Below are 57,671 nucleotides of genomic sequence, written 5' to 3'. Positions count from 1 at the left end.
GATATAGCGCGGCAACATACTGACGCCGTGCGAGTCATGCCCCTTCAGGCTGGATTCAACGAGATTATCCGCCACCGTTCCGGCAATTGATGCATCGACGTCATTCTCTGTCAGGCGGTCACGTAAATAATCGCGTAAATAATGATGAGTAAAGACAGGCATATTTTTCTCGGTATAAAGAATAGCAATTAACATTGTCGCCACTATAACGCGCCGATTTTTATCCATAAGTGACAAATAAGACTATCTATAGCGAATATTTAGCTAAGGCGGTTATTTACTTGTTTTCTCTTATTCAGCACCAATTAAAATCGCCTTTCTTCTAACTTATTCCAAAAAACACTTTATCAGCGACACGCCAAGAAAATAGGATGCCTTCTTTCATACCTCCCTTATTACGTATTCTTTATTGAAATAATAAATGATGGCTCTGAACTACTTTATTGCCGATTCTATTACTATTAAAAATGAGACAACACTGATGAATCACTCACTCCCCGCGAAAAAATCGACACGTTTCACACGCCTTGCTGCCCTAATCGGCCTGACGCTAACGGCCTTTGGCGCCAGTGCGGAAGGCAGCATCAGCATTGCGCAGCAGTTTGGCATCGGCTACCTGGTTCTGGATGTGGTGCGCGACCAGAACCTGATAGAGAAGCACGGTAAGCAGCAGGGCCTGGATATCAAGGTAGACTGGCGCACACTTTCTGGTGCGACGGCGATTAACGAAGCCCTGCTATCCGGCGCGCTGGATGTGGCCTCCGCCGGGGTTCCGCCAATGCTGACCGTATGGGATCGCACACAGGGTCGCCAGAATGTGAAAGCAATCGCCTCGCTCGGTTCGATGCCCAACTATTTACTCAGCAATAACCCAGCAGTGAAATCTATCCGCGATCTGAGCGATAAAGACCGTATCGCCGTGCCTGCGGCAGGTGTAGGTTTCCAGTCTCGCACGCTGCAAATCGAAACCGCGAAGCTCTATGGCGCGGAAGATTTCAAACGTTTCGATAAGATTTCTGTCAGCCTGCCGCATCCCGATGCCAGCGCGGCGCTGATCGCGGGGGGTTCCGAAATCAATGCACACTTTTCCAGCCCTCCGTTCCAATATCAGGCGTTGGAACATGCCAATGTGCACAAGATTCTAAGCTCTTATGACGTACTGGGCGGTCAGGCAACGTTCAACGTGCTCTACACCACGCAGAAATTCCATGATGAAAACCCGAAAACCTACCGCGCCTTCTATGAAGCGCTGAAAGAAGCGTCCCAGATTATCAAAGCAGATAAAGTCGCGGCGGCAGAAACCTATATTCGGGTAGAAAAATCGAAGCTGGATCCTGAACTGGTCAAACGTATCGTCGCCGATCCCGAAATCGATTTCACTATCACGCCAGAACGCACCTACGTTTATGCCGAAAAGTTGCAACAGCTTGGCGTGCTGAAAAACAAAGCCGCCTCCTGGAAGGACTATTTCTTTGCTGAAATCCACGACCAACCGGGTAGCTAAGCGGTCAGCACGACCCCATTCGACAAGCATCTCGTCGCTACGCAGGAGAACAATATGACACACCACTCCCACGATACCGTCGCCCAGCCGCTGTTGCAGGTTGATGGCGTCGGACTGGAATATCGAACCCGTCGTAGTTTGGTTCGCGCCACCCATGATGTGAGTTTCGACGTCTTTCCCGCCGAGCGCTTTGTACTCTTAGGGCCTTCAGGCTGTGGTAAATCCAGCCTGCTCAAATCTATCGGCGGTTTTTTGTCTCCGGTAGACGGCGAAATCCGCCTTGAAGGTCAGCCAGTCACACGTCCGGGCCCGGATCGCATCATGGTCTTTCAGGAATTTGATCAACTGCCGCCGTGGAAAACTGTGCTGGAAAATACGCTGTTTCCGCTGGTTGCCAGCCGTCAGGCAACACGAGCCGAAGCCGAGGAACGCGCACGTTATTTTCTTGATAAGGTCGGGCTGGCGAAATTTGCCGATGCCTATCCGCATACGTTATCCGGTGGAATGAAGCAACGCGTCGCCATCGCGCGGGCGCTGACCATGCAGCCGAAAGTGCTGCTCATGGATGAGCCATTCGCCGCGCTGGATGCGCTGACCCGACGCAAAATGCAGGAAGAACTGCTGGCGCTGTGGGAAGAGGTGCGATTCACGCTGCTGTTTGTCACCCACTCGATTGAAGAAGCGCTGATCGTCGGCAGCCGGGTTTTACTGCTCTCCCCCCATCCGGGTCGTGTGCGAGCGGAAATCAACTGCCATCAGTTCGCGCTGAGCGACCAGGGCAGTGAAGCTTTTCAAACCACCGCACAGCGTATTCACCATCTTCTTTTTCCAACTGATACTGACGTGCCTTCCCCCGTCACCTCTACGCAAGGTAAATCTTATGAGCATACAGCCCCCCGTGCGGCCCGAGTATCAGCGTGAACTGGCGCCGCTGAAAGACTTCACACTGACCCAGCCTCTGCCGCTGACCACGCGCCTGTGGAATCAAACCTGGATTCGCAAGCTGGTGCTGTTGGCAGGGCTGCTATTGCTGTGGGAGTTCGCCGCACGCTGGCAAAACAACGATCTGATGCTGCCGGGTTTCCTGCAAACCTTTCAGGCATTTCGCGACGATCTCGCCAGCGGCGAACTGCCGCATAAGATGGTGGTTTCCCTCGGCACATTGCTAAAAGGCTATGTCATTGGCAGCCTGCTGGCACTGGCCCTCAGCGCGTTGGCGGTATCCACCCGTTTTGGTCGCGATCTCTTAGGCACCTTAACCTCTATGTTCAACCCGCTCCCTGCGATTGCGTTACTGCCGTTAGCGCTGCTGTGGTTTGGACTGGGAGAAAAGAGTCTGGTCTTCGTTCTCGTCCACTCCGTGATGTGGCCGATGGCGCTGAATACCTATTCCGGCTTTCTCGGCGTTTCGGAAACGCTGCGTATGGCAGGCCGCAACTACGGCCTGACAGGCTTTCGCTATATCAACACGATCCTGATCCCCGCTGCGCTGCCGTCGATTCTCTCCGGTCTGAAGATCGGCTGGGCATTTGCCTGGCGTACCCTGATCGCCGCTGAGCTGGTCTTCGGCGCATCCAGCGGCAATGGCGGTTTGGGCTGGTACATCTTCCAGAACCGTAATGAGCTTTATACTGACCGTGTTTTCGCCGGGCTGGCGTCCGTCATCATCATCGGGCTGCTGGTTGAAGGGCTGGTGTTTTCCACCATCGAAAAGGTCACGGTGAAACGCTGGGGAATGCAGCGCTAAACGCCATTCTGGTTATGCGAAATCTAGCCATTGATAGCCAGAATTGTTCTTTTGCGGCGCTCGATATCGCTGTTACAACTGATTTGTCTTTTCCCACAGAGATGAGAGATCGCGAACATGATTGCAATACAAGCGCCACAAACCTATCTGAATCGTGACGGCGTCATTCGTTCTGTCGGTGACTATGCGGCTCCCTACGCCAACACCATACTGATTATTACCAGTCCACAGGCATGGAAAACGACGGCGGATGCTGTCGAACGCAGCCTCAATGAGCACGGCTTGCGCTATCAGGTCGAATTTTTGCCGGGTGATTGCACCAAACCCGCGATCGAGGCGCTGACCGCACAGGCGCGTGCCTTCAACGCAGAACTGATTTTAGGCATTGGCGGCGGGCGTGTGCTGGATGTCGCCAAAGCCGTCGGCGACATTGTGGGACAGTTGCCCGTCATCGCCGTCCCCACCATTGCCGCTACCTGCGCCGCTTGGTCACCGATCAGCGTGATATACAGCGACAGCGGTGCGCACAACGGCCCCTTTCCGCTGACGCGGTTACCGGTGTGGGTACTGGTGGACAGCGAGATCATCGCTCACAGCCCTTCGCGTTATCTCAAAGCCGGTATCGTGGATGCGCTGGCGAAGTGGTATGAATTCCAACCTTATTTGCGCCACGGCGATGACGGGCTGGCATTAGCGCTTAAAGCACAGGCGGCGAAACTGGCTGTGGAAACATTTAATGCGTATGGCGAACAGGCCATCGCAGATAACGAGCAAGGTCTGGTCACGCCGGCGCTGCGCCGTGTGATCGATGCCGTTATCGCGCTGGCGGGCGTCGCGAACAGTATGAAAGATGAGGTGCCACGCATCGGCGTTGCCCATGCCATTCACAACAGCATGACGCGCCTGCCGGAACTGCACGACTGGCTGCATGGTGAGAAAGTCGGTTTTGGTCTGGCCGCACAGGCATTTCTGGAACACGATAACGATGCCGACCGCGAAGAACTCTTCGCCCAACTGCGTCGCTACGGCAGCCCGATAACGCTAAGCGCTCTCGGTCTGAACGAACGCCCACAGCTAGTGGAAAACATCGCGCAGCACGTGAAAATCGCACCGAAAATTGCCTCACGACTGCCTTTCGCCACAGATGCCGAACGAATCCAACAGGCGCTGTGGCGCACGCAAACGTTAGAAACGGGTGTGATAAATAGCTACGCGGCCTAGTTGATAATCACCCTTCAGAATGGAAACGGGTGCATTGAATAACCGATGCACCCGTTTCTCTTTTTCTTTTCGGGACTATCCCTGCTGTGCAGGCTGCGTACTGATTCCCTTTATTTCGTGCTCGTAGGCCTGCGCTTTTTTCTCATCAAACTGGTGTTCCCACTTGGCGATGACCAGTACCGCCAGCGCATTTCCAACCACGTTCAGCGCGGTACGCGCCATATCGAGGATACGGTCAACGCCCGCAATGAACGCCAGACCTTCCAGCGGAATACCGACGCTGCCCAACGTAGCCAGCAGCACGACAAATGACACCCCCGGTACGCCGGCAATGCCTTTGGACGTCAACATCAGCGTCAACACCAGCACGATTTCCTGCCCAATCGACAGTTCGATGCCGTACAGCTGCGCGATGAAGATCGCCGCAATACTCTGGTACAACGTCGAGCCATCAAGGTTAAAAGAGTAGCCAGTCGGCACGACGAAGCTGGTAATCGACTTCGGCGCGCCATAGGCTTCCATTTTTTCGATGATACGCGGCAGCACGGTTTCAGAGCTGGCGGTGGAGTACGCGAGAATCAACTCATCTTTCAGAATACGGATCAGCATCGTAATACGCAGCTTACACAACCGAGCGACGATGCCGAGCACCACCAGCGCGAAGAAGAAAATCGCGGCGTAAACCAGCATAACCAGCTTGGCTAACGGCCACAGCGACGCAAAACCGAAGTTGGCCACCGTGACGGAAATCAGCGCAAATACCCCAACCGGTGCGTAGCGCATGATCATGTGGGTCACCTTGAACATCGTTTCCGACACGCCGCGGAAGACGTTCAGCAGCGGGTCACGGTGATCTTTCGGCAACGAAGAGAGCCCCAAACCAAACAGCACGGAGAAGAAAATAATCGGCAGCATTTCACCGTGTGCCATCGCCGCGAAGATATTCGGCGGGATCAGCGACAGCACCGTCCCCACCAGACTGTGCGAACCGCTCTGCACCTGCTCGGTAGTCTTTTGATACTGCGAGATATCCACGGCGGTCAGCGTCGACATGTCAATGCCATGGCCTGGCTGGAAGATGTTCGCCAACGTGATGCCAAGGATAATCGCCACCGTCGTGATGATTTCAAAATAGAGAATGGTTTTGAAGCCGATGCGTCCGAGCTTTTTAGCGTCCCCTACGCCCGCAATCCCGACAATCAATGTAGCGATCACGATCGGAACAACAATCATTTTAATCAGGCGGATAAAGATGTCGCCCGCAGGGCTAAGAATATTGCTGATGAGCCACTGGCGGCTTTCTTGTTGTTCATGCAGCACGGCACCGAGTGCAATACCAAGAACCAACGCGATAAGGATTTGCCAGGCAAGGCTGATTTTTTGTGTTTTCATCGTCATTTTCCGTTTTAAACTCCCCGCCATCACAAACATGGCGCTAGCGCGACTCCGGCGCAATGCGAACCGAAAAAATCAACGTGGAGGTGACTGACTATTGAGAAGGATGTCTGATGGATTATCCCGCCTCTTTCAAGCTGCATACGCACGGTTAAAAACGCGATCGTTTTATTCTGCTGCTCGAATGATTTAGAGTAATTTTTCTATTGTGATACAAAAATCGTTAACATAATTATTCAATAAAAACGCACAACTATTTGTATCACTTAACAAAAATACAGACATAAGTTATTGTTATGACAGGAATGCTACTATTCCAGCACGATCAGATCAAGCAGATTGTCGGCACAATAAACCATATTTATGCTGAATCGAGCCCAGAAAACGGCAGGCATCGCGCTACAAAAAATCGCGGCGAAATCGAAAGGAAAATGTCAGCCCAACCAGAAAAAACGCTGGCTGGGCATCGGGTTAGGAAACGATGCTGTTACTCAGATTTGGTAATCAATCACCGCTTCATCGTTATCCGAGAACACCTTATCTTTAATATCATCCAGCGACAGTTCCGTGTTACACAGCTGAATGAATTTCCAGGCATAGTTACGCTGTAACTGACCCTTTTTTAACCCCAGCCAGACCGTATTCGCTTCAAACAAATGCTCGGCATTTAACCGCACCAACCCGGTATCGCGCGCGGGATCGTATGACATATCGGCCACAATCCCGACGCCAAGCCCCAGCTCAACATAGGTTTTAATCACATCCGAATCCTGCGCGCTCAACGTAATATCCGGTGACATCCCCACCGCCTGAAACGCGCGATCCAAACGCGAGCGACCGGTAATTCCCTGACGATAGGTAATCAGCGGCTCCGCATTGAGCATCTCTAGCGTAATCACCCGCTCCTGCGTCAACGGGTGATCCTCCGGCACAATGACAGAATGGTGCCAGCGATAGTAGGAGAACGCTGCCAGCGAGGGATCGTTAATCAACTGTTCACTGGCAATACCGATATCCGCTTCACCGGAATGGAGCATCGCCACGATCTCATCCGGCGTGCCCTGATTCAGCACCAGACGCACCTGTGGGTACAGAGAACGGAAGGCTTTAATCACCGGCGGCAGGCTGTAACGTGCCTGCGTATGCGTGGTCGCGATCACCAACTGGCCAGTATCGTTATTGGTGAAAACATTCGCCAGCCGCCGGATATTGCTGGCGTCATTCAGAATGCGCTCCGCCACCACCAGCAGCTCTTTTCCCGGTTCGGTCATACCTAACAGACGCTTGCCGCGGCGAATGAAGATTTCAATCCCCAGCTCTTCTTCCAGCTCGCGGATATGGCGGCTCACGCCGGATTGAGAGGTAAACAGCGTATTCGCCACCTCGGTCAGGTTGTAATTGCACCGTGCTGATTCACGAATAATCTTCAGTTGCTGAAAGTTCACCTTTCACTCCCTTGTTCTTTATTACAGATAGCAATATTGATGCAAGTAATGAGAGCCAGAACAAATAAGCAAATGGAGTTGATTATATTTTTTTATACTAACGGTATGTCTGCCGCACAGCCTTACCTAACAAGAAATAGACATAAATTTTAAAATCAAAAAGTTAGACAACGCCACTTTTGCCACACGTGCGCCGTCAATCAACCATTTCGCTATGATTTATGCCTTTCTGATCTATTTATCCCGGCGTTTTTATCCCCTTTTTCAGCATTTCCGTTCACGTTAAATAAGCCACACGACTTCAAGCTGACGTGCTATCGCTGCTATGATGGAAATCAGAATGAGAGACAAGGTGACAACATGCAGGGTGTACCGGAACAGTTTACCGATGAGAGAGACTATGCCCAGTTCCGGCATTTGCCGACGCTGCCCGGCATCGAGCTTTATCACGCGCATATCTGCCGTTATGCCTTTGAACCGCACACGCATGAGGCGTTTGGTATTGGCACCATTGACGACGGCGCAGAGCAATTCCGCTACCGTGGCGCCAAGCATATTGCACCTGTCGATTCACTCGTGTTGATGAACCCTGATGAACTGCACACGGGGGAATCAGCGACGGAAGACGGTTGGCGCTATCGCATGATCTACATCCCGCCCGATGTGCTGGAGAACGTCTCCGGTGAGAAAGGCTGGTGGTTTACCGATGTCGTGCGCCACGATCCCGCAACGGCACGTCAGTTGGCGATGACGCTGGCCGCACTGTGGCAGACAACCGACCCGTTAGCGAGTGAAAGCCTGCTGCTGTCGTTGATTGAACTTTTCCGACCACACGCGCACATCGCACAACGCCAGATGATTGAACCGCTGCACCGCTTTGATGTAGTGAAAGCCTATCTGCGGGAAAACTTCGCTCATCCCGTTACCTTAAAAGATCTGGCGGCGTTGGTGTCCCTGAGCCCGTATCATTTCCTGCGCCAGTTCAAAGCCCAATATCACGTCACGCCGCACCAGATGCTGATGGCAATTCGGCTATATGAGGCGAAACAGATGCTGACGCGCGGTATGGCGGCCGCTCATGTCGCCATCGCCGTCGGGCTAACCGATCAGGCACATCTGACCCGCACCTTCGCTCAGCGCTATGGCGTCACGCCTATTCGCTACCAAAAACAGGTTTATCCGGTTCGGCGCTAACCTCCTCCCTCGGACAATAAACAGCAATATCCTACAATAATTCATCGCCGACTCTCCCTAGACTGGCGCCATGCACTATTGTGAAAAAATGGGTTTATCATGCTGATAGGTGTTTTATTTGCGCTTGCCGCCGGGCTGATGTGGGGGTTGATTTTCGTTGGGCCATTGATCGTACCGGACTACTCTGCGGCCTTGCAGTCTACCGGACGCTATCTGGCCTTTGGGCTGATTGCCTTACCGCTGGCGTGGCTCGACCGCCGTCGTCTGCGCCAGTTAACCCGCCGCGACTGGCTGGAAGCCACGAAGCTCACGATTATCGGCAACCTGCTGTATTACTTCCTGCTCGCCAGCGCCATCCAGCGTACCGGTGCGCCGATCTCGACGATGATTATCGGCACCCTTCCCGTGGTGATTTCCGTTACCGCCAACATGTTATACAGCAAGCATGATGGCCGTGTAGCCTGGCGTCGGCTGCTGCCCTCGCTGCTGCTGATTGCGGCCGGTCTGGTCTGCGTCAACATTGCGGAACTGAAAGGAACGACCATTGAATTCGATTTATGGCGTTATGCCAGCGGCATTGCGATGGCATTTTGCGCGGTCATTTGCTGGACGTGGTATCCGCTGCGCAACGCCCGCTGGCTGCGCGACCACAAAGGCAATACGCCGACCACCTGGGCCACAGCACAAGGGCTGGTCACGCTACCGCTGGCGCTGCTGGGCTATCTGCTGGTGTGCGGCCATCTGGCGCTAACGGATAGCACCTTTACGCAGCCGTTCGGACCACGACCTGAGGTTTTCATCCCACTTATGCTAGCGATTGGGCTGTTTTGTTCGTGGATTGGTACACTGTTTTGGAACGAAGCCAGCCAGCGCCTGCCAACGGTGCTGGTAGGGCCGCTGATTGTGTTTGAAACGCTGGCAGGACTCACCTATGCCTTCATCATCCGGCAATCCTGGCCACCGCTGCTGACGCTTTGCGGCATCAGCTGTCTGATTGTCGGCGTAATCTACGCCATGCGGGTGAAACCGGAGCCTGTCGTTGTGAAAAAATCAACGGTTGTGGAGGTTCAGATTCCGATTTCACGGGCAGAGTAAAGGTACGCCTGACATGCTGTGAAAATAGCCGGCCTTTATGTCCGGCTTGCCAGCTTCTGGAACAGCGCGGTCAGTTGCGCTTCATCTCTTGCGCCCTGATGCTGATCGGTCACCTTGCCGTTGGCATCAATAATAAATGAGGTCGGCGTGCCGCTGACCTGATAACGCTCTTTGGTAATGCCCAGTTGATCGCGCACCACCGGATAGGTCACGTTATGGTGCGCCAGCATTGAGGTGATATCCACGCCGTCAGGATCGGTGTTCACTGCGACCACGACTACTTTATCGCCATACTCCTGGCTCAGCTTTTCCAGCGCGCCCATTTCCACCATGCAGCCGCCGCAGCCCGATGACCAGAAATTCAGGTACACGCTTTTCCCCTGCCAGCGCGACAGGTCCACCTGCTGGCCGGCTAAATCATAGACCGCCAGCGCCGGTGCCTGTGCCCCGACGCTCACCTGTTCTTCCTTGCAGCCGCTCAGCGCCATTGCCCCCAGCAGACAGAGTGCGGTAATCCCGTTACGCCATTTCATGATGATTCACCTCTTCACCGAAATACTTGCCGTGTTGCAGGCGGATAATGCGGTCAGCAAACCGCCCCAGCTCAGGATTGTGCGTCACCATCACGATAGTGCGCCCCTGCCGATGCAGATCTTGCAGCAGATCCAGCACCCGCCGTTCGTTCTCTTCATCCAGATTTCCCGTCGGTTCATCAGCGAAAATCACAGGAGGTTCGTTCACCAACGCACGGGCAATACACACGCGCTGCTGTTCACCACCGGAAAGCTGGCTCGGTAAGTGATTCACGCGATGCGCCAGACCAACCTGATCCAGCACGCGCTGCGCCGCCGCTTCATCGACCACGCTGTGGTAATGCTGCGCCAGCATTACATTCTCCAGCGCGGTCAAAAACGGAATCAGGTGGAACTGCTGAAAGACCAACCCAATCTTATCAGCACGAAACTGACGCCGTCCTTCCTCGTCCAATGCAGCCGCGTCAACGCCATCCAGCAAGACCTGCCCTTCGCTCACCGTATCCAAACAGGTAAGAATATTCATCAGCGTGGTTTTACCCGAGCCGGACGCGCCCATGATGGCGACAAACTCGCCGCGCGCGATGCGGATATTGATGTTCTCCAGCGCGGTAACCTGACCAAAGCGTTTATAGAGCTGGCGAGTTTCAATCACCGCCTCCGCGGTCTGTGCCCTTTCCTGCACGTTCACCTCTACAGACATCGACCTACTCTCCTTTCAAGACTTTGGCCGGTTCAACATAAATCGCCCGCCGGGTAGGAACCACCGCCGCTACCGCAGCAACCAGCAAGGATAGCCCCAGCGTGAGCGGAAACACGGGCAAACGCAGGGAAATCGTCGCGTTGAAGACGGCCAGCCCCAGCACCTGTGCCAGCAGATAACCCAGCAGCGAACCACACACCACGGCCGCCAGCGCGATGATGCCGGTTTCCGCCAACATCTGCCGGATAATGTCTCGCCCGCTCGCGCCCAGCGCTTTCTGTAGCGCAAATTCGCGCGCGCGTTCCCCGACAATCGCCATCAGCGTGGTGTTGACACACAGCGAAGACAGCACCAGGATCACCGCCGATACCAGCCCCATCAGCCCTTTGATTTTATTCAACACCTGGCCTTCCGACGCCGACACTTTCAGGATCGGGCGGATCTCCAGTTGCGGATACTGCTGCTGGAGCTGGGCGGCGAAGCGATCGACCTGTCCCAGATCGTTGCTGACGCTCAGCAGCGCATTACTGATCGCGCCTTCTTTATCCAGCCACTTTTGCGCCAGCTCCAGATTGACGATCAGCATGTTGTCCGTCGCATCGCCGGATTCCACGATGCCTTTGATCTGCAATCGCTGCTTCCCGCCGTCGCCCACCAGCGTGATACTGTCGCCGACGTTAACGTTCAGGCGCTGCGCCAGCTTCACCCCGATCATCGCGTTACGGTCATCGAAGCTCACGCCAATCCAGTTACCGGTGACCTGCCAGTACGGTGCCAACTGCCGCAGCGACTCGAACCACACGCCCATCAGCACCACTTTCTCCAGCTCCGTACGCGCCATGCCGTACAGATAAGGGCTGGATGCATTGATTAACCCAGCCGGTGCGTTGTCGATAATCGGCTGAAACGTACTCTGTGGGATCGTATTACCCCGCGCCGGGCCGATATAAAAATTCGCGCCGAAGGTACGCAGTTCCTGACTCATCTTGGCGTTAATATCGAAATAGACGGCGGACATTGCCGTCACAATCGCCGCCCCAACCATCAGCGCCGCGAACACCACGCTGACGCGCTGCATACGCAACCGCAGCGCGCGGAACACCAGCCGCCAGAACATGCTGTTCATCCAGCTATTAGCGTCCATACAGCACCTCCACCGGGTACAGTCCGGCAATCCGGCGCGCCGGGAACCACGTTCCGATAATGGCAATCAACACCGAGATCACCAGTACGCAGGGAATCACGATCCACGCGAAACTCAACGGTACGCCAAACAGCATCAGGCCAATGGCTTTCGCCAGCCCCCAGCCTGCGACGCAGCCCGCGATTCCGCCGGCCAGCCCGCTCAGTGCCGCTTCGAGATAAAACAGCAGCATGATCTGCCACTGGCGAGCACCCAGCGCTTTCATCAGCCCGATCTCTTTGGCACGCTCCATAATCGTGCTGGTCATCAGCGAGGCAATTCCCATTGCAGAAGCGACCAGTGCCGCGAAGGTCACCACCGCCAGAAGCAGTTGGATCTTGTCGATCACTACCCCTTCCGAAGCGGCGACCTGCCAGATGGGGCGCACCACCGAGCCAGAAATGGCTTCTTCCAACTGGTGTGCAATCGAAGAGACATATGCGGTGCAGTACCAGAGGTCATACTCTTCGGCATTCAGTGCTTCCAGATTTTCCCGCGCCCGCCGCGACAGTTCGTTTTCCGGCACGGTTAACGCCGACACACGAATCGCCTGAATTTTACCAGTCAGCCCCAGCAGCGATTGCACTGTTGCCAGCGGCATGACCAAACGGCTTTCTTCATCACCCCCGCTGCTCAGAATGCCGCTTACCTCTACCGTTGCGTCCCCTTTTGCGCCGTGCAGCGCGAGTTTATCGCCGACTTTCCAGCCCGTTTGCGCCGCCAGCTGTTTTCCCACCAGCGTCTGCGCCACGTTTTCCACCGTCACCGGTTCCTGCGGCCACTGTCCTGCCACCTGCCAGTAAGGGCTAACGGTCATTTGTCCCGTGCGGTAGTCCTCTTCGTCCGGCACGGCGACAGGCTGAGAAAAGAAGGTGCCCAGCACCGCAACCGGCTGCCCGTTGATCTCAACATCACCGCTCAACAGCGGCGCAAACCCGACAATGTTATTGCGCCAGAAGATATCTTTGATGTTCGGCAACTCGGCTTCGTCGAGGAAGTCTTGCCCTTCCAACGGATTACTGCGTTCGCCAAACAACGCAGGCAGCGCCGCTTGCCCTGCTGGCTCAATCAGAATATTCGCCCCGTAGGACTTCAGCTCGCGCGCCATTTTGTCGCCGATGTCGATGGATACCGCCAGCAGCGCGGAGATCAACCCCGCCGCCAAAAACACAGTCAGCACCGCCAGCGATTTACGCCGAATATTTCTGCGCCAGGACTGACGTAACAGTCGCCACAGCATGATTATTCCCCCTCAGCCTGCTCGCCAGTTGCCGCTGCTTTGGCAGTGGCAAATTTCGCGGGACTTTCGCGGAAGCGGTTATAGTTGGCCTCCGACGAGAAGAAGTACGTTTTACCGCCGTAACGATATTTATGCTCCGCGTTCACGTTGGTCAGTTTGGAACCATCAACCGGATCGATGACGTCCATCGATACCACCGTCGAGAAATAGTTCGTGCCTGCCGCCAGTGATGCCCGTCCAATCACCAGTTCATTATCGTCGTTGCTCCACCCTTCAATCGGCACCGGATTACAGCCGCCCGCCTTGCCGATAGAAGGAATGAAAATGTGCACCCCGCAGGCGACACAAATGACCTGATTACCTTCCATCACATAGCCCTGATCGCCGCACAGCAGGCAGGCATCAAACACCACGCCCAGACGCAGGCGATCGGGATAGCGGTTAATGATGAAAAAGCGCACGGCCTTGCCATCATCGGCAATCCATACAAAACGGTGCAGCTTGCCATCACGCACTTGTTCAATCGGAATATGTACTTTGCCATCCGCCGCCAGCGTCACCGGCTGTGCTTCCGACAGACGAGGCGGCTGTGACGCGACCTTGTCCCAATAAAGCTGAGCCAACACTACTACCAGCAGCGCCGTGACTGTCGCCAGCAGCGTACGGCGTACTGTGCGATAACCTGCCGTCGCTTTACGCTTTTCAATCGCTTCATGTTCCGCCAGCATCTGACGACGCGCATGCAGCAGCGGCCAGACCAGCCCCACGGCCAACGCCGCCATGAACAACGTACTGAGGTAATTTAATAAATACGCGCTGTTGGTGACGTGCGCCACGTAGCTCAGGCGCGGCTTGGTGAGCCCCAGCACCTGTAATTTCATCAACAGCAGCAGTAAATTACCGCTGATCGGTAGCAGTAGCAGTGCGACTAACAGCGCAAGAAGCGGCCAGCGTAGTAAACGAATGCGGCGCACGATCATGCCGCACAGTGCGGCACAGAACACCAGCCAGCCAAATGCCAGCACCACGGCGCTGAAATTCAGCAGCAGATCGGTATTCACCACATGGGTCGTCGTCAGCGCGGTCAGATTAGGATCGCTGCCCCAATGCACCGCCGAACCGGCCACCAGCAGCGCCTGCCACAGATAGCCAAGACGCGAGTGGGAAAAACACTGACAGACCAGAAACAGGATCAAGGCAAGCGCCTGAAGCGCCGTAAACCCCAGCAGAAACGCCTGCCCGTTAGGAAAATGTACGCCAATAAACGTACCGGCAAACAGCGCCAGCAGCGTGATCCAGCCAAGCGGCCTGATTGTCGGCGTAGAACGATGGCTCCAGTTCAATCCCAGCAATAGCGCTATCGGCAGGAAGGATTGAAGGGTCGCGATAAAGAAATAACTCATATTCTCGTCATACTTCAAGTTACAGGTGCGTCGGTTGAGTGTGATGTCTGGTGGCACCCGTGCCCTAACCGAAAAATCACCGCCTCTGCGGGCAGCGATAACATCCCCGCAGAGGCGTGAACATGACCGCGACAGAACATCGCGGACAGAAGATCTTATTCTAAGCCGACGTATTTGAAGTCAAAGCTGACATCAAACGGTTTCCACCAGCGGCCTACGCCCGTTTCACCATCGGTGTGACGGTGCATACCGGCTTTTGATGGCGGATCGATGTGATAAGTCACTTTGTAGTTACCCACGCCCATCATTTTGATGTTCGCGCCGTAGTGCGGGCCATCGCTGGCAACCATTGGCATGAAGGTACCTTCCTGCTTGGCACCAGTATCGGTGTTGGTCAGGGTGTAAGCAATGGTCAGGAACGGCATCCATTCACCAGCGCCGAAGCCGTTTTTGTTGCCTTCAGCAGCGTGAATATCGGCTTCCAGATGGATATCCGCCTTCGCAGCAGGCAGGCCCATCCCACGCGGTTCCATGTCGATAGGCTGCAGATAAACAGCAGCAATTTCCATTTCGTTCATGGAAACCGGCTCACCCGCTGGATGTTCTTTAAACGCCAGCGCGGCAGGCGCGGTGAAAATACCGGCAATAACGGCACCCGCGATCAGACTTTTTTGCATATTCATCAAACCCATCCTCATCTCAGTCGTCCCTCTTCGCTTAATTCGCTAAGCGATTGGGGTTGTTATGGTTATTTGCTGCTCTTATTGCTTTCAGTATTAAATTGACGCCGAATACTTTCTTTATCAGACGGCAGACGCCCTGCGCCGCATTACCCACAGGGCAATGAACGCCGCGACAACCAGCACGCCTTGTGGAATCAGCGTTTCCACATAAGGATAAATACCCAACCCGCTGATTTCCGGGACACCGGTCAGCAGCGTCGGCTCAAACAGTTTGCCTTCGATCAGTTCCAACACGCCCTTACCCGCAAACACAAACGCCATCAGGTACATAAAGCAGCCGGTAAACATGAAAAATGGCTTAAGCGGCAGTTTGACAATGGTGTAGCGCATCACGAGATAAGCGATAAGCAGAATCACACAGCCGATGGCAAACCCGGCCAGAATGGAGAGGTGCCCCGCCATGTTGCTGGCATCACCGACCAGCGCGTAATAGAACAGCACCGTTTCCGCGCCTTCGCGGTACACCGCCAGAAAGCTGGTCAGCCACAGGCCGATCATGGAACCGCTGCTCAGCGAATGGGACAGCTTGCCTTCCAGATAGGCCTTCCAGTGTCGCGCCTCAACTTTGGACAACAGCCAGTAGCTCATGAAGAACAGCATCACCACGGCGATCAGCATCGTAATACCTTCCAGCAACTCACGGCTGGCACCGGAATTGGTGAACACAAGTTGGAAGATGACGGCGGTAATCACGCTACACAGCAGCGCGACATAAACCGACTGGCGAATCAGCGGCAGCTTGTCCTGCTGGTTGTTTTTCACCAGATAGGCCACGATTGCCGCCACAATCAGTAAGGCTTCCAGACCTTCGCGCACAATAATCAGCAGGCTGTAGATCAACAGGCTCCAGTGCGTTTCACCGCCGTCGCCCAGCATGGTGACTGCCTTCGCCAGTTCCTGCTGTAACGCCTCGGCCTGCCCCTGCAGCTGTTCCGCAGGCTGTTTGGCGTTCATCAGGCTCACCAGACGAGTGAAATAGCCTTCCAGCGTAGATTTAAACGCCGCATCGCGAGAACCAATTTTGTTCTCCATGCCAGTGGCTTCAAACAGATCGAAATAGGTGTCCTGCACCGCCATGATGGCAGGTTTGACGTGCCCCTGACGGTACTGCGCAATCGCGGCAGCAATGGCCTGATTTATATCATCAGAAATTTTCGCCCAGTTGGCATCCGGTACGGCACCCGTATCGGCGTTCGCGGCAGGCGTTGCCGTCGCCTGCTGGCTATCGCGCGTAGTCGGTAATCCCGGTAAGACATCTTCGATGTCCTGTAACAGCGTGGTTACCCGATAGGCGACGTCTGTCAGTTGGTCGGGCTGGCCGGCTAACGTAATCAGCGCGGAGAATTGTTGATTAATGGAAGCGGCCTGCTGTGCCGAGCGATTTTGTCTGACCGACATCTCCATTTCAGAGTTTTTAAACCCCTGATAGTGAGCCTGCTGCACGCTCTGGCTGGCCTTTTTGTAATCACCGGCCTGATATTCCGTCACGGCCAGCGCGAGCTGGTCATCGATGATTTTAAAACTCTGCTGCCAGTACGGTGCGATATCAGTGTTGTCATAGGCACCGTGCTGCTCCTGTGCAACCAGCTTGTGGCCTTCTGAGAGCACGGGCAGAACGGCATCCAGTTCACCCTTCAGCCATGAAATTTTTGCCTGTACCTCGGCCTGCGGCTTCCCTTCGCCAATCATGCGGCGAATTTCACCGAACGTGGCCTCTAGCTGATAGCTTTTTTGCGCGGAAAGGTTGATGCGGATAGGGCCTTCAAGGTTTTCAAACACCTCGAAATAGGCCATCTGAACTTCAGTGCGGGCATCATCCGGCTTTTGCTGCTCATAGAGCTGAGCCGTTTTATCCAGCCGGGTTTCGATATCCTGAATGAATGAAGCGTAATCGGTCGCGGCAACTGCCACTGAACAACTCAACAGCCAACACAGCAACAGAAGCGTTTTTTGCCAGATAGACATAAGCGTGTAATGAAGCACAAATGATATTTATTCTTATTATCACTTTGAAGCCGCCATCTGTCTTGATTTACGTCACGAAAATATAAGCAATAAAGACTTTAGTGTGTAACAAATAATTTCAAAATGACTTATCGCTCAAAAAAAACCACTTTTCTCTCATACCCCCAGAAAAATACGGTATTTTGATCGCAAAAACGACAAAATCCGCCCACAATAAATAAAGCAATAAACATGCCATAAGTTAATAAAAACCACTCTTACGCTAGAGACTTTCGTCTCAATATGGCATTTCTTTACACTACCACAGTCAGATTTACAGAGAAAAATGCCCTTTTTCCTCTGTAATCCAAGGCATTACCTGCATCACAGTTAACGCGTTTCACCACGACTTTGGGCCGACTGCCACTCGCATTAAGCCACCGTGGTATTCAGACAATAACCAGAGACTAACAAAACCCGACGGACGCCTTTCCGCCCGGCCGTCGCCAGCCTCATGGCTTATCTCGTTTTCACGTCACCCCACATGTGCACGTTCTGTCACACGTTTCTCCCATGTCGAATCAAAATTTTTCCCATCCCCCACTATTACGACTATGTGCTGACAACAGCGGCGTGGTGCTCTGCCTAACCGCGCGAGGAACAGGGGCAGAGACCGCCGGGCGGGAGAAAGACGTTGCCGGATCGCAATCAGAATCCAGATCGAACACATCAACTACGGCGGAAAGTTCGCTGGTTTGTTCATCCAGGCGGGCGGCGGCCTCTGCCGATTGCGTCACCAACGACGCATTCTGCTGCGTGACGCTATCCATTTCGTGCACCGCCTGACTAATCTGCGTAATACCCCGCGTTTGCTCATCCGTTGCTGCCGAAATTTCGCCAATCAACTCATTAACATGCGCAATAGAAGCAATAATTGCCGTCATAGCTTCACCTGATTGTTTCACCAACCCCGCACCGTTTTCCACCCGCGATACGGATTCTGCAATCAGCGATTCAATCTCTTTTGCCGCCTGCGCGCTGCGCTGTGCCAGCGTGCGAACTTCCCCCGCCACCACAGCAAAACCCCGCCCTTGCTCTCCCGCACGCGCCGCTTCAACCGCCGCGTTCAGCGCCAAAATGTTGGTCTGGAACGCGATGCTGTTAATGACCGAGGTGATATCGGAAATTTGTCGGGAACTGGCGCTAATACCATCCATCGTTGTCATCACATTAGTGCTGATATTCCCACCTTTTTCCGCCATGTTGGCCGCGTCCTGCGCCAGCTTACGCGCCTGATGAACGTGCTCGGTGGTTTGCCGTACCGTGGAACTGATCTCTTCCATACTGGCAGCCGTCTGCTGTAATGCCGCCGCCTGCTGCTCCGTACGGCTGGAGAGGTCATCGTTACCATTCTTGATACTCGATGTCCCATTATTGATTTCCGTCGTGCTCTGCCGGATGACCGTTACCGTATCACGCAAACTTTTCTGCAACGTCTTGATATCGGGAATCAGCCGGCCTGCACAGTTCCTGCCAAATTCCGCCAGCTCACAGCCTAAGCGCCCCGCCGTCAACTGTGCCAAATGAGACTTGAGCACTGAAATAGGAATAACCAGATAGTTCCTCAAATAGTATTCAGTGAAAATCAACACGATGAGGCCAATCACCATCACGGCAATTAACGAATTACGGTTTTGGGTATTATGTTCATTCACAGTTGGAATCAATGAGGAAGCGGTAATGCTGTCCGAATAGCGTTTAACGTCTTCGCCAAACGTCAGACTAATCGGCGGATAAACAGAGCGAAATATCTGTCGGAATCCTTCGTAATCATTACGCTGTAGCGCCGCATTCATCGGGTCGAGCGCAGTAGCGATCAGGGTGCTCCACGTCTTTTTTATCGCATCAACCGTTGCCTGATCGACGCCAACGTGCTCTGCTGCCTGGAATTTCTCCAGCGAGTCTTTGGTATTTTTGAGCGCAACCTGTGCCATTTCCAACGTCTTCTTGGCGTTTTCGGGCTCGTTACTCTGCAAATAATACATCGCTCTTTCCATGCGAGTTACAGCGCGAAAATATTGATCGGTTCCATAGACCAGATGGGAATACGTTTTGCGCTGAGTCTCACTTTTATCAAGCAAATTGGTGACCTGATAAAGCGAATAAAGACTGAATCCTGATGCCACTCCCCACGCCACTAGCAGGGAAGCCACTATGACCAGCACCATTATTTTTATGCTGATATTTCTTAGAAATTCCATAATGCACTCCGCGACGTTAACAAATATTTCCCGCCCGCACGCTCTGTCGGAAAAGTATTTACTTTTTACTCATGACGGTGCCGTCCGTTGTCTCGCGCCCTTATCCCACGCGATCTCACAGACGTTCTGGAATTCCCTGATTCATTACCCATCAAATGGGAAGTCACACTAAATGCTAACGAATAGAATATGTTATCTTCCTTGAGATGCCTGTCTCCATGGTTTTAAACGGCCGATAGGCGTCACTACCACAGCCAAATCGGTGGCATGTAGAGTTAATATCGTCAAAAACAGTATAGGCATTAACGGATAAAGAGGAGGAATACGTAGTCACGTTATTTTCCAGACGAATGTCCTATGGAAAAAGGTCGCAGCGCTCAACACGTTAGGCCGGTTTGTCATCGCCCTGAGCATGACCACGATCAGTAAATTAATTTTCTTTATCGGTGATTATCGAAGGTTAAATGACTGCATCAACAGCCTGCCATAGGAATGCAGTTCTTACGATCCAAGACTCGGCTTTGGAGAATAATCATGCAGAAAGTGCTTACCGTCTGTCCGTATTGCGGGTCAGGCTGCAAAATTAACCTGCTGGTAGAGAACGGCAAAGTGGTTGGTGCAGAAGGGGCAAACGGCGTCACCAACGAAGGTGAACTGTGCCTGAAAGGCTATTACGGCTGGGATTTTCTTAATGACACGAAAATTCTGACGCCGCGTTTAAAACAGCCGCTGATCCGACGTCAGAAAGGCGCTCCCTTTGAAGCGGTATCCTGGGATGAGGCTATCGATTTTGCCAGCTCGCGATTAAAAGCGATTAAAGAGAAGTACGGCGCCGAGTCGATTATGCACACGGGATCGTCACGCGGCCCCGGTAATGAAACCAATTACGTGATGCAGAAATTCGCCCGGGCAGTCACCGGGAATAATAACGTCGATTGCTGCGCCCGACTCTGCCACGGCCCTTCGGTCGCCGGATTGCAAGTTACGCTGGGCAACGGCGCAATGAGTAATTCCATCTGTGAAATTGAAAAGACCGACTGCATCCTGATTTTCGGCTACAACGCCGCCGACTCACACCCTATCGTGGCGCGCCGGATCCTGAAAGCCAAAGCACGCGGGGCAAAAATCATCGTGTGCGATCCCCGCCATATTGAAACCGCCCGCATCGCCGATCTGTGGCTGCCGTTGAAAAATGGCTCCAATATGGCGTTGGTCAACGCGTTCGCCAACGTCCTGATTAACGAAGGCCACTACGATAAGGCTTACGTTGCCCGCCATACCGAAGGCTTCGAGGAATTCAGCCAAATCGTCGCGAAATATACGCCGGAATATGTTGCCGACATCACCGGCCTGTCGCCGAAATTGATTCGAGACGCGATGCGGATCTATGCCGCCGCGCCGTCCGCCACCATTCTATGGGGAATGGGCGTGACGCAATGGGGGCAAGGCGTGGATGTGGTCAAAGGGCTGTCCGGTCTGGCGCTGCTGACCGGCAATCTGGGGCGTCCGAACGTCGGCGTAGGGCCGGTACGTGGACAAAACAATGTGCAGGGCGCCTGCGATATGGGCGCGCTGCCCAATATGTTCCCCGGTTATCAAAAAGTCACAGATAAAGCGGTGCTGGCGAAATTTGCCGATGCCTGGGGCGTGCCTGAACTCTCTGATAAAGTAGGCTACTCGCTGACCGATCTTCCGCACAAAATACAGGAAGGAAAAATCAAGGCTAACTATGTAATGGGTGAAGATCCGCTGCAAACCGAGCCAGACCTGTCGATGCTGCGTGATGCCTTCAACGAGCTGGAATTGTTGATCGTGCAGGACATCTTCATGACCAAGACCGCCGCGATTGCCGATGTGATTTTACCTGCGACCTCCTGGGGCGAGCACGAAGGGGTTTATACCGCCGCTGACCGAGGATTCCAGCGCTTTTATAAAGCAGTGGAACCACAGGGCGATGTGAAACCCGACTGGGAAATCATCAGCCTGATGGCTACGGCGCTCGGCTATCCGATGCACTATCGCAACACGCAGGAAATCTGGGACGAACTGCGAGCACTCTGCCCGCTGTATTACGGTGCGACCTACGAGAAAATGGCGGGGCTGGGCTATGTGCCCTGGCCATGCCCGACGGAAGACAGCCCCGGAACACCGTGGCTGTATGCGGGTAATCACTTCGATCGTCCCGGCGGGAAAGGTCTGCTCATGACAGCCGAATGGCGACCGCCGATGGAACGGGTGGATGAGGATTATCCGCTGGTCTTGTGCACCGTGCGCGAAGTCGGCCACTATTCCTGCCGCTCCATGACAGGCAACTGCACGGCATTACAAACGCTGGCGGATGAACCCGGCTACGTGCAGGTTAGCCCATACGACGCTGAACGTTTAGGCATCCGCGATCAGCAGTTGGCCTGGATCTCGTCGCGACGCGGTAAGGTTATCTCTCGCGTGGCCGTCAGCGAGCGCATTAATAAAGGTGCCGTTTACATGACTTACCAGTGGTGGATCGGTGCCTGTAATGAACTGACGTTGGATCATCTCGATCCGGTTTCTAAAACGCCGGAATACAAACACTGCGCTGTTAAGCTGGAGGCGATTGACGATCAACACGCGGCGGAGAACTACGTACAGCAGGAATACAGTCAGTTGAAAGATCGGCTGCGTACTACCGCAGAAAACGTCAACTAATCCCCCTGCCTAAGCCGCCGCGAATACGAGCCATTAAGTAAAGGTCATTGAGTACAGGCCGTGGCGGCTTAGGAAATACATAGCGCCCAGACAAGACATGTGATTGAGAAAATACATATCGTCCAGAAAATACATGCTGGTTTAGACAACGTTTAACTCCTCTCTCCGATAATATCTTTATTCCTCACCTCATCTTGTAAATATTTATTAATGAAAGCGGATGAATTTCTGTTAATCGATAATAAATTTCTACGCAGCCATTAAATTTTCACACCGCTGTTTATCTTTTAAAATTATGTTGGTCATCGCAGTCCCTCTCTCCGTTCAATTGTTTTTTATTCCAATTTAGCGCAATTTGCGTTTCATTTTACAATGATTTAATTTGTTTTTAACAAAAAGAGCCCCCTACCAGCCATGACGATTCGCCGCTTAACGTCATGCCAAACAACCGGTTAGATGTCAGCTGATGGGGATAAAAGGAATATTATTATCGCTCGCATCGAGGTCGTTTATGTTGCCGATTACCGTTACCTTGTCTCGCCATCATTACCTGTCGTTTATTCTTCGTATCGACCCCGGAAGCTAATTCCCTCCTTTTATCCGTATTTCCTCTGAACGTCTCTGACGCTGGGAAATAACCCGTTCCTATCCCTTTCTATATGCGGTTATGCAAAAACCGCACGGCTTTTGGCACCCTAAATTTGCCGACAAGAAAGGCAGTAAGCTATTCGGAAAATAATAAAAAACAGGAGATTCACTGTGCTCACTATTCTCGGTTTTTCTATGGTCATCTGCTTTATGTACCTGATCATGACCAAACGAATTTCTGCGCTTATCGCGCTGATTCTTGTCCCTACGCTGTTTGCGCTGGCGGCAGGTTTCTATCAGGGTCTGGGAGCGATGATGCTGGACGGCATCAAAACGCTGGCACCAACGGGCGTTATGCTGACGTTCTCTATTCTCTACTTCGGCATCATGATCGACGCGGGGCTGTTCGATCCGCTGGTACGCTTCATTCTCCGTCTGGTTAAAGGCGACCCGCTGAAGGTGTTGGTCGGCACCGCCGTATTAACATTAATGGTCGCGCTGGACGGAGACAGTACAACGACCTACATGATCGCGATTGCCGCATTTCTGCCGCTCTATCAGCGGCTGGGGATGAGCGTGCTGGGGTTGACTTGCCTGGTGAACATCGCCAGCGGTGTGATGAATCTTTCCCCCTGGGGCGGCCCCACGGCACGCGCCGCCGCCGCATTGCGCGTTGATGCGTTGGACGTTTTCCTCCCCATGCTTCCCGCGATTATTCTAGCCAGCCTTACGCTGGTCGGCGTGGCGGTGTTTTTGGGGCTACAAGAGCGTAAACGATTGGGGATCATTGATATCAGTGACTTCCAGAATGCCTCGATCAATCTCGGTAACGGTAGCGATGAAGAAAGCCACGCCAATCGCCGCCCTAAGATGTTCTGGCCTAACTTTATTCTGACCACCCTGCTTCTGGTATTTTTGGTAATCGGTCTTCTGCCGATTCAGGTGCTGTTTATGCTCGGCTTCGCCATCGCCGTTATGCTCAACTACCCCAAGCTGGAAGCGCAAAAGGCGCGGATCGGTTCCCACGCCGCTAACGTGTTAGCGGTAACCTCGCTCATTTTCGCCGCTGGGATTTTTACCGGAATTTTATCCGGCACGGGAATGGTAGATGCCATGGCGAAAAGCCTGTTGCAGGTGATACCAGAGAGCTTCGGCCCGTATCTTGCGGTGTTCACCGCGCTCATTAGCCTGCCGTTTACTTTTTTGATGTCCAACGATGCGTTCTATTTCGGAATCTTACCGGTTATCGCACAGACGGCGGTCAACTATGGTATCACCCCAGAGGAGATCGCCCGGGCGTCGATTGTCGGCCAACCGTTCCACCTGCTCAGCCCGCTGGTACCGTCACTCTACCTGCTGGTCAGTCTGGCAAAAGTGGACATCGGCGATCATCAACGCTTTGCCATCAAATGGGCGATTTTTGTCAGCCTGTCGCTGCTGGTCGGTGGTATTGTCTTCGGCGCGTTTCCGTTCTATCACCAGTAACTCAGGATTGCTCCGGCCCAGCCGGAGCATGCTTCGCAGGCAAGCGAATCATGCTGACCAGAACATAACGCCCCCCGTAACACCCTTAAATGACATAGCAGGATAGCGATGGCTTTAACTCCCCTACAGACAAGGATTGTCAGGCAGATTGTCGCCTATATTCGCCGCGAGCAACTCCCCCCCGGCGCACATCTGATCGAATCGTCGCTGGCGCAGGTGCTGAATGCCTCACGCACGCCGGTCAAGGCCGCGCTGCTGTATCTGACGGAAAAAGGCATGCTGCATTACCACCGTAATCGGGGGTTTTATCTTGACCGTCCGGCCCATGAATTGGGTCATCTGGTCGCGGAGTTAGCCACCAGTAGCGAAGACCCGCTCTACCAGAAGATTGTCGATATGCGTCTCGCGCGCCGGTTGCCAGAGCAGTTTTCAGAAGTGGATCTGATGCGGGAATGTCAGGTGTCCCGTTCCGTGCTGCGTAACGTTCTGACGCGGATTCAGCAGGAAGGCTGGCTGGAGTTTCGCACTGGCCAGGGCTGGCGAACCACGCCGATTATCGATTCCGTCGCCGCCTATGAAGAAAGTTTTACCTTCCGTCTGCTGGTCGAGCCGATCAGCCTGCTGTCGCCGCAGTTTCATATCGATCAGCACACGCTGGACGCCTGCCGTAAGCAGCAGGAAGACATTCTCAATGGGGGTTACCTGACGCTCACCCCCCATGAAATGTTCGATGCCAATACACACTTTCATGAAACGCTACTCGCCTGTAGCGGCAACCGTTTCGCCCACCATAGCCTTCAACGGGTCAATCAATTACGGCGTCTGGTGGAATATCGGCAAAGCAGCCCAACCTTCAATCCCAAGCGGCTAGAACAGATTACAGAGCATCTGGCGATTCTTGATTGTCTGCAACGGGGAGAGCGCGAAACGGCGGCAGAGCGGATGAAAAAGCATCTGGAAAAAGCGTGTCGCGATAAAGTGAGTCTCGATCTGTTTCGCTGAAATAACCAACAGCGAGGTCTCAAATCATCGGTAACATATGTTTAAAAAATAAAAAACACCATTTTAAACACCCTAAACGCCCAGAAATTTACAAATAGAAACACATAGCGCAATAATTAAACGTTAAATCAACAACACAAAAATCAACCATTAAAAACAAAAGAAAAGTCACGATTTAAATAATTAAAAAAATAATTTTCTTATAAAATGGCGTGTATATAAACTTTTCGTTAATTGTTCTTTTATTTTTACTTAATCTTTAAGTAATTCACCATATGTTTTATTGATGTATGGCCACATATCATTAGCAACACTAATTCAACACCTTAGCCCACCCGCGATAACGGCAAAAAACAAAAAGCAACCCATTGTTTAATAATGAATTAATGAGAAAAAATCGTTTTACCCGATTGGCGTATCACATCCCCATTTATCATTGCACACGACATGGGTATGCATTTTTCGCATGACAAAGATCACAATTACATAACAATCCGCAGAAAAAAAATGTAAAAAGCAAGAATCGTTGTAATATCGGCGGGCAGACACAACACCCCAATAACAGATTCGGGTGAGGGCTTGGTGTATTCAGGGAAAGCATCAACCATCACACGGCAATAATATTGTGTTGTCTGAATCAATTCATCAACATGAGGTTTATATGCAAAGGCAGAAGTTACTTGTACAGATAGTCTTGGCTATCGTCCTGGGGATATTAATCGGCTGGGCCTGCCATCAATATCTTGATGGCGGTCGAGCAAAAGAAGTTGCATCCTATTTCAACATGGTTACCGATATCTTCCTGCGCCTGATTAAAATGATCATCGCGCCACTGGTCTTCGCTACGCTGGTTTCCGGTCTGGCAAGCATGGGAGGAAATTCTTCTGCCGTTGGTCGTATCGGTATGAAAGCGATGATCTGGTTTGTCAGCGCATCGTTCATTTCCCTGCTCATTGGTATGGTCTTCGCTAACCTGTTCCAACCCGGCGCAGGCATGAATCTGCCGGTTCCTGTACAACAGGTTGCTACGGGTCTGAACACGGACGGGTTTACGCTTAAGAGCTTCATCAGCCATATCTTCCCGAAAAGTATCGTAGAAGCGATGGCGAACAATGAAATTCTGCAAATTCTGGTGTTCTCACTGTTCTTCGGTTCTGCTCTGGCTTATGTCAAAGGCAAAAACAAGCATGCGACCACGATCATTTCCATGATCGAAGAACTGACCAAAGTGATGTTCCGCGTGACCGACTACGTGATGGCGCTGGCTCCTATTGCGGTGTTTGCCGCAATCGCTTCCGCGATTACCACGCAAGGTCTGGGCCTGCTTTACGACTTCGGTAAACTGATCGGTGAGTTCTACCTCGGCCTGGCCGTATTGTGGGGCGTTCTGTTCCTGGTTGGCTACCTGTTCCTGGGCAAAGCCATCGTTACGCTGGCGAAGCTGATTCGTGAACCTACCATGTTGGCTTTCGCCACGGCGAGCAGTGAGTCTGCTTACCCGAAAACCATGGAAGCGCTGACCAAATTCGGCGTGCCGAAAAAAGTCACCAGCTTTGTGCTGCCACTCGGTTATTCGTTCAACCTTGACGGTTCCATGATGTACCAGTCCTTTGCGATTCTGTTTATCGCACAGGCTTACAACATCGATCTGAGCATTACCCAGCAAATCCTGATTCTGCTGACGCTGATGATCACCAGTAAAGGGATGGCCGGTGTAGCGCGTGCTTCCATCGTGGTAGTTGCCGCAACGCTGCCGATGTTCAGCTTACCAGAAGCCGGTATCCTGCTGATTATCGGTATCGACCAGTTCCTGGATATGGGCCGTACTGCAACTAACGTCATCGGTAACAGTATCTCTACCGCCGTGGTGGCCAGTCTGGAAAAAGACATCCACGATGATGAGGAAGAGGTAGGCGACGAGGTTGTCGCCTATAAAGAACCTCAGCAGGCCACGCAAAATAGCTAATGCTGGGTAAGTGAATATGTGTTCATAGCGGCCTGCGGGCCGCTATTTTTTTATCTCTCATCGCGCTACCGCGACGTTTATAATCCAGACGACGATGACAGCCCTTTCATGTAGCGCCAGAATTTCTCAGAAGCCACATTCAGCCGCGCATCAAGGCGATACAGATAAACCCCCATGCGGATCACCGCATTTTCCATGCTCAGGATCGTCAGCTCTTTATTTCTCAGCTCTTCCTGAATGGAATAGTCCGGCAGCCAGGCAATGCCATAACCCTTTTTCGTCATGCGTTTGAGCAAGTCGCTCATCGAAGAGACGAAGTTGACCGTAAACTTATCGCTATCGGCGCTGGATAAGTAACGGCTGACCTGACGCCCCATGTAGCTCGTCTCGGTATAGTTGAGCAAGGGCACCGATGAGGCGCTTACATCAAACAGCGGCTTCCCCGCGCTATCACACGCGCAGACCGGATACAGCCGGGATTCCAATATCTTCTCGTGCATAAAGGGCTCCCCCATCAGATCCTCATTGTAGAATGAGAAAATGAAGTCGCTGCGCCCTTCTTTGAGATTCAGTACCGCTTCATCCACATCGATCGATTCCACATAGAAGATTTTTTCCTGCGGATCCGGCACGTCTTTTAACAGCTCCGGCATGATGAAGACCGACAGCGAATGCGCCGCCGCAATGGTGATCTTGTTTTTGTAATTATCGCCGCCGTGCAGCTTGTTGAGCTGATATTCCAGATCGTCCAGCGTATTGCGGATATAGGCGTGGAACACGCGGCCCTGTTCGGTGAGCTGCAGCGGCAGCGCGCTACGGTCAAAAATGTCAAACCCAACCGCCGCTTCCAACGCCTGAATACGCCGGCTAAATGAGGATTGAGAGATATTTCGCTTCTCGGCCGCCAGCGTAAAACTCCGGTGTTCTTCCAGCACGATAAAATCATAGAGCCACTTGGTTTCGATATTGTTCAGCATCACCCCTCACTCAAAACGCGCAGCGTCATGTTTTCGCTCCCTATGCCAACGTTCTATCTCTGCCAACGACCTGCATCGCCAATAAAGATACTCCCCACTATACACCGTTAAAACCAATAAAAGCATAGGGATGACAATAGTTATGCAAATCCTACATAGGAGATGGGAATTTAGCAATTCACATTGCCCGGCAGTGTGCGATTATTCTTTTAATTTCATAATGCTACAGGGTTAACAGCATGAACAGTCTCGTGGGAATTCTTGGCGGTATGGGGCCGGGTGCTACCGTCGATGCGATGCAAAAACTGATCAAAAACACGCCAGCGTATCGGGATCAAGACCATATTCCCATGATTGCGGTGTCTATTCCTGATATCCCTGACAGAACACAATGTATCCTTCAGCACAGCGCATCACCGCTGGAGAAAATGCTGCAATATATGAAAATTCTCGAAAATGCAGGCGCTGAATGCATCATTATCCCGTGTAATACCGCGCACTATTGGTTTAATGAATTAAAACAGCAGTGCCGTGCGGAAATGATCAGCATTATTGATGTGACCTGTCAGGCGATTAAACATGCCAACACCACACGCGTCGGCCTGTTAGCGACGACAGCGACGGTCAAAGCGAGAATTTATCAGGATAACCTGATGACCGATAATATTGATTGCTATACGCCGAATGATGCAGACCAACACCAGGTAATGGAAAGTATCTACGCGTATAAATCCGGTGATATTGCCGGGGCCTATCGCATGCTGTCCCCCGTAAAAGATCGCCTGTTGCAGGCTGGCGTCGAGAAAATTATTCTGGGCTGCACCGAGCTTCCTCTTATTCTGGAGCAGGAAGTCAAAACGTCACCCCAGCATTATGTCGATGCGACGGAAGAGTTAATAAAGAAAACGGTCGAGTGGTATTTTTCCCACAGTCCAAGAAACGATATCGCCGCTTAATTACGCTTAATTTTTGACGAAATAACTCAAATAAACACGCCACTCGACATTATTATTTCCGCCGAGTGGCATGGTGTAACGCACTCAATATTTAATGAATATCAATTCACAATACTGTATATTCAGGAACGAATGAAAATAAACGTTACATGATTATGACGGGAATTTCAGGGAGCTATTTTGCGCACCCGAATTAGAAACCACCCAGGATTTCGCCGCTGACGTGGTCATCAGACTGTATGAATAGTTAGATGACGCCGTCCATTTAGCGGCAGGTGATTTACTTGCCACAGCCGCCGGTGAACTGCCATTATCCGTAAAGGTTGAACCATTGCCTTTATCGTCAACCATCCCTTTATTTTCCGCACCGGTACCAAATACGTTGCGTTCAGAAATAACATTGGCATTCTGCGCAACCGTAAAGGCCAGATTGAATTTATTGACGTAGTTGTTAAATACGTGAAAATAACCGTAGCGCATCAGGCCTGGTGCGCGAACCTGAATATTTTCGTAATAGTTGTGGCAGATAGTCAAACGCGGATAGCCATTGTAGGCACTATTATTGTCATCTGCCGGATGACCAAAGATGCAGCCATATTTATGGTTTGAGAATAAGCAGTTACTGATCGTGACGTAGTCCGCCTTCTCACCGATATAAATCAGCTTATCGAGGCTACCGTCGCTATCACTCCACGTATGCCCAGGCCATGAGCAGTGATCCACCCAATATCCTTTACCGTAATTCAGATACAGCTGGATATCGTCATTATCCTTGATGGAAACATCATGTTTAAAAACCAGATTCTGGAAAATAACGTTAGATGAACTGGCATCTGCGCGCAGGTGGATATTGGTCAATACATTGGCACCACCGAAAGAACCGATAATGGTTTTATTGCTGCCGAATACCACTTTGGTCAACGCAGATGTTTTCAGCGATGCGCCCAGCACCACAATCGTTTTTGTGGAACCGCTCACGGCTGATTTAAAATCGGCCAGAGAATTTACCGTAACAACTTTACCGCCTGTTCCTCCGGTAACATTCGCCGCTTTTGCAAAACCAATAATCCCAGTAAGATTTGTTGTTGGATAAGCCATAAATTTTCCTTTTTACAATTAGTGAATAGTAATGTCATTTGAGGTGTTAATTAACAAAATAAATAACACGCCATCGACAATTACAGAGTGTATATAAGAGAATTTATTACGCTTATTAATCGAGTTTAATAAAAAAACAACCTTGCAAATAGTTTCTTATTTAATTAATTCGCAGCCACCTCATTAATAAAGGTGACTGCGTCATAACCATCAAATTATTATCATTACCAGCCTTTTACTGCCCCACCATTAAAAATACGGTTAGCAGCCTGTTCCACCTCGTCAGACTGGTAGGCTTGAATAAATTTCTTGACGTTTTCCGCTTCTTTATTATTTTCACGGGTCACGATGATATTCACATACGGTGATTCTTTATCCTCAATAAAAATACCGTCTTTCGTTGGCGTTAAGCCCGTTTGCTGAATATAGGTCGTGCTAATGATCGCCACCGTCACTTGCGGGTCGTCTAATAAACGTGGCAGCTGTGCCCCTTCTACTTCCATAATACGCAGGTTGTGCGGGTTGGTGATGATATCCAGCACCGTCGGCAATAAACCCGTGTCAGGCTTCAGGGTAATTAATCCGGTTTTTTGCAGCAATAACAGTGCCCGCCCCAAATTAGTGGGATCGAAAGGAATCGCGATAGTATCGCCATCTTTCAGGTCACTGATATTTTTAATCTTCTTCGAATAACCCGCCATCGGGAAAACAAAGGTATTCCCTACCGCCACCAGCTTATAACCATGTTCACGATTTTGCTGTTCCAGAAAAGGGCGGTGTTGAAAGACGTTCGCATCCAGATCGCTTTTATCCGTCGCTTCGTTAGGCAATAACGAACCGCTAAACCCGACCAGTTCAACATCAAGGCCATATTTTTCTTTTGCCACTTTCTTCGCCACGTCGGCGACGTCCTGTTCTGCGCCGTTAATCACACCGACTTTAATGTGGTTGGCAGAATTGCTTGCGTTATCGCATGCGGTCAACGCCATCGCCGCCGCGACCATTCCCGCCACCAGCGCTACACGCCATGTCTTCATCATTTTGATTCCCTGATATCGTAAATACATTGATTTCTCAATATATTGATTTAAAGAAAAAAACAGTATGTCCCTCGATTAAGCGAGTCAAATAACTCCGCGTTCTATCAATATGCTTTTCACCATGCGAACCATAAATATGGTGAATTTGTTAAGCCGATTCCATTTTAATTATCTACTATTGCTCGCCCCTTGATTCCCCCGCATTATGACACTTTGATGACTTCTGATTCACACGGCGAAACCATGATTAATGTGGCTTTGGTTGACGATCACATCGTTGTACGGTCTGGCTTTGCACAGCTTCTGGCATTAGAAAATGACATTCAGGTGGTTGGGCAGTATGCCTCTGCGGCGCAGGCGTGGCCCCATCTCCTCAAACAGCCCATTGATGTTGCGGTGATTGATATTGCCATGCCGGATGAAAGCGGCCTGTCGTTATTAACTCGCCTTCGTCAACAGCGCCCTCAGTTTCGCGCCATTATTTTGAGCATTTACGACACGACCGCCTTTGTACAAAGCGCGCTGGACGCGGGGGCTGGCGGCTATCTCACAAAGCGCTGTGGCCCGGAAGAATTAGTGCAGGCGGTTCGCGTAGTCAGCAGCGGCGGCATTTATCTGTGTGCCGATGCTCTGCACGCCATCCGCCATCAGCAGCAGCCACCGAAGGAGCTGCTAGCGCTGACCCCACGCGAGCGGGAAATATTCAGCCTGTTGATCAACGGGATTAGTGTGAAAAGCATCGCTGAACAGCTCGAACTCAGCCATAAAACCGTTCACGTGCATCGCGCCAACATTCTCAGTAAATTGCAGTGTGAATCTACGGTAGAGCTGGTGCACTTTGCGCTCCAGCACCAACTGCTGGCAGGGAAATAGGCCATGCGCCGTCTGCACGTCATCGGTATGACGCTGTTTTTGGCCTTTTTCTACAGCCTGACCTGGTTAGCGCTGTGGACCATCAGTTTCTATTTAAGCAACAACGGCCAGCAGGCAGCGCTGTTGTTACCCCAAGGGTTACGGCTGGCGCTGATGATTTTGCTGCCGCGTAAATACTGGCCGACCTTACTGCTTTCCGAAATCGCTATCCAGAGCTGGCTCATTAGCGAGCAGCTCATGACGCGTTCACTGCTACTGCTTTCCCCGTTCCTCAGCCTGATTCCGGCCATCATCACGCACAAAATTTGGCATCGCCATACGCTTTACTGGCAACGCCTGCTGCTATTACTGGCGGCGCTGACGCTCAATACGATTCTGCACGGTATCGCCATTGGCCCCTGGCTGCATTCGCAGCTGACGCAGACGCTGCTGGCCACGTTTACCGGTGGCGTCCTGCTGATTCCGTTCATCTATCTGCTGTACGAATACATCAAGCAGCAGCACTTGCAGACGTTGCTGGCGCAGGAGATCCCCGATCCGCCGCTGCGTACCTCGCTGCTGATTTGGTGTTCGCTGTTTTTTTCTATCGGCGTGTGCCTGCAAATGGCGTTCACACCCGAGATGGAACGTCTGCTGCTGATCTTCGTTTTTCTGCCCAACGTGGTGATGGCGTATAAATTCGGCTGGCAAGGCGGCGTGCTCTCCGCCGTACTCGGCAGCCTGATGATTGCCGTCACGCGTCAGGTGAGCGGCGCGTTCGACGATCTGCGCGAACTGGAGCTTTTTCTCTCCACACAGGCGCTGCTTGGTATTGGGCTGGGGATCGCCATCAGCCGCCAGCAACAGCTAGCACAGCGGCTACAGCGCTATCGCCAGCAGTTGGAGCAGGAGTTGAAAACCCGACGACGGCTCATGGAGCGCATCATTCATACCGAAGAGGCCGTACGCAAAGACATCGCACGCGAGCTGCACGATGACATCGGCCAAAACATCACCGCGATCCAGATTCAGGCCATGCTGGTAAAACACAGTGCGCCTGCCGATGCCGCCCAGCACGCGGCCGGACAAATCAGCGAGCTGTCGCGACGCATTCACCACACCACGCGCCAGCTGCTACGCCAACTACGCCCACCAGTGCTGGATGAGATGGTGCTGGATAAAGCGTTGCATCATCTGGCGGATGAATTCGCCTTCGCAGCGCGCGGCATTCAGTTTCAGCTGGATTATCAGCTCCCCACGCCCCCGCATGATGACGTGGTGGTGTTTACTCTTTACCGACTGGTGCAGGAACTGCTGAATAACATCAACAAACACGCCAGCGCTACGCAGATTATGGTTCGGCTTTCGCAGCAGGATGACATGATCACGCTCGACGTCATTGATAACGGCGTGGGCATTGCACAAAAAGACAGGGCCAATCCCACGAGTGGCGGTTTCGGCCTACGGGGCATCGAGGAGCGCGTTCAGGCGCTGGGTGGCAATTGGCTGGTGAAGACCGCAACCCATGGCGAATCCTCCACGCCGCGTGGCACGCACATAATTGTTAACCTGCCCACAAAATTTAAACAAAAAGACGATTAGCTAGGAATTATTCCTAGTCACCTAAAACCTTGTCTCATCCTTTTTGATTCGCATCCCCCTACTCTTCTCTCAACGCGACGGAGAACCCCATGCAGGCACCCATGTTTTCTACGGGACAGGACTCAACGGGACAGCTTTCACCCACACAAATCAGCCAGCGCTATCGCTACTGGCGGCCGAGGTTGCTGATTTCCATGGTCATCGGGTACGCCACGTTCTACCTGACGCGCAAAAGCATCAACTTTGTCATGCCGGTGATGCAGTTGGAATTAGGGCTAAGCAAAGGCGATATCGGTCTGCTGGGGACGCTGTTTTATCTCTGTTACGGCGCCTCCAAGTTTATTTCCGGCATCGTGTGCGATCGCAGTCAGGTGCGCTGGTTTATGGGTGTCGGGCTGATGATCACCGGGGTGCTGAACATTCTGTTCATGTACTGCCAGTCGCTCACTGGGTTACTGATTGTCTGGGCGCTGAACGGATTCTTTCAGGGATGGGGTTGGCCCCCTTGCGCCAGGCTGCTGAGCAGTTGGTATTCGCGCAATGAGCGCGGTCTCTGGTGGGGATGCTGGAATACGTCAATCAATATTGGCGGCGCAGCGGTTCCCCTGCTCGCAGGCTATCTGGCCTCCGAATGGGGATGGCAGGCCGCGCTGCTGGTGCCGGGCATCATCGGCATTGTGATTGGTCTGTGGCTGTGCTGGCAGTTGTGCGACAAACCGCAGCAACAAGGTTTGCCCAGTGTCGGCCAGTGGCGGCGCGATGCGCTGGAGATTCGTCAGGAGCAGCAGAGTCCGCCGATGCCGATGCGCCAGATTTTGCGTGATGCGATTCTGCGTAACCGTACCATCTGGCTGCTCGGGTTCTCCTACATTCTGGTGTACCTGATTCGTATCGCACTGAATGACTGGGGAAACATCTGGCTGTCGGAGAGCCACGGCTTCAACCTCCTCAGCGCGAACGCCACGCTGTCGCTGTTTGAACTGGGTGGATTGCTGGGGGCGCTGTTTGCCGGTTGGGGGTCGGACCTGCTGTTTCGTGGTCAGCGCGCACCGATGATTTTGCTGTTTGCCCTCGGGCTGTTTTTAACCATGACCGCGCTGTGGCTGGCACCGATTCACCACTATTCGCTGCTCGCGGCCTGTTTCTTCAGTATCGGTTTTTTTGTTTTTGGACCACAGATGTTGATCGGTCTGGCTGCGACGGAATACAGCCATAAGGATGCCGCAGGCACGGTGACAGGTTTTCTGGCGTTGTTCGCCTATCTGGGGGCGGCGCTGGCAGGCTGGCCGCTGGCACAGGTGCTGCAACACTACGGATGGTCGGGATTTTTTACTCTGCTGGCGTTGGCTTCAGCCTGCATCGGACTGTTATTGATGCCGCTGCTGATGGCAGGTGTCAGCCGCCGGGAACGTTTGATGACATCAAAATAGCGATAACCATCGATAACTAAATAAGAGAAGGAAAACATCATGAGACTGAGTACCTTAACTACCCTCATCGCCGCTGGACTGACCGTTGCTGCCGTTACCACCACCACCGCACGCGCCGAAGGGCGCCTGGTCATTTACTGTAGCGCCACCAACGCCTTCTGCGAGGAAGAAGCCAAGGCCTTCGGTGAAAAACACAACGTTAAAACCTCCTTTATCCGCAACGGTTCCGGCAGCACGCTGGCGAAAGTCGATGCAGAGAAGAAAAACCCGCAGGCTGACGTCTGGTACGGCGGCACGCTGGATCCGCAATCTCAGGCTGGCGAAATGGATCTGCTGGAACCCTATCAGTCTAAAAACCTCGATCAGATCATGCCGCAATTCCGCGATCCCGCTAAACGTAAAGGCAACTACTCGTCCGCTGTTTACGTCGGCATCCTCGGTTTTGGCGTCAATACCGATCGCCTGAAAGAGAAAAATCTGCCGGTTCCACAGTGCTGGAAAGATCTGACCAACCCGGTCTACAAAGGCGAAATCCAGATTGCCGACCCACAAAGCTCCGGTACGGCCTATACCGCACTGGCGACCTTCTCCCAGCTTTGGGGTCAGGATCAGGCCTTTGATTACCTGAAAAAACTGAATGCCAACGTGTCGCAATACACCAAATCCGGTATTGCCCCGGCACGTAACGCCGCGCGTGGCGAAACCGCTATCGGCATCGGCTTCCTGCACGACTACTCGCTGGAAAAAGAAAAAGGCGCCCCGCTGACGCTGATCTCTCCGTGTGAAGGCACCGGCTATGAAATTGGTGGTGTCAGCATCCTGAAAGGCGCGCGCAATATGGATAACGCCAAACTGTTCGTTGACTGGGCGCTGTCGAAAGAAGCACAGGAACTCTCCTGGAAGAAAGGCCAGTCCTACCAGATTCTGACCAATACCACCGCCGAAGCGTCCCCGCTGTCGCTGAAATTGCAGGATCTGAAACTGATCAACTACGACATGGACAAATACGGCGCGGCAGACGTGCGTAAAGACCTGATTTCCAAGTGGGTTAACGAAGTCAAAATGGGCCAATAAGCTCAATTTATTGACTTTGATTGAAAAATAACGGGAACACGGCGGCAGCTTGCTCGCATTTCGCTTAACGCCGTGCTCCCAGCATCGCTGATTAACCATTACTCAATATTATTCACCAACCAATACCTGTGACGATTCAATCTTATAAAACAACGCTATAAAGCACCAGGGAACCTTATGTCACACACACGAACGCTTTCACCGACGCCTAAGCGGGATCCTATATTCCTGTGGCTGGCGCTGATTGCGGCAACATTTTTGCTGCTGCCAGCGTGGAGCCTGGATTACGGCCTGCTGGATGCCTCACGCGATGAACTGCTGGCCGCTTACAGCTGGTCCAGCCTGAATATCAGCCTGCTCTGGTTCCTGCTCCCGCTGGGGTTGCTGGCGCGTCCGCTATTTACGCCCGGCAGGGAACAACGCGGTCGCCACCGTTTTGATGCCACCTACGCGCTGTTCTGCGCGCTTTTCGTGGTCATCAGTGCCACGGTCGAAGGGCGCGGAATGGGCTATGGCACGATCGCCCTGTTTGTCGCCCTAAGTGCGATTATTACGCTGGCGCTCTCCAGGCTTGACTGGCTGGGTGGCGATCGCTTCGTCATCGGCTCACTCATCAGCATCATCGCGCTGATTGGCGTGTTTATTCTTTACCCCAGCATCGCCATCTTTATTCCCATGTTCACCAACGACAGCGGGGAATTCGCGCCGCTCGCGTTTATGCAGATTCTGGGTCAGACGCACATTTTACGCGTGATCTGGAACTCATTCCTGCTGTCGGTTGCCGTTGGTATCGGCTGTACCTTCTTCGGTATGGTGCTGGCCATTTACACTTCGCGCATCGCCCGTCGCTCCGCGATTATCGGCCGCATTTTCTCCATTCTACCTATCGTTACCCCGCCGTTTGTTGTCGGGTTAGGTGTCACGCTGATGATGGGTCGCTCCGGTTATGTCACCGAGCTGATGGTGGCCTGGTTCGGCCTGACGAACACCAACTGGCTGTACGGTTTTACCGGTATCTGGCTGGCACAGGTGCTCGCCTTTACGCCGATGTCGTTCATGATTCTGGAAGGCGCGATGAAGACGATTCATCCGTCGCTGGAAGAGGCGTCATACACGCTGCGTGCCAACCGCTATCAAACCTTTCAGCGGGTTTTCCTGCCCCTGTTGAAACCCGCGCTAGCTAACTCGTTCCTGATCGTGATCGTCCAGTCGCTGGCCGACTTCAGTAACCCACTGGTGCTGGGCGGCAACTTCGACGTACTCGCCACCCAGATTTACTTCTACATCACTGGTGCACAGCTGGATTACCAGGCAGCCAGTACGCTCGGCGTTGTCCTACTGGTGTTCTCACTGGCCGTGTTCTGCGTGCAATATCTGTGGATCGGTAAACGCTCCTACGTGACGATTTCCGGTAAATCCTACCGGGGTGATGTGCAACCGCTGCCCGTTTCGCTGGTGTGGATCGTCAGCATCCTGCTCTATGTCTGGATTGCCTTTAACGTCCTGCTGTACGGCAGCATTTTCTACGGCAGCTTTACGGTTAACTGGGGCGTGGATTACACCCTGACGTTGGCAAACTTCAGCAAGTTGTTCGGACAAGGCTTTAGCGACGGCGCCTGGCCTTCCCTGCTGGATACGCTGCTGTTCGCGGGCATCGCGGCACCGATTACGGCACTGTTTGGGCTGCTTATCGCCTACATCGTGGTACGTCAGCAGTTCTACGGCAAGAAAGCCATCGAGTTCACCACCATGCTGTGCTTTGCGGTACCGGGCACCGTTGCCGGCGTGTCTTATATTCTGGCCTTTAACAGCGCACCAGTTTACCTAACGGGAACGGCGGTGATCGTCATCATGTCGATGGTGATGCGTAACGTGCCGGTTGGTATCCGTGCTGGCATCGCCGGACTGGGGCAGTTGGATAAATCGCTCGATGAGGCGTCGCTCAGCCTGCGTGCGGGGTCGATGCGAACGGTGTTCTATATTCTGCTCCCGCTGCTGCGTCCGGCCATTTTGTCCGCGCTGATTTACAGCTTCGTGCGCGCTATTACCACCGTCAGCGCCATTATCTTCCTGGTTACGCCAGATACCCGCGTCGCCACGTCTTACATTCTTAACCGCGTGGAAGACGGCGAATACGGTATGGCGATTGCCTACGGTTCCATCCTGATTGTGGTCATGCTGGCCATTATTTTCCTGTTCGATTATCTGGTCGGTGAAGCGCGGGTTTCCCGCTCAAAAGCCAAGAATAGTGACTAAGCGGAGTGATTACCTTGAATACTGAAAAAAACTTTGTTGAACTGAAGCACGTCACTAAACGTTTCGGCAACAACACCGTCATTGATGATTTGAATCTGGCGATCCCACAGGGAAAAATGGTCACGCTGCTGGGGCCATCTGGCTGCGGTAAAACCACGGTACTCCGTGCAGTTGCCGGTCTCGAAAAACCGACAGAAGGCCAGATTTTCATCGACGGCGAAGACGTCACCGAGCGCTCCATTCAACAGCGTGATATCTGCATGGTGTTCCAGTCTTACGCCCTCTTCCCACACATGTCGCTGGGGGAAAACATTGGTTATGGCCTGAAAATGCTTGGTCGTCCAAAGGCGGAAATCAATCAGCGAGTAAAAGAAGCGCTGGCGCTGGTGGATCTGGAAGGGTTTGAAGATCGCTACGTCGACCAGATTTCCGGCGGACAGCAACAGCGTGTTGCGCTAGCGCGTGCGCTAATCCTCAAACCGAAAGTCCTGCTGTTCGATGAGCCGCTGAGTAACCTCGACGCCAACCTGCGCCGCAGTATGCGTGAGAAAATCCGCGAACTTCAGCAGCAATTCAATATCACCTCGCTGTATGTGACGCACGATCAGAGCGAAGCCTTTGCGGTATCCGACATGGTTCTGGTCATGAACAAAGGCAAAATCATGCAGTTGGGCGCACCGCAGGAGCTCTATCGCCAGCCAGCTTCCCGCTTTATGGCCAGCTTTATGGGGGATGCCAATATCTTCCCTGCCACCTTTACGGCGGACAGCGTGAACATCTACGGTTATCTCATTCCGCGTCCGCAGGGCTTTGCTGCTGGATTAAGCGAATCGACCGTCGGTATTCGCCCGGAAGCCATTACGCTCAGCCATCAGGGCGAAGAAAGCCAGCGCTGCACGATCACGCAGGTCGCCTACATGGGGCCGCAGTACGAAGTGCAGGTGGACTGGCACGGACAGTCGATGCTGTTGCAGGTTAACGCGACCCAGCTTCAGCCGAATCCGGGCGACAGTTACTATCTGCAAATTCACCCTTACGGCATGTTTGTGTTGTCCGAGCAGTAAACATCGAGTAGCCATCCGCCAAACCGGGAGCACCTGCTCCCGGTTTTACTTTTTACAACCATCTAAAAACGCGTACAAACGTCAGTTTCTCTTCGGCCTGCGTTGATTGCACCGGAATACATACGCCTGTTACGGATTACCCACGCGATTTGTTATGATGATGCTCTTTTACGCATGGAATCACGCTCGGAATAGCCGCTATGAAACAGAAACCCATAACATTAAATGATGTCGCAGAGTACGCTGGGGTTTCCTATCAGACGGTTTCCCGCGTGCTGAATCAGGCGCCTCACGTTTCCTCCCGTACTCGCAGTAAAGTCGAAGAGGCGATGGCAGCGCTTAGCTACACACCTAACCGCGTCGCACAGCAGCTGGCAGGGAAAACCATCACTACGCTGGGACTCGTTACTACCGATCTTTCACTGCACGCGCCTTCCCAAATCGCCGCAGCGATCAAGAGTACCGCCAGCCAGTTAGGTATTAACATCGTGATGTCCATGCTGAGCCGCCCGGATGTCAACACCTGCAATAACGCCGTTAACGACCTGCTTTCTCAGCGGGTCAGCGGGGTTATCGTGAATGTCCCGCTCTCATCGGACGAAGTTGCCCACATTAGTCAGACCTGTGCGGATACGCCCGTCCTGTTCATGGATGCCGATCCACATACCGACATACTCAACGTCATGTTCGATCCCGATCACGGCGCACGTTTGGCTATCGCGCATCTCGTGCAACTGGGGCACCAGCATATCGCCCTGTTGACGGGGCCAATGACCTCGATTTCAGCCCGCCTGCGCTATGAAGGCTGGCTAGCCGAGCTAGAAAAACAGCAGCTCTCGCCTGCTTCAGTGCTGCATGGCGACTGGAGCGCCGCTTCCGGTTACCACCAGACGCTGGCCCTACTGGGAGAATCTCTGCGCATATCCGCCATTGTTGTGGCGAACGATCAAATGGCGCTTGGCGTTCTGCGCGCCCTGCACGAATATGGCCTTCGCGTGCCGGAACAGATGTCAGTCATCGGATTTGACGATACTCAGGACAGTGCGTATTACACCCCGCCACTGACAACCATTCGCCAGGATTTCAGACAATTAGGTAAAGAAGGCGTCACCCGTTTGCTCGCGACGCTGCGCGACCCTACTCAGAGTACGTCACTACTGTTGCCTACCGAATTGATCGTGCGCCATAGCACCGCTGTACATTCATCAACACATGCCTCCTTGCAAGAGCTCACCAAAAATCTGTTGGACATTACACGCCAACTCCAGAGGCTGTAACCCTTTACATTATTTGTAACCCTTTACACATCAGGTTATTTTTCACTACCGATACCAAAACCTAACAAAATAAGATAATAAACAATAAGTTATTTTTTATTTCTTGTTGATTTATTGCGTAGCACCTTCCAAATTCGATGTTTTCTCATTCTTTTTACAAACGATCTTTGTGATCGCTTCCACTTTATTGTCACGTTCCACTTTACTCGCCCTGACGAGTCGATATGTTATGAGCAATACGAATTGTGAGCGGATAACAATTTAATAATCTCATCACAGTAACAGACTAAAGACGTTCAGGAGCCAAGCCACCATGAGCGATACCGTTTTACCGTATCCAGTACGCCATCGCGCCACGCTGCAAGACATTCTTGCCCGACGCGATTGGGAAAACCCAGCCTGCACTCACTATCAGAGGCTTCCTGCGCATCCGCCGTTTAACAGCTGGCGCAGCGTGGCTGCAGCACAGCAGGATGAACCTTCTCAGCGGCTGCGTCGCCTGAATGGCGAATGGACGTTTAGCTATTTCACTCGACCGGAATCCGTTCCGGAAAGCTGGTTACAACAGGATCTGCCCGATTCCGATACCATTCCAGTTCCTTCAAACTGGCAGTTACAGGGCTATGACGCTCCGATTTATACCAACGTAAAATACCCGATCCCCGTCAATCCCCCTTATGTGCCAAAAGACAATCCCACCGGTTGTTACTCGCTCACTTTTAAGGTCAATCACGACTGGATCAACAGCGGGCAAACCCGGATTATCTTTGATGGTGTTAACTCTGCGTTTTATCTCTGGTGTAACGGTCACTGGGTGGGATATTCCCAGGATAGTCGACTGCCTGCGGAGTTTGATATCGGGCGCTATCTGACGACCGGAGAGAATCGGCTGGCCGTCATGGTGTTACGCTGGTCTGACGGCAGCTATCTGGAAGATCAGGATATGTGGCGTATGAGCGGTATTTTCCGCGATGTCACGCTTTTGCATAAACCGATGGTTCACCTCAGCGATATCCAACTCACTACGCCGCTCAGCGCTGATTTCCGCCACGGCACGCTGGAGATTCAAGTGAGGGCAACGCTCACCGAAGCGGAATCCAAAAGCCATCGCGTCCGCGCACAGCTTTGGCGTGGTAATAAACTCATCGGCGACACACAACAGGCGTTCGGCAGCGATATTGTCGATGAACGCGGTGCTTACCACGATAAGGCTTTTCTCCGTATTGACGTGCCACAGCCGGACCTGTGGAGCGCCGAACTGCCGCACCTGTATCGCACAGTTATTTCATTGGAAACAGCGGAAGGCGAGCTCGTAGAAGCAGAAGCCTATGATGTCGGTTTCAGAAAAGTGGAAATCCGCAGCGGTCTGCTGCTGCTGAACGGTCAACCGCTACTGATCCGCGGCGTTAACCGCCATGAGCATCACTCGCAGCACGGTCAGGTCATGGATGAAGACACGATGCGGCGCGATATTATGCTGATGAAGCAGCATAATTTTAACGCGGTGCGTTGCTCACATTATCCCAACCATCCGCTGTGGTATCGACTGTGCGATCGCTACGGCTTATATGTTGTGGATGAAGCGAACATTGAGACACACGGCATGCAGCCAATGAACCGTCTTTCTGACGATCCTGTCTGGCTACCGGCCTACAGCGAACGTGTATCGAGAATGGTACAGCGCGACCGCAATCATCCCTGCATCATTATCTGGTCATTGGGTAACGAATCCGGCTACGGCGCAAACCACGATGCGCTCTATCAGTGGATCAAGCGCCACGATCCGACGCGTCCCGTACATTACGAAGGCGGCGGCGCGAACAGTCGTGCGACCGATATTGTGTGCCCCATGTACGCCCGTGTTGATGAAGACCAGCCCTTCCCCAGCGTGCCCAAATGGTCGATCACCAAATGGATCAGTATGCCGGACGAACATCGCCCACTCATCCTCTGCGAGTACGCACACGCGATGGGCAACAGTCTGGGAGGATTCGCCCGCTACTGGCAGGCATTCCGTCAATACCCTCGGTTGCAGGGCGGATTCATCTGGGACTGGGTCGATCAGGCGCTGACCCGCCGCGACGAACAAGGCAATGCCTACTGGGCGTACGGTGGAGATTTTGGCGACACGCCTAACGATCGCCAGTTCTGTCTGGATGGCCTGCTCTTTCCCGATCGCACGCCACATCCCAGCCTCTATGAAGCCCAGCGGGCACAGCAGCATATTCAATTCGTCTGGCAGGCGGAGTCACCGTGTGAGCTGCGCGTCACCAGCGAATACCTGTTTCGCCATACGGACAATGAGCAGTTGAACTGGCGCATCACACTGGGCAATAAAACGCTCGCAGAAGGTTCGCTGCCGCTGACGCTCGCGCCGCAGGCTACCCAGACACTGACGCTGCTGGAAGCCCTTCCTACAGTTGATCGCGCGGGAGAACTTTGGCTCAATGTTGAAGTTGTACAGCCTAAAGCCACCGCCTGGTCAGAAGCTAATCACCGCTGTGCCTGGGATCAGTGGCAACTTCCTTCACCGCTTCATCTTCCCGATGCCTCCTGTTCTGGGCAGAAGCAACCGCCCGTTCTGCAATCGTCCGATGCGTACTTCGATATCGTTCAGGGCGAACAACGCTGGCGCTTTAACCGCCAGAGCGGCTGGCTGGAACAGTGGTGGGCAGCCGACACACCAGCGCTGTTAACCCCGTTGCAAGATCAGTTCGTCCGGGCACCGCTGGATAACGACATCGGTATCAGCGAGGTGGATCGCATCGATCCTCGCGCCTGGGCCGAGCGCTGGAAATCCGCCGGTCTTTATCAATTACAGACGCAGTGTGTCGCCATTCAGGCTGACCAACTCGCCGATGCCGTGCACATTGTCACCACACACGTATTCCGTCATGCCGGACAGGTTCTGCTACAGAGTAAAAAGCGCTGGCAGATTGATGCACACGGCATGGTGACCGTTGATGTCGATGTTGATGTCGCCACCGTACTACCGTCATTAGCCAGAGTGGGCTTAAGCTGCCAGCTAGCCGAGGTGGCACCTCAGGTCAGTTGGGTCGGACTTGGGCCACATGAGAATTACCCAGACCGACAGTTGGCTGCACAGCATGGACACTGGAGTCTGCCGCTGGATGACCTTCATACGCCCTACATTTTCCCGTCAGAAAACGGGTTGCGCTGCAACACGCGCACGCTGACGTACGGCAAATGGACAATCACTGGAAATTTCCACTTTGGGTTAAGCCGCTATGGGTTAACGCAGTTAATGACGTGTACTCACCACCATTTATTAGAAAAGGAAAAAGGTGTTTGGCTCAATCTGGATGGCTTCCATATGGGAATTGGCGGCGATGATTCCTGGAGTCCCAGCGTTCATCGCGATGATTTACTCACGGCGACACATTATCACTATCGCGTCGCGCTTCAATATCACCAACCGTATTGATATGAAAAGCAGTATTAAAAAACAACGAAAGAGCGCGGGTATCTACCCTAAATAATTCGAGTTGCACGCAAGCAGCGTTCCCAAAGGGCGAGGCACACGTGAGTGCGCCGAGTAGCGTAACCAACGCACCTGCAGCTTGAAGTATGACGGGTATACCGCCTCTTTTCATCCTGTTTATATCCAGCAAATATATATCCGCCGTCAAAATAAACGTTGCGGATATATACCCTAAATAACTCGAACTGCATACAGGCAGCTTGAAGTATGACGGGTATAATGCCTATCGGAGAAAGCATCATGTACTACCTACATAATAAGAATTTCTGGATATTCGGCCTGTTTTTCTTTTTCTACTTCTTCATCATGGGGGCTTATTTTCCGTTCTTCCCTATTTGGCTTCACGATATCAACCAAATAAGTAAAAGTGATACGGGAATTATCTTCGCCTGTATTTCCTTTTTTGCCCTGCTATTTCAGCCTATATTTGGCTTACTATCCGATAAATTAGGATTGAGAAAACACCTGCTGTGGATCATTACCATTATGCTCGTGTTTTTTGCTCCGTTCTTTATTTATGTTTTTGGCCCATTGCTAAAATACAATATCGTGCTAGGTTCTATCGTCGGCGGAATTTATCTGGGCTTTATCAACAACGGCGGCGCACCGGCCATTGAAGCCTATATCGAGAAAGTCAGCCGCCGCAGCCAGTTTGAGTTTGGCCGTGCACGCCTGTTCGGCTGCCTCGGTTGGGCGCTCTGCGCGTCTATCGTCGGGATTATGTTTACCATCAATAACCAGTTTGTTTTCTGGCTTGGTTCAGCGTGCGCCGTCATCCTCGCCGTCCTGCTGCTGTTGGCGAAACCGGAGGTCTCTTCCAGCGCTATCGTTGCCGATCAGGTTGGCTCCAATCAGAAACCTTTTAGCCTGAAAATGGCGGCCGAGCTGTTAAAAGAACGCAAGATCTGGTTCCTGACCCTCTATGTCGTCGGCGTATCGTGCACCTATGATGTGTTCGATCAGCAGTTTGCCAACTTCTTCACCTCATTTTTCGAAACCCGGCAGGAAGGTACGAGAGTATTTGGCTACGTCACCACGCTGGGTGAATTGCTTAATGCCACCATCATGTTTTTTGCGCCGCTCATAGTGAACCGTATCGGCGGTAAAAACGCCCTGCTCATCGCTGGGACAATTATGTCCGTACGCATCATTGGCTCCGCTTTTGCCAGTTCTGTACTGGAAGTGATTGTGCTGAAAACGCTGCACATGTTTGAAGTGCCGTTCCTGATTGTAGGCTGCTTCAAATACATCACCACAGTCTTTGAAGTCCGCTTTTCCGCGACGATTTATCTGGTGTGCTTCTGTTTCTTTAAACAGATATCAATCATTTTCATGTCCATCTTTGCTGGCAATATGTATGACAGTATCGGTTTTCATGGCACTTACCTGATTTTAGGCGGCATCGCCCTCTCCTTCACGGCGGTATCCCTATTCACGCTGTCGGGAAAAGGGCCGTTGTATGCCTTTTCCGACAAACAAAAAGCGCAGGTGAATACACTCTAGCGATGCCAGGACACGATAAAATGCCGGTATTTGCCAAAAATATCGGCAGATTGCACATTCTCTCACCGAACAGTGCAATTTTGTGGTTTACGCCTTTGACATGCGCGGCACACGCCGTTATTATGCGCCCCGTTCACACGATTCCTCTGTAGTTCAGTCGGTAGAACGGCGGACTGTTAATCCGTATGTCACTGGTTCGAGTCCAGTCAGAGGAGCCAAATTTAGAAAATCCCGCTTAAGGAAACTTAAGCGGGATTTTTTTTTAGTCATTTAATCAATACGTTCACGTAAAAAAGCTTCCCGATACTTTTTCAGTTTTCCCTCTGCATCGGGAAAATGTGGTGGTCAGATTTAGGGTCAAGTTGGTTCGATGACGGAGTGACCCGCATAGCGTTGAGCGCTTAAGGAACGGAATGTCGGTTCCGTTTAATGCGAAAAACTGGGAGATGTTTCTCTTCCGCACAATAGACGAATTTGAACAGGCTCCCGTCACCCACGATTAAAGGCATGCCTGTTTAACAGAATAGAAAGAAACGTCAGAACCCGTCGATGAGGAAGTCTATTGCAGCCTTTACCTGAGAACGGTATTGCGATGCCTCACAAAACACCGCCCCCAGGGCCTGGACAGGGATACTGGCCAACTCGTGGGTCATTACGGCGTATTCTTTGCCATCCGTCAGCCTGACGACGGGGACAAGGCGATCCGGTCGGCGGCCTGCCGGATACTTTTCAATAGGGAGCAATGGGATCACTATCCGACGATTCAATTGCAACTGTGTTTAATGATATCGAGTGTGATTAGAATCGGTGGCAACACTACAGTGCTTATGGCGGTCTCAGCCCGGAACAATTTGAAAACCAGAACCTCGCTTAGGGCTGTGTCCACATTACGTGGGTAGGCTCAATAATAAAACGACTCATCGCCGGAAGATCGGCATTGAGTGTCGTTTCCACGATGAGTTTCTTTTCATACTTTCCCTGTCTTCTCTTTTAGAGAAAATAGATAAAAACCAATAGATTACAATCTAAAATTACGTATACAACCCGAATAATTTTTTAAATGCCAGTTTCCCACTGGCAGTAATAGTTACTTCTCTGAATCCCGGTATTCTGGTTAACCATCCTTTTTGCTCACAATGCGCGAAAAAGGCAGCACCGGCCTCGCCACCAAGATGAAATCGCCGCTCACTCCAGTCAAGGCAGCCGCAGCACGTTTTACGTCGTGTCTTTGGCTTGGACATAATACCTAACTCCCGGAACTGTTCTTGTCCTGATGGCGTCATTGACGCGCCATCTGACGTAATCCAACCTTCAGCAACCATAAAATCATAGATATGAACCGCGATCTCACCCGCTAAATGGTCATAACATGTCCGGGAAACCCGTAATGAGGAAGGTGTGCTGATTTTAGCTGATGATGTTGAGCGCCATGATACGCCCATCAGATTTTCAATCAGCCCGGCAATGTCTGTTCCAGCCAGACGGTAATAACGATGACGCCCCTGCGAAAGACAGGTAATCAGCCCCTCACTGACCAACCGTGACAGATGTGCACTGGCAGTTGATGCCGCGATATCAGCGGCCGCACTTAACTCTGTCGCTGTCCATGCACGTCCATCCATCAATGCGCAGAGCATTTTTATGCGGGACGGATCAGACATGGCAGCAGCTAAGGCCGCCATTGAATGTTCCAAAGCATCACCGCTATCTGTTGAATTAGCGTGTTTTAACATGTTACTCAGGCACGACAGCCCATTTCTCCGTTGCTTTGCTGGCAACCCTATCATTATCGGTCACAAGGATCAGCTGGTTTGCATGGTCGCTATATTGGCACAGAATATTAACCCCCTTCTCAGCCAGTGTTGCCGCAATCTCTCCTAATTCACCGGGGCGCTCTTGCTTAAGTTTTCGGATCAGTGGCCTGCATACGCTTTCAACCTGAAATCCTGCGTTTTCAAGCACTGTTTTGGCCTCATCCCCCTTCTCAACAAGAAAATGCGCATGTGCTTTGTCTGCAACAGTAAATACGCCACCACCCTCAAGGCCAATACCGTTTTGACCTAATACTGTCCCCAGTGCCGCCAGTTCGCCCGGCGCATTATTTAAAACAACATGGATGTCATACATCGGCCTGACCTCTGGTTTCTGATGAATAGTCTCTGAGCACCTGGGCAATACGGATGCGATAAAAAGAGAAGATAGATTGACGTCCTTCTGCCTGAGCCGCTTTATGCAAAACGTTTTGTTTCCATAGCAATACGGCCTCTTCATCCCGCCACCAAGACAATGACAGTATCTTTCCCGCTGTTGTCAGACTTTGGAAACGCTCGATAGAAATAAAACCATCAATATCGGCTAATAGCGGTTTCAATTCAGCAGCAAGCTGGAGATAACGCTCTTGTTGTGTGGGAATAACATCTGCTTCAAAAAGTACTGCGATCACATTCCTACCCTCTAGGTATTAAACACGGGTATGACTGTACCGTTTTCAGTGCTGAACACTTCGATGAAGGGCGAAATATGAATGTCAGTGACAAAACGCTTATCCCACAAAGAATTTTTTAGTATCAGGCGATAAGTTCACCTGATCTCCCCTCTTTGTTCAGCACTGGATTGATTTGGGCCAAGGTCAATATGCATCTGCTTGTACACCCGAAGGGATCTACATACTGGCAAATGTCCTACCGTTTTGAGCAGAAACAAAAACGGTTAGCGTGAGCGACGCTCATTTTAAAAATTAAATCACATAAAAAAATTTTTCTTATACATTAAAACTATAATTGACGATTCATTTTTTCATCTATACCGTCATTTTTGTGATGACAGTCACAAAATATGCCGAAATTATTTATGATGACGTAATGCCATTTTTATCAAATTTAATCCGCTATATTAACGAATAAATTCAAATGAATGGAGCTTTATTCACTTCCAGCACTGGACACATTCAACAAATTGGATAGACAGGTGTCAGCGAGTGGAACAAGGAGAGTAAACCTAATAAAAATGCGGATATACATCCATTTTTAACTACAGCTTTGCTAGTGTTACTCCATCGTTTTCATTCTCATCGCCGTCATACTAAGCATGTTTTTCCAAATCGCTCCGATCATTCCTCACAGTAGTTTTTTTTAGCATTGCTGCTAACATTATTTTCGACGGTTATGACACTGAGCACTCGGTATTCATTTATTCTATTTAAAAACTTTGCCACTTTAATGAATTTTCAATTTTACAGACCAAATAAAAAACAAATTTTCATTATTTACAACATATTGGAGCTTCATTACCCAGAGTTACCAATGGTTAAGTAACGAGTGTTTCACCTATTTTTTGATAGCATCAAAACGATATCCACCCTTAGTAAAGGTTTTTTACTGGCGAAAGCCAATACACTATTTCATTACGCTAAACATAAATTAATTTATATAAATCAACGCGTTTTTCATAAAAAACCGCATAAGCTAATAAAGAAAGCTCATTGGGAAACAATATTATGCAACCTATAACCCCGCCCTGCGGAAAAAACAATTCCCCTGAAAATAATATTATTAGTGAAGTAATTAATAAATACGCAAACACCGGTGTATTCATAATTAAAACCAGCGATCCGCTACTGGTTAAATTCTATGATATTCAACTGGCACTAGCAGGCGTCACTCCCGTTCGTTATCCTAACTTCAGTCAGCTCTGGGCCAGTCAAAAACTGGCTAAGCAGACCATCAGTTCACTGGCAATGGGGGATAGCGATAGTGCACAACAGGTACACAGCATCGTCAGCCTGGATTCTACCGATGGTCAAACGTTCTCAGCAAATGCCATAGGTTCACTACCCGTATCAGCCGTAAACATCACGCAAACCTTAGGCATTTTTGACGAAGCAGGCAACTCAGCCGGAAAAGTACAATGTAAAAAGAACTATATTTATACCGCTAATTGCCCTATTCAAGCTAGTGGTACCTTCCCAGCCAGTTTAAAGCAAACTCGTTATCCGGTTCATATTGTTTATACCTTTTCACAAACGATTAATAACCAGACCGTTTACGGTGCAGAAATTGTCACCACTCAAAGCTATCCAAAATTAATTCAAAATGATTCGCCCACTGACTTAAATAGAAATAATTTGATAAAAATATGCCTATCGCGTCAAGAAAGCGACTGCGATTACTTTCATAGTTTTGACGGCAATGTCACTGTGCCAATAAAGGGCAGCATAACCTACTTCGGCAATATTGATTTACATAATAGCAAGCCAATAAACGCTCATAACTCAATTTATCTGGTACGTGAGCGTCAGGGTGGCGATCCGATCACACCAGCAAGTGATTTTAACTTCTTTAATGATGCCAACACCCGAATTAACGGCAACGTTTTATCCTGGGATCTCGACTGGCTGAAATTCAAACGCCCCGATTTTAATTCTGGTGAGCGGGTGTATTATATATTTAAAGTGACGCTGCAAATTGAATGCGCAAGCGTTGCTAGCTTTATTACCAATGCCCCCGGCACGATCGATCCTGAACAACGCTTTTTAAATACCCATGCACTAAAACCCATGCAGATTACCTATGGCTGTTTAGGTAAAGGCACCCCTATTTTGATGCGAGACGGTAAAGAAAAAACCATTGACGACATCACCATTGGCGAATGGGTGCAATCACAAGATGGGCGGACGTTAAGAGTGGAGGATGTAATTACCGGTGCGGAGCAAAATTATCTTGAGATTGAATTCAAGGACAGCCGAAGCCAGCTAAAAACTCTTATCACCAGTTTAGGTCACCCTTTCTGTACCACCACAGGTATAAAACTGGCGAGTGAACTGACTCTGGACAGCCGGCTGCTCACCTCCGAGGGGCACTGTAATATCCACCGGATCAACAAAAAAAACGGCGAGATTGAGGTGTACAACCTGCATCTTTCTACTGACGACCCCATCAAAGATCTGACCACAAGTAACAGTACTATGTATGCCGCTGGCGTGCTGGTCGGCGATAGCACAATGCAGCATCACTACGAAGAAGCGTACCACCATCGCCCAATAAATATCCTAAATCAACTGCCGGAAGAATGGCGTCAGGATTATCAAAACTATATCGACACTATAAGGTAAGGGATTGATATGTTTAGGGGATATCCTGACTTTCAGTACGTTATTAGCGATGACAGGCTACGCGCTGTTGCCGCCTATCAGCAACCTGATGTCTACTATTTTTATCCGGAACCCTTCGCCCTGATTGCTGGCGATCCACTGGCCTTTGCACTGGATGTGATCCTCAGCCAAAGCAGCAACATTATCTACGGTGACCTTAATTTTACCACCGAACTACAATTTGCCAGCAGTGAAACGCTTGAAGTATTCAATCGCCAACATCCAGGGAAAGCGCTCCAAGGCTTACCGATTATCCCCTATAAACTTGGTTTCCACTCGCCATCGGGTCACAACTCGGCATTAACCCATCAGAATTACGATCCAAATTGGTATTCAGCACTGTCGATTCAATTTCTGATCTCACTCGATGCAGATACCACGCAACTAATGAAAAAAACGTTGCTGGATAATATTATTGGCTTTAATGCCCGTCTCGATGGCTTTGTCGAGGGCGTATCTCCACGGCTGAATTATACGCTGGAATGCGATCCCGGCCAGCTGATTGCCAAACTGGCGGCAACGGTTAAAGACGCCAAACCCGTATCCGACAGCAGGGTAGCATTTCCTTATGCGCAGCTTACCCAGTACGTGTACGAAAACCTGCCCCAGCTACCGTTAGCGATCTCACCCGCATTCCCCGCGACAGACCCGGCAGAAACGCTGTTATTCGCTCAGGCTTTGCTCGATCGCCTGTTCAACACGTTGGGATCGCCCTATATCGGTAACGCCGACACCAACATGACCTATATTTGTCTGCTGCTCCCACAGGAGCCACGTCGCCTGATGGTTGATTTAAAACGTGTTGAGCTAACACGGCGCCCCATCTGCTTTTTGTTAGATCCGTTTGCCGCTGCACAGCAAGTTGCCAAAGAGGCTCCTGAGCAGATTATCCACCAAACTACCGCGCCTTCACTGCCTGACGGAACCCTAAAGATTAACCTTCTTTACGCTTTCCCACAGGGTCTGAAAAATGGGTCGTTTATTGATATACAAATCATTTTACCACCGGGTGAGCTTTATCCTTCCGAACAGCGGCTAACCCAGCGATTAACCCCCAATCAGAGTTATTTGGCCTTCACATTTATCAATAATACGTTTAACCCAGATAGTGAATATCAGTACCATATTCGCGTTAGCTATCCGACCGACAAAGGGTATCTCTCTCTCGTCACTGAGTTACGAACCAGCAATAACAAAATGCTGACGCTGGACTATTCCAGTTTTCCTTGTCAGTTCCTGACCATCACTATCGACCCAACCTTCGCACAACACAGTATGATTAGGGGAAACTACTACTCCGCTAATCTGCCAGAAACGTTTGAACTCACGCTGGCTTCACCCTGTTTTAGTTATCCGATAACAGGACGTGATGCCTATGCCAAAGTGACCGCCTGGGATAACGATAGCACCGCCTCAGTGGTGCTCGATATGCCAATCATCCAGTCAGCCACCCTCGGTGCTTATAGCTTCCCCCAGTTCGGCGCACAATACGCCACCATCACTACACAGTTTGCTGCTGGAATCCGCTATGCCACGCTGAGTTTTCAGGCTCAGGGAGAAACCCAAACGCAGGATCATACGTTTACACCCCAGAATAATTGCTATGAATATCAATGGAATGTCACATCAATTTACGCCGCAGGGTTTCGCTACAAAATCGGTAACGGCCAATGGTCGGACTATGTGACAGGCAATCAAACCATTATGCTTGAGGCTGAAAATGAAGACTGAAACACTAAATCCAGAAAAAGATCTGACGTCCTTTTTTTTGCTTGATCGAGCTTTCGTCTTTCACGATCAACGTCGTGCTATCGGTGACTATACCTATGGCTGCTTCACGCCTGAGATCGTTCATGACGATCGGGGAAATAAAACCAGTGGCTTTCACCTCACCACCACTCCTGCAGGTGGCCTCGTTACCCTGATTACGCCGGTAGTCCCCCTCGATACCCAGGCCATTCGACAATATATCCAAACGCATATCACCCACTCAGGCAGTAACATCACTCTTGAGCAGTGTGATGCGAAGACCACCCTCTTCTTGCGCTTTCATGAGACGCTGGATGACTCACCCTACCTGGTTGAGTTTGAAAAAAACTCCATGCCTATCACCCATGCAGAAGGGGTAGCGTTAACCGAGGCCATACAGGGAGACACAAAGCGGATTTTTCTTACCACCCACACGCAGTTCACAGTAAGCACCGAGGTTAACGCCCGTCTCAATGGTGACTGGCGGCAATTTCTGATACTGGCCTTTAATACCAAAACCCGAACACCGGAAGCTATTGCGCAGTTGCTCGACAAGCAAATTGACGCAGGTGTCATCATGCTGGACGAGGAGTTTAAAAATACGCCATCGCCACAGACCAAAGAAAAAGTAAGAAAAAATCTGGTCGATCTCGCTGCCAGCGTCCTCAGTAATACACTCAGCAACATCTCACATATTGATGAGATACCCACCAAAATTGACTATGATTTCTCTTACGAAAGCAGCCTGTCCCAATCATATGAGCTGATCGGCGAACAGGATATCGCGTCACTATTCAGCGGTTTTATCGCCAATAAACTGATTTCCTATGATCCTTCACCGTTGCCTGAACCTCAACGTAAACAACCTGACGATCCGGGAAACCAGCAGACGTGCAAAGTCAGCCTGGATTTCAATCCGGGTAAGTTTGCGATTATGTCAATTGAACTGGCATGGGCAGATAAAAAAGTGCCAATGCAATGGCCAAATTTTCCTCCTCTCACCATCACGGCCGATGGTCACGTTAATGAAATAACCATCAAAGTCACCTTTTCCGATTATTCATTCATTGATATCACACGCCAATGGCAAGCAGACATTAACCTAAGCATTCAGGATATCGGATTTCATGATGTGACTTTCGATGCCCGCCACTTACAACCCGATTTTAAAACAATTTCAGGTAGCGCCACTTATTACCCTGATGGTCAGGCAAAGCGCGCTGCCTTTAGTTTTTCATTTTCCGATCAACAATGGCAAACCACTTGGTTACTCAATACCCGGTCGAATACCTTGAATGGTCGTATTGAATATCACTGGCAGGGAAAAACGTCGTCATTTATAAGCAGAAATTACGATTCAGGTGTACAGCAGTCGACCTTAAGCCGTATTGAGCTTCAATACAAAAAATAGCCATAAGTTAAGAGGAATAAACTATGTTAACCACAGCCATCCAGTATTCGCTTAAAATAGATACCACCGAGCACTTAGGCATCAAAGAATATACCTACACCTGCTATGGTGATAGCGAAAATAAAAATATTTTTTATGTCGTCCCTGAAATTCCAATTTTTTCTGGTCAGGAAAGCAAACCTGATTTCTTGTTCTATAAATACCGTAAAGAAGAGCAACAAGGTGGATATGCACAGTTTACTGTAAAACTCCCAGTACCTACGCAAAGCGAAGGTGAAAAAATAAAAACACAGCTTTACAAGGGAATATCACCACAGCTAGCGGCAAAATCAAGACTTATTGTTAAATATGTTCAGGCTGAAAACAAGCTTACTGCTGATCCAACCAATAAAGCCAATCAGGAGGCCAGAGAAAAAGCATTCAAAAATACAGGATTAACCGAAGAACAAGCGAAAGAATATGTTGTCGCCTATGATCCTAAAGGGGATGGAGAGCAATTCCTAGGACGACTGATGCCCGATGAGAATAAAATAGAACTGCGCCAGCCCCGCTATACCTCTGCTCAGGCCTCGTTGATCATCAACGAGAATAAAGTATTTTACAGCCAACAGCCCACCCCACTGAGCCCTTCAGGTTTGGGCAATAACGATACCGTATTTAGCCTGTCACTGACAGGGTTGGGGGCAACCCTGTTTGAGAACGTATTAAAAGGCACGCCGAGTAATGCCAGTGTCGGGATTCGCTATAATTTCACACTGGATGCCTCACTGCCAGCGGTAAAAGTCATTGTCACCTATGACAGTGAGAAAATGAAAACGGTGGCTCAAACCATTACTCGCCATACATGGTCTGCGGATGAAAAAGAAATCACCCGTGAATTTTCCGAGAAAGGTGCCGCCAAGGTCTCCGTTATTCCCGGCCTCAGTCCGCAAGAAATGGGCATGAAAGACGAACAATATAATGCCTGGATAAAGACCTTCGAGGACTGGGGACAAGCGCAGCTTCAACAAATCCTGTCTAGCCAAACTGGGTTAGATATGAGTCTGGACTTGCTGAATGATGCTGGGAGTTTTGATAAATTTAAAGAAAGTCTGAAGAATACGCAGAGTTTCACTCGCGTCTATGAAGAGAATCGCGTTGTTCCTTTTTCCATCGCGCCACAGGCTCAGTTACCATCCATTCTGTCTATTGTCGGTGCTGGGAAGGTTGATGACTATTTCAAAGAATACGATCTTGACGATCCCTTCTTTCAATTTATTCAACCTGAATTCTATGTCAGTCAGGACCTAGCTAAATATAACATTGAAAACATTATTGTCATCGCAAAATATGACGATAACCATGTCAGTACGTTGCGTTTCGACAACAAAAATAGCGCTCCGCAAAAAACCGAGAAATGGTATATTGATAAAAAACTAGGACGCACCTATAGTTACTCCTATACGGTGAATTTTTCCGGGTTGCATTCAAAACCCTATCACTCGGGTAAAATAGACGTAACTGATAGTCTCGTTCAATATATCAATATGGCGCAATGCGGTATTGTCTACGCGCAAGTTGACTCATTACTTGATGAACAAGCCTGGAAAACATTCAGCCAGGTATTATTAAAAGCGCAATATTCCGATCCCGCGCATAACATAGAGTTAAAAAGTGACGTCCAATTATTGAATGTTTCCACACCGCCAAAACCTTTTATTTATCCCGTAGGCATGAAACCAGAAAACCCCATTTATTTCACCACTGATTATTATACCCGGGATGGCGGTAGATTTACTTACATCGAACCTGGTATTGAGCCTTCGTCGCAGTTGCCTGGATATGGTTCCACTCGCGCGAATCAAATTCAAATCATGAATGCCCTGCCGAGGAAAACAAGCTATTCCATATTTTTCATCGCGTCAAAGAAAGATGTATTAATTATCACCTTCGACATGACGGTGAACTATAAGACCTACAAGTTTAAACAGACTCAATCGATTAATCTGGAAGAGAAAGATTTAGAAGAAAAAACGACTCGCCGCAACCTCACCTTCGGTTTTTTACCCGATGGCACAGACGATATTCCTGAAATTACCTACAGCGGCACTGTTATTTACAATGACGAGCGTGATCCTAAACCAATTGAAGGTAAGGTAAGCGGTTCATCGTTCGCAGTGGTAGTGAACTGTTAATGGCCTAATAGGCTTCTCCGTCATCTTGCTGACTCAGGAGCACACGACCCTGAATCTCAGCGATGAACGGTGTTAATACTATTGGATAGGCAGGGCATCGACCATTGCATTGATGGTCGATGCCTGGCTGACCGCTTTTTATTCAACATGGGCAATCGCTATGAATAACAGAATAACGGAAAAAACTATAGGCTTTATTAATGCGATGCCAGGCAGTCAGGTTTATTATTATTGTGCCATGGCACCCAGTATTCTGGTGAATAATCAGGCCATTCCCGAAGTCCATTATCAAATATTCAGAAGTAGCGCGAGCACTCAACCGACGAATTACTACGCAATACTTTCACTGCAGACGCAATTGGCCAGCAGCCTGGCTGCGGCACAAGCAGCGGCTCTGGACAATCCTGATATTCCGGCGGATGCCACCCTACTCCCACTGCAAATTATTGCCAGCACCGCAACGCTCAGTATCCCACAGGCTATGCCACAAGTGCTGAATAACACCTCACTAGGAAATAATCAGTTTTGCTATATTATGGCCTCCCAGACTGACGCGAATGACATTGAGAGAATCGTCGCACTACTTCAGCAGCCAAAATCTGCTCCAATTGCCGTCAGCTATAAAATCGACTACCTCCAACAGTTACCCCCTTCAATCTTTGAACTTGATGCCCAGTGGGATCAGGTCTATGAATACCTTAAAACCTCATTTGGTTTTAATGCATTGATTTTTTCTTTTAATATTGATGATATTTCCGAAACCTTAATCAGTAAAAAACTAGTTACCATCAAGGTAAGAAATGCTAATCCTGACCACTATATTGGAAAAGCAACGACTGAATTGAGCGCTATTCTGACTTGCGAATTTTTCACCCCAGCATTTGGTCAAATAAAGACAGATTCTGCGCCAGAATTTGGCTTCCAATTACAAAACATTTCAGTCAAAGATATTGATAAACGCACGCTCAGTGCCCGAATCACCGAAACCACAGTGGTACGGCGCTCTCTCTATCCTCAAGCACTTTTTGCCACACTGGTCAGTCAGAGCCATTATGACGCCAGCAGTATTGTAAGCTATCACGAGCTTCAGGATAATTTTTTCTCTTTCCGCACGATAAGAGCCCAATTGCTGGCGTCTGAGTTAGACGAAAATATTCAATTGGTGACGCTGAATTTTACTTATGGTGGCTCTCAGCCTCCGCTCGTTTTCTCCAGAAATA

At 50.9% G+C, this 57,671-nt stretch carries 42 protein-coding genes, 1 tRNA gene and 1 pseudogene (2 of these 44 cut by a window edge); 26 read left to right on the top strand and 18 right to left on the bottom strand.

Going from position 1 to position 57,671, the window contains the following annotated elements; genetic code table 11:
• On the bottom strand, positions 1 to 162 hold the start of the coding sequence (locus WCT94_RS16385; RefSeq protein WP_194429899.1) for a malate/lactate/ureidoglycolate dehydrogenase. Its footprint begins 861 nt before the window's first position; 162 of the gene's 1,023 nt are visible here — the first part of the coding sequence; its start codon is at positions 160 to 162; its stop codon lies off the left edge, out of view.
• Between the two features lie 319 nt (positions 163 to 481).
• Between WCT94_RS16385 and WCT94_RS16380 the strand changes: the two genes are divergently transcribed.
• The 4 genes from WCT94_RS16380 (at position 482) to WCT94_RS16365 (ending at position 4,472) form a co-directional block, all read left to right on the top strand.
• Entirely contained in the window at positions 482 to 1,504 is a 1,023-nt protein-coding gene (locus WCT94_RS16380) for an ABC transporter substrate-binding protein (RefSeq protein ID WP_336870410.1), read from the top strand.
• A 54-nt stretch (positions 1,505 to 1,558) separates the two neighbouring features.
• Positions 1,559 to 2,425 (top strand): ABC transporter ATP-binding protein, encoded by an 867-nt coding sequence (locus WCT94_RS16375; protein WP_015839670.1) that lies wholly within the window; start codon positions 1,559 to 1,561, stop codon positions 2,423 to 2,425.
• Positions 2,385 to 3,251: an ABC transporter permease gene (locus WCT94_RS16370; RefSeq protein ID WP_336870408.1), complete on the top strand. Its 867-nt coding sequence runs from the start codon at positions 2,385 to 2,387 to the stop codon at positions 3,249 to 3,251. The genes WCT94_RS16375 and WCT94_RS16370 overlap by 41 nt, the downstream gene beginning before the upstream one ends.
• Positions 3,252 to 3,368: 117 nt before the next feature.
• Positions 3,369 to 4,472, top strand: a complete 1,104-nt coding sequence (locus tag WCT94_RS16365) for an iron-containing alcohol dehydrogenase family protein (RefSeq protein ID WP_336870407.1) — start codon at positions 3,369 to 3,371, stop codon at positions 4,470 to 4,472.
• 75 nt (positions 4,473 to 4,547) lie between these two features.
• On the opposite strand, the gene gltP is transcribed toward WCT94_RS16365, so the two are convergent.
• Entirely contained in the window at positions 4,548 to 5,864 is a 1,317-nt protein-coding gene (gene gltP, locus WCT94_RS16360; RefSeq protein ID WP_336870406.1) for a glutamate/aspartate:proton symporter GltP, read from the bottom strand.
• A gap of 494 nt (positions 5,865 to 6,358) precedes the next feature.
• On the bottom strand, positions 6,359 to 7,312 hold the full coding sequence (cbl, locus tag WCT94_RS16355; RefSeq protein WP_225087518.1) for an HTH-type transcriptional regulator Cbl: 954 nt from the start codon (positions 7,310 to 7,312) through the stop codon (positions 6,359 to 6,361).
• Positions 7,313 to 7,672: 360 nt separating this feature from the next.
• Between cbl and WCT94_RS16350 the strand changes: the two genes are divergently transcribed.
• A complete protein-coding gene (locus tag WCT94_RS16350) occupies positions 7,673 to 8,506 on the top strand; it encodes an AraC family transcriptional regulator (protein WP_336870405.1) in 834 nt (277 codons plus the stop codon).
• A gap of 99 nt (positions 8,507 to 8,605) precedes the next feature.
• Positions 8,606 to 9,601: a DMT family transporter gene (locus tag WCT94_RS16345; protein WP_336870404.1), complete on the top strand. Its 996-nt coding sequence runs from the start codon at positions 8,606 to 8,608 to the stop codon at positions 9,599 to 9,601.
• A 35-nt stretch (positions 9,602 to 9,636) separates the two neighbouring features.
• Here WCT94_RS16345 and WCT94_RS16340 read toward each other — a convergent pair whose 3' ends face one another.
• The 8 genes from WCT94_RS16340 to WCT94_RS16305 form a co-directional block, all read right to left on the bottom strand.
• Positions 9,637 to 10,134, bottom strand: coding sequence for a TlpA family protein disulfide reductase (locus WCT94_RS16340; protein WP_336870403.1), 498 nt, complete (start codon positions 10,132 to 10,134; stop codon positions 9,637 to 9,639).
• Positions 10,121 to 10,837: an ABC transporter ATP-binding protein gene (locus WCT94_RS16335; RefSeq protein WP_336870402.1), complete on the bottom strand. Its 717-nt coding sequence runs from the start codon at positions 10,835 to 10,837 to the stop codon at positions 10,121 to 10,123. The genes WCT94_RS16340 and WCT94_RS16335 overlap by 14 nt, the downstream gene beginning before the upstream one ends.
• A gap of 4 nt (positions 10,838 to 10,841) precedes the next feature.
• On the bottom strand, positions 10,842 to 11,981 hold the full coding sequence (locus tag WCT94_RS16330; RefSeq protein ID WP_336870401.1) for an ABC transporter permease: 1,140 nt from the start codon (positions 11,979 to 11,981) through the stop codon (positions 10,842 to 10,844).
• Positions 11,971 to 13,260 (bottom strand): ABC transporter permease, encoded by a 1,290-nt coding sequence (locus tag WCT94_RS16325; protein ID WP_336870400.1) that lies wholly within the window; start codon positions 13,258 to 13,260, stop codon positions 11,971 to 11,973. Before WCT94_RS16325 ends, WCT94_RS16330 begins: the two co-directional genes overlap by 11 nt.
• Before the next feature lie 2 nt (positions 13,261 to 13,262).
• Entirely contained in the window at positions 13,263 to 14,663 is a 1,401-nt protein-coding gene (locus WCT94_RS16320) for a Fe-S-containing protein (RefSeq protein ID WP_336870399.1), read from the bottom strand.
• 155 nt (positions 14,664 to 14,818) lie between these two features.
• Complete coding sequence (locus WCT94_RS16315) at positions 14,819 to 15,346, bottom strand: iron transporter (RefSeq protein WP_336870398.1); 528 nt, start codon at positions 15,344 to 15,346, stop codon at positions 14,819 to 14,821.
• 120 nt (positions 15,347 to 15,466) lie between these two features.
• Positions 15,467 to 17,371 carry an FTR1 family iron permease gene (locus WCT94_RS16310; RefSeq protein WP_336870428.1) on the bottom strand — a complete coding sequence of 635 codons (1,905 nt, stop codon included), beginning with the start codon at positions 17,369 to 17,371 and terminating at the stop codon, positions 15,467 to 15,469.
• Positions 17,372 to 17,931: 560 nt separating this feature from the next.
• Complete coding sequence (locus tag WCT94_RS16305; RefSeq protein ID WP_336870397.1) at positions 17,932 to 19,611, bottom strand: methyl-accepting chemotaxis protein; 1,680 nt, start codon at positions 19,609 to 19,611, stop codon at positions 17,932 to 17,934.
• A 534-nt stretch (positions 19,612 to 20,145) separates the two neighbouring features.
• On the opposite strand from WCT94_RS16305, the gene fdhF reads away from it, so the two are divergent.
• The 4 genes from fdhF (at position 20,146) to WCT94_RS16285 (ending at position 27,337) form a co-directional block, all read left to right on the top strand.
• Entirely contained in the window at positions 20,146 to 22,296 is a 2,151-nt protein-coding gene (gene fdhF, locus WCT94_RS16300) for a formate dehydrogenase subunit alpha (RefSeq protein ID WP_336870396.1), read from the top strand.
• Between the two features lie 759 nt (positions 22,297 to 23,055).
• Positions 23,056 to 24,369 carry a CitMHS family transporter gene (locus WCT94_RS16295; protein ID WP_336870395.1) on the top strand — a complete coding sequence of 438 codons (1,314 nt, stop codon included), beginning with the start codon at positions 23,056 to 23,058 and terminating at the stop codon, positions 24,367 to 24,369.
• 108 nt (positions 24,370 to 24,477) lie between these two features.
• On the top strand, positions 24,478 to 25,371 hold the full coding sequence (locus WCT94_RS16290; protein ID WP_336870394.1) for a GntR family transcriptional regulator: 894 nt from the start codon (positions 24,478 to 24,480) through the stop codon (positions 25,369 to 25,371).
• A 661-nt stretch (positions 25,372 to 26,032) separates the two neighbouring features.
• Positions 26,033 to 27,337 (top strand): dicarboxylate/amino acid:cation symporter, encoded by a 1,305-nt coding sequence (locus WCT94_RS16285; protein ID WP_336870393.1) that lies wholly within the window; start codon positions 26,033 to 26,035, stop codon positions 27,335 to 27,337.
• 77 nt (positions 27,338 to 27,414) lie between these two features.
• Here the strand turns inward: WCT94_RS16285 and hypT are convergent, their stop codons facing one another.
• Complete coding sequence (hypT, locus tag WCT94_RS16280) at positions 27,415 to 28,314, bottom strand: hypochlorite stress DNA-binding transcriptional regulator HypT (protein ID WP_336870392.1); 900 nt, start codon at positions 28,312 to 28,314, stop codon at positions 27,415 to 27,417.
• A gap of 239 nt (positions 28,315 to 28,553) precedes the next feature.
• Between hypT and WCT94_RS16275 the strand changes: the two genes are divergently transcribed.
• Positions 28,554 to 29,270, top strand: coding sequence for an aspartate/glutamate racemase family protein (locus WCT94_RS16275; RefSeq protein ID WP_336870391.1), 717 nt, complete (start codon positions 28,554 to 28,556; stop codon positions 29,268 to 29,270).
• 153 nt (positions 29,271 to 29,423) lie between these two features.
• On the opposite strand, the gene WCT94_RS16270 is transcribed toward WCT94_RS16275, so the two are convergent.
• Both WCT94_RS16270 and nlpA read right to left on the bottom strand, forming a co-directional pair.
• Positions 29,424 to 30,368 carry a pectate lyase family protein gene (locus WCT94_RS16270; protein ID WP_336870390.1) on the bottom strand — a complete coding sequence of 315 codons (945 nt, stop codon included), beginning with the start codon at positions 30,366 to 30,368 and terminating at the stop codon, positions 29,424 to 29,426.
• A gap of 224 nt (positions 30,369 to 30,592) precedes the next feature.
• On the bottom strand, positions 30,593 to 31,408 hold the full coding sequence (nlpA, locus tag WCT94_RS16265; protein WP_336870389.1) for a lipoprotein NlpA: 816 nt from the start codon (positions 31,406 to 31,408) through the stop codon (positions 30,593 to 30,595).
• A gap of 243 nt (positions 31,409 to 31,651) precedes the next feature.
• Between nlpA and WCT94_RS16260 the strand changes: the two genes are divergently transcribed.
• From WCT94_RS16260 to WCT94_RS16215, 10 genes are all read left to right on the top strand, one after another.
• Complete coding sequence (locus WCT94_RS16260) at positions 31,652 to 32,281, top strand: response regulator transcription factor (RefSeq protein WP_043881903.1); 630 nt, start codon at positions 31,652 to 31,654, stop codon at positions 32,279 to 32,281.
• Positions 32,282 to 32,284: 3 nt separating this feature from the next.
• On the top strand, positions 32,285 to 33,862 hold the full coding sequence (locus WCT94_RS16255) for an MASE1 domain-containing sensor histidine kinase (RefSeq protein ID WP_336870388.1): 1,578 nt from the start codon (positions 32,285 to 32,287) through the stop codon (positions 33,860 to 33,862).
• Between the two features lie 89 nt (positions 33,863 to 33,951).
• A complete protein-coding gene (gene uhpC / locus WCT94_RS16250; protein WP_015839640.1) occupies positions 33,952 to 35,292 on the top strand; it encodes an MFS transporter family glucose-6-phosphate receptor UhpC in 1,341 nt (446 codons plus the stop codon).
• A gap of 39 nt (positions 35,293 to 35,331) precedes the next feature.
• Positions 35,332 to 36,366: an ABC transporter substrate-binding protein gene (locus WCT94_RS16245; RefSeq protein WP_015839639.1), complete on the top strand. Its 1,035-nt coding sequence runs from the start codon at positions 35,332 to 35,334 to the stop codon at positions 36,364 to 36,366.
• A gap of 177 nt (positions 36,367 to 36,543) precedes the next feature.
• The gene (locus WCT94_RS16240; protein WP_336870387.1) at positions 36,544 to 38,622 is read left to right on the top strand and encodes an ABC transporter permease; all 2,079 of its coding nucleotides are present in this window, start codon (positions 36,544 to 36,546) and stop codon (positions 38,620 to 38,622) included.
• 5 nt (positions 38,623 to 38,627) lie between these two features.
• On the top strand, positions 38,628 to 39,686 hold the full coding sequence (fbpC, locus tag WCT94_RS16235; RefSeq protein WP_181829482.1) for a ferric ABC transporter ATP-binding protein: 1,059 nt from the start codon (positions 38,628 to 38,630) through the stop codon (positions 39,684 to 39,686).
• Positions 39,687 to 39,886: 200 nt separating this feature from the next.
• Positions 39,887 to 40,963, top strand: a complete 1,077-nt coding sequence (locus WCT94_RS16230) for a LacI family DNA-binding transcriptional regulator (RefSeq protein ID WP_336870386.1) — start codon at positions 39,887 to 39,889, stop codon at positions 40,961 to 40,963.
• Between the two features lie 313 nt (positions 40,964 to 41,276).
• Complete coding sequence (locus tag WCT94_RS16225; RefSeq protein ID WP_336870385.1) at positions 41,277 to 44,408, top strand: beta-galactosidase; 3,132 nt, start codon at positions 41,277 to 41,279, stop codon at positions 44,406 to 44,408.
• 297 nt (positions 44,409 to 44,705) lie between these two features.
• Positions 44,706 to 45,968 carry an MFS transporter gene (locus WCT94_RS16220; protein ID WP_336870384.1) on the top strand — a complete coding sequence of 421 codons (1,263 nt, stop codon included), beginning with the start codon at positions 44,706 to 44,708 and terminating at the stop codon, positions 45,966 to 45,968.
• A 142-nt stretch (positions 45,969 to 46,110) separates the two neighbouring features.
• Positions 46,111 to 46,186 (top strand) — tRNA-Asn (locus tag WCT94_RS16215).
• Between the two features lie 318 nt (positions 46,187 to 46,504).
• Here WCT94_RS16215 and WCT94_RS16210 read toward each other — a convergent pair.
• The 4 genes and pseudogenes from WCT94_RS16210 to WCT94_RS16195 all read right to left on the bottom strand — a co-directional run.
• Positions 46,505 to 46,738: pseudogene (locus WCT94_RS16210) on the bottom strand (CcdB family protein); the annotation flags it as partial.
• 261 nt (positions 46,739 to 46,999) lie between these two features.
• The gene (locus WCT94_RS16205; protein WP_336870382.1) at positions 47,000 to 47,701 is read right to left on the bottom strand and encodes an ArsR/SmtB family transcription factor; all 702 of its coding nucleotides are present in this window, start codon (positions 47,699 to 47,701) and stop codon (positions 47,000 to 47,002) included.
• 1 nt (position 47,702) lies between these two features.
• The gene (locus WCT94_RS16200) at positions 47,703 to 48,095 is read right to left on the bottom strand and encodes an amino acid-binding protein (protein ID WP_336870381.1); all 393 of its coding nucleotides are present in this window, start codon (positions 48,093 to 48,095) and stop codon (positions 47,703 to 47,705) included.
• Positions 48,088 to 48,411 (bottom strand): antibiotic biosynthesis monooxygenase family protein, encoded by a 324-nt coding sequence (locus tag WCT94_RS16195; RefSeq protein ID WP_320715327.1) that lies wholly within the window; start codon positions 48,409 to 48,411, stop codon positions 48,088 to 48,090. Before WCT94_RS16195 ends, WCT94_RS16200 begins: the two co-directional genes overlap by 8 nt.
• A gap of 1,053 nt (positions 48,412 to 49,464) precedes the next feature.
• Between WCT94_RS16195 and WCT94_RS16190 the strand changes: the two genes are divergently transcribed.
• The 5 genes from WCT94_RS16190 to WCT94_RS16170 all read left to right on the top strand — a co-directional run.
• Positions 49,465 to 51,078, top strand: a complete 1,614-nt coding sequence (locus WCT94_RS16190; protein WP_336870380.1) for a Hint domain-containing protein — start codon at positions 49,465 to 49,467, stop codon at positions 51,076 to 51,078.
• Between the two features lie 9 nt (positions 51,079 to 51,087).
• A complete protein-coding gene (locus tag WCT94_RS16185; protein ID WP_336870379.1) occupies positions 51,088 to 52,848 on the top strand; it encodes a hypothetical protein in 1,761 nt (586 codons plus the stop codon).
• Positions 52,838 to 54,277 carry a hypothetical protein gene (locus WCT94_RS16180; protein WP_336870378.1) on the top strand — a complete coding sequence of 480 codons (1,440 nt, stop codon included), beginning with the start codon at positions 52,838 to 52,840 and terminating at the stop codon, positions 54,275 to 54,277. The genes WCT94_RS16185 and WCT94_RS16180 overlap by 11 nt, the downstream gene beginning before the upstream one ends.
• A 23-nt stretch (positions 54,278 to 54,300) precedes the next feature.
• Entirely contained in the window at positions 54,301 to 56,451 is a 2,151-nt protein-coding gene (locus WCT94_RS16175; RefSeq protein WP_336870377.1) for a hypothetical protein, read from the top strand.
• A gap of 112 nt (positions 56,452 to 56,563) precedes the next feature.
• Positions 56,564 to 57,671, top strand: the 5' portion of a protein-coding gene (locus tag WCT94_RS16170) for a hypothetical protein (RefSeq protein ID WP_442955496.1). It continues 764 nt past the right edge of the window; only the first 1,108 of its 1,872 coding nucleotides appear in the window; it begins with the start codon at positions 56,564 to 56,566; its stop codon lies beyond the right edge, outside the window.

Origin of the sequence: Pectobacterium sp. 1950-15, assembly GCF_037136835.1 — a bacterium.
GTDB lineage: Bacteria > Pseudomonadota > Gammaproteobacteria > Enterobacterales > Enterobacteriaceae > Pectobacterium.
Note: the sequence above shows the minus strand (reverse complement) of the source record. Positions and strands in the feature narration are given on the sequence as shown.

Excerpts from the sequence above, each read along its gene's own strand:
- WCT94_RS16380 (WP_336870410.1), top strand. The coding sequence starts at position 482 with ATGAATCACTCACTCCCCGCGAAAAAATCGACACGTTTCACACGCCTT.
- WCT94_RS16375 (WP_015839670.1), top strand. The coding sequence starts at position 1,559 with ATGACACACCACTCCCACGATACCGTCGCCCAGCCGCTGTTGCAGGTT.
- WCT94_RS16370 (WP_336870408.1), top strand. The coding sequence starts at position 2,385 with ATGAGCATACAGCCCCCCGTGCGGCCCGAGTATCAGCGTGAACTGGCG.
- WCT94_RS16365 (WP_336870407.1), top strand. The coding sequence starts at position 3,369 with ATGATTGCAATACAAGCGCCACAAACCTATCTGAATCGTGACGGCGTC.
- gltP (WP_336870406.1), bottom strand. The coding sequence starts at position 5,864 with ATGAAAACACAAAAAATCAGCCTTGCCTGGCAAATCCTTATCGCGTTG.
- WCT94_RS16350 (WP_336870405.1), top strand. The coding sequence starts at position 7,673 with ATGCAGGGTGTACCGGAACAGTTTACCGATGAGAGAGACTATGCCCAG.
- WCT94_RS16345 (WP_336870404.1), top strand. The coding sequence starts at position 8,606 with ATGCTGATAGGTGTTTTATTTGCGCTTGCCGCCGGGCTGATGTGGGGG.
- WCT94_RS16340 (WP_336870403.1), bottom strand. The coding sequence starts at position 10,134 with ATGAAATGGCGTAACGGGATTACCGCACTCTGTCTGCTGGGGGCAATG.
- WCT94_RS16335 (WP_336870402.1), bottom strand. The coding sequence starts at position 10,837 with ATGTCTGTAGAGGTGAACGTGCAGGAAAGGGCACAGACCGCGGAGGCG.
- WCT94_RS16330 (WP_336870401.1), bottom strand. The coding sequence starts at position 11,981 with ATGGACGCTAATAGCTGGATGAACAGCATGTTCTGGCGGCTGGTGTTC.
- WCT94_RS16325 (WP_336870400.1), bottom strand. The coding sequence starts at position 13,260 with ATGCTGTGGCGACTGTTACGTCAGTCCTGGCGCAGAAATATTCGGCGT.
- WCT94_RS16320 (WP_336870399.1), bottom strand. The coding sequence starts at position 14,663 with ATGAGTTATTTCTTTATCGCGACCCTTCAATCCTTCCTGCCGATAGCG.
- WCT94_RS16315 (WP_336870398.1), bottom strand. The coding sequence starts at position 15,346 with ATGAATATGCAAAAAAGTCTGATCGCGGGTGCCGTTATTGCCGGTATT.
- WCT94_RS16310 (WP_336870428.1), bottom strand. The coding sequence starts at position 17,371 with ATGTCTATCTGGCAAAAAACGCTTCTGTTGCTGTGTTGGCTGTTGAGT.
- WCT94_RS16305 (WP_336870397.1), bottom strand. The coding sequence starts at position 19,611 with ATGGAATTTCTAAGAAATATCAGCATAAAAATAATGGTGCTGGTCATA.
- fdhF (WP_336870396.1), top strand. The coding sequence starts at position 20,146 with ATGCAGAAAGTGCTTACCGTCTGTCCGTATTGCGGGTCAGGCTGCAAA.
- WCT94_RS16290 (WP_336870394.1), top strand. The coding sequence starts at position 24,478 with ATGGCTTTAACTCCCCTACAGACAAGGATTGTCAGGCAGATTGTCGCC.
- WCT94_RS16285 (WP_336870393.1), top strand. The coding sequence starts at position 26,033 with ATGCAAAGGCAGAAGTTACTTGTACAGATAGTCTTGGCTATCGTCCTG.
- hypT (WP_336870392.1), bottom strand. The coding sequence starts at position 28,314 with ATGCTGAACAATATCGAAACCAAGTGGCTCTATGATTTTATCGTGCTG.
- WCT94_RS16275 (WP_336870391.1), top strand. The coding sequence starts at position 28,554 with ATGAACAGTCTCGTGGGAATTCTTGGCGGTATGGGGCCGGGTGCTACC.
- WCT94_RS16270 (WP_336870390.1), bottom strand. The coding sequence starts at position 30,368 with ATGGCTTATCCAACAACAAATCTTACTGGGATTATTGGTTTTGCAAAA.
- nlpA (WP_336870389.1), bottom strand. The coding sequence starts at position 31,408 with ATGATGAAGACATGGCGTGTAGCGCTGGTGGCGGGAATGGTCGCGGCG.
- WCT94_RS16260 (WP_043881903.1), top strand. The coding sequence starts at position 31,652 with ATGATTAATGTGGCTTTGGTTGACGATCACATCGTTGTACGGTCTGGC.
- WCT94_RS16255 (WP_336870388.1), top strand. The coding sequence starts at position 32,285 with ATGCGCCGTCTGCACGTCATCGGTATGACGCTGTTTTTGGCCTTTTTC.
- uhpC (WP_015839640.1), top strand. The coding sequence starts at position 33,952 with ATGCAGGCACCCATGTTTTCTACGGGACAGGACTCAACGGGACAGCTT.
- WCT94_RS16245 (WP_015839639.1), top strand. The coding sequence starts at position 35,332 with ATGAGACTGAGTACCTTAACTACCCTCATCGCCGCTGGACTGACCGTT.
- WCT94_RS16240 (WP_336870387.1), top strand. The coding sequence starts at position 36,544 with ATGTCACACACACGAACGCTTTCACCGACGCCTAAGCGGGATCCTATA.
- WCT94_RS16230 (WP_336870386.1), top strand. The coding sequence starts at position 39,887 with ATGAAACAGAAACCCATAACATTAAATGATGTCGCAGAGTACGCTGGG.
- WCT94_RS16225 (WP_336870385.1), top strand. The coding sequence starts at position 41,277 with ATGAGCGATACCGTTTTACCGTATCCAGTACGCCATCGCGCCACGCTG.
- WCT94_RS16220 (WP_336870384.1), top strand. The coding sequence starts at position 44,706 with ATGTACTACCTACATAATAAGAATTTCTGGATATTCGGCCTGTTTTTC.
- WCT94_RS16205 (WP_336870382.1), bottom strand. The coding sequence starts at position 47,701 with ATGTTAAAACACGCTAATTCAACAGATAGCGGTGATGCTTTGGAACAT.
- WCT94_RS16200 (WP_336870381.1), bottom strand. The coding sequence starts at position 48,095 with ATGTATGACATCCATGTTGTTTTAAATAATGCGCCGGGCGAACTGGCG.
- WCT94_RS16190 (WP_336870380.1), top strand. The coding sequence starts at position 49,465 with ATGCAACCTATAACCCCGCCCTGCGGAAAAAACAATTCCCCTGAAAAT.
- WCT94_RS16185 (WP_336870379.1), top strand. The coding sequence starts at position 51,088 with ATGTTTAGGGGATATCCTGACTTTCAGTACGTTATTAGCGATGACAGG.
- WCT94_RS16180 (WP_336870378.1), top strand. The coding sequence starts at position 52,838 with ATGAAGACTGAAACACTAAATCCAGAAAAAGATCTGACGTCCTTTTTT.
- WCT94_RS16175 (WP_336870377.1), top strand. The coding sequence starts at position 54,301 with ATGTTAACCACAGCCATCCAGTATTCGCTTAAAATAGATACCACCGAG.